57 protein-coding genes and 1 tRNA gene (1 of these 58 cut by a window edge) are annotated in these 57,235 nt (G+C 62.0%); 11 read left to right on the top strand and 47 right to left on the bottom strand.

Annotated features, from left to right (window positions below; all coding sequences use genetic code 11):
* Positions 1-291 carry the end of a type III PLP-dependent enzyme gene (locus D906_RS17975; protein ID WP_016713187.1) on the top strand. Its footprint begins 873 nt before the window's first position, so 291 of the gene's 1,164 nt are visible here — the last part of the coding sequence; its start codon lies off the left edge, out of view; it ends in the stop codon at positions 289-291.
* Positions 292-360: 69 nt separating this feature from the next.
* Here the strand turns inward: D906_RS17975 and D906_RS17970 are convergent, their stop codons facing one another.
* Both D906_RS17970 and D906_RS17965 read right to left on the bottom strand, forming a co-directional pair.
* Positions 361-1,128: a tetratricopeptide repeat protein gene (locus D906_RS17970; protein WP_019098672.1), complete on the bottom strand. Its 768-nt coding sequence runs from the start codon at positions 1,126-1,128 to the stop codon at positions 361-363.
* Between the two features lie 3 nt (positions 1,129-1,131).
* Positions 1,132-1,812 (bottom strand): Fe2+-dependent dioxygenase, encoded by a 681-nt coding sequence (locus D906_RS17965; protein ID WP_025753806.1) that lies wholly within the window; start codon positions 1,810-1,812, stop codon positions 1,132-1,134.
* 222 nt (positions 1,813-2,034) lie between these two features.
* Between D906_RS17965 and D906_RS17960 the strand changes: the two genes are divergently transcribed.
* A complete protein-coding gene (locus D906_RS17960; RefSeq protein WP_027615475.1) occupies positions 2,035-4,326 on the top strand; it encodes a TonB-dependent siderophore receptor in 2,292 nt (763 codons plus the stop codon).
* A gap of 102 nt (positions 4,327-4,428) precedes the next feature.
* Complete coding sequence (locus tag D906_RS17955; RefSeq protein WP_025753808.1) at positions 4,429-6,984, top strand: sulfite reductase flavoprotein subunit alpha; 2,556 nt, start codon at positions 4,429-4,431, stop codon at positions 6,982-6,984.
* A 129-nt stretch (positions 6,985-7,113) separates the two neighbouring features.
* Here D906_RS17955 and D906_RS17945 read toward each other — a convergent pair whose 3' ends face one another.
* The 21 genes from D906_RS17945 to trmJ form a co-directional block, all read right to left on the bottom strand.
* Entirely contained in the window at positions 7,114-7,905 is a 792-nt protein-coding gene (locus tag D906_RS17945) for an amidohydrolase (protein ID WP_019098669.1), read from the bottom strand.
* The gene (locus tag D906_RS17940) at positions 7,893-9,041 is read right to left on the bottom strand and encodes a pyridoxal phosphate-dependent aminotransferase (RefSeq protein ID WP_019098668.1); all 1,149 of its coding nucleotides are present in this window, start codon (positions 9,039-9,041) and stop codon (positions 7,893-7,895) included. The genes D906_RS17945 and D906_RS17940 overlap by 13 nt, the downstream gene beginning before the upstream one ends.
* 149 nt (positions 9,042-9,190) lie before the next feature.
* On the bottom strand, positions 9,191-10,654 hold the full coding sequence (der, locus tag D906_RS17935; protein WP_016713195.1) for a ribosome biogenesis GTPase Der: 1,464 nt from the start codon (positions 10,652-10,654) through the stop codon (positions 9,191-9,193).
* Positions 10,655-10,770: 116 nt separating this feature from the next.
* Positions 10,771-11,913 (bottom strand): outer membrane protein assembly factor BamB, encoded by a 1,143-nt coding sequence (gene bamB, locus D906_RS17930; protein ID WP_016713196.1) that lies wholly within the window; start codon positions 11,911-11,913, stop codon positions 10,771-10,773.
* Positions 11,914-12,555, bottom strand: coding sequence for a tetratricopeptide repeat protein (locus D906_RS17925; protein WP_016713197.1), 642 nt, complete (start codon positions 12,553-12,555; stop codon positions 11,914-11,916).
* Positions 12,556-12,593: 38 nt separating this feature from the next.
* A complete protein-coding gene (gene hisS, locus D906_RS17920) occupies positions 12,594-13,883 on the bottom strand; it encodes a histidine--tRNA ligase (RefSeq protein WP_016713198.1) in 1,290 nt (429 codons plus the stop codon).
* A 25-nt stretch (positions 13,884-13,908) separates the two neighbouring features.
* Entirely contained in the window at positions 13,909-15,018 is a 1,110-nt protein-coding gene (gene ispG, locus D906_RS17915) for a flavodoxin-dependent (E)-4-hydroxy-3-methylbut-2-enyl-diphosphate synthase (protein ID WP_016713199.1), read from the bottom strand.
* Positions 15,019-15,021: 3 nt separating this feature from the next.
* Positions 15,022-16,056, bottom strand: coding sequence for a RodZ family helix-turn-helix domain-containing protein (locus tag D906_RS17910; protein WP_027615474.1), 1,035 nt, complete (start codon positions 16,054-16,056; stop codon positions 15,022-15,024).
* Positions 16,053-16,814, bottom strand: coding sequence for a type IV pilus biogenesis/stability protein PilW (pilW, locus tag D906_RS17905; RefSeq protein WP_019098531.1), 762 nt, complete (start codon positions 16,812-16,814; stop codon positions 16,053-16,055). Before pilW ends, D906_RS17910 begins: the two co-directional genes overlap by 4 nt.
* A gap of 14 nt (positions 16,815-16,828) precedes the next feature.
* The gene (gene rlmN, locus D906_RS17900; protein ID WP_016713202.1) at positions 16,829-17,974 is read right to left on the bottom strand and encodes a 23S rRNA (adenine(2503)-C(2))-methyltransferase RlmN; all 1,146 of its coding nucleotides are present in this window, start codon (positions 17,972-17,974) and stop codon (positions 16,829-16,831) included.
* Between the two features lie 28 nt (positions 17,975-18,002).
* Entirely contained in the window at positions 18,003-18,428 is a 426-nt protein-coding gene (gene ndk / locus D906_RS17895; RefSeq protein WP_016713203.1) for a nucleoside-diphosphate kinase, read from the bottom strand.
* 88 nt (positions 18,429-18,516) lie between these two features.
* Complete coding sequence (gene iscX / locus D906_RS17890) at positions 18,517-18,717, bottom strand: Fe-S cluster assembly protein IscX (RefSeq protein WP_016713204.1); 201 nt, start codon at positions 18,715-18,717, stop codon at positions 18,517-18,519.
* Positions 18,718-18,727: 10 nt separating this feature from the next.
* A complete protein-coding gene (gene fdx, locus D906_RS17885) occupies positions 18,728-19,069 on the bottom strand; it encodes an ISC system 2Fe-2S type ferredoxin (RefSeq protein WP_016713205.1) in 342 nt (113 codons plus the stop codon).
* A gap of 3 nt (positions 19,070-19,072) precedes the next feature.
* Entirely contained in the window at positions 19,073-20,935 is a 1,863-nt protein-coding gene (gene hscA, locus D906_RS17880; RefSeq protein ID WP_027615473.1) for a Fe-S protein assembly chaperone HscA, read from the bottom strand.
* A 42-nt stretch (positions 20,936-20,977) separates the two neighbouring features.
* Complete coding sequence (hscB, locus tag D906_RS17875; protein ID WP_019098533.1) at positions 20,978-21,499, bottom strand: co-chaperone HscB; 522 nt, start codon at positions 21,497-21,499, stop codon at positions 20,978-20,980.
* 8 nt (positions 21,500-21,507) lie between these two features.
* The gene (iscA, locus tag D906_RS17870; RefSeq protein ID WP_003248536.1) at positions 21,508-21,831 is read right to left on the bottom strand and encodes an iron-sulfur cluster assembly protein IscA; all 324 of its coding nucleotides are present in this window, start codon (positions 21,829-21,831) and stop codon (positions 21,508-21,510) included.
* Between the two features lie 28 nt (positions 21,832-21,859).
* Positions 21,860-22,246 carry a Fe-S cluster assembly scaffold IscU gene (iscU, locus tag D906_RS17865; RefSeq protein ID WP_003248539.1) on the bottom strand — a complete coding sequence of 129 codons (387 nt, stop codon included), beginning with the start codon at positions 22,244-22,246 and terminating at the stop codon, positions 21,860-21,862.
* 46 nt (positions 22,247-22,292) lie between these two features.
* Complete coding sequence (locus D906_RS17860) at positions 22,293-23,507, bottom strand: IscS subfamily cysteine desulfurase (protein WP_012270592.1); 1,215 nt, start codon at positions 23,505-23,507, stop codon at positions 22,293-22,295.
* A 46-nt stretch (positions 23,508-23,553) separates the two neighbouring features.
* Positions 23,554-24,045, bottom strand: coding sequence for a Fe-S cluster assembly transcriptional regulator IscR (gene iscR / locus D906_RS17855; RefSeq protein WP_025753812.1), 492 nt, complete (start codon positions 24,043-24,045; stop codon positions 23,554-23,556).
* A 179-nt stretch (positions 24,046-24,224) separates the two neighbouring features.
* Positions 24,225-25,010 carry a serine O-acetyltransferase gene (gene cysE, locus D906_RS17850; protein ID WP_016713210.1) on the bottom strand — a complete coding sequence of 262 codons (786 nt, stop codon included), beginning with the start codon at positions 25,008-25,010 and terminating at the stop codon, positions 24,225-24,227.
* A 3-nt stretch (positions 25,011-25,013) separates the two neighbouring features.
* Positions 25,014-25,769, bottom strand: coding sequence for a tRNA (cytosine(32)/uridine(32)-2'-O)-methyltransferase TrmJ (gene trmJ, locus D906_RS17845; protein WP_016713211.1), 756 nt, complete (start codon positions 25,767-25,769; stop codon positions 25,014-25,016).
* Positions 25,770-25,920: 151 nt separating this feature from the next.
* Here trmJ and suhB point away from each other — a divergent pair, with 151 nt between their 5' ends.
* On the top strand, positions 25,921-26,739 hold the full coding sequence (suhB, locus tag D906_RS17840) for an inositol-phosphate phosphatase (protein ID WP_016713212.1): 819 nt from the start codon (positions 25,921-25,923) through the stop codon (positions 26,737-26,739).
* Positions 26,740-26,842: 103 nt separating this feature from the next.
* Here the strand turns inward: suhB and D906_RS17835 are convergent, their stop codons facing one another.
* The 6 genes from D906_RS17835 to queA form a co-directional block, all read right to left on the bottom strand.
* Positions 26,843-27,385 (bottom strand): glycine zipper 2TM domain-containing protein, encoded by a 543-nt coding sequence (locus D906_RS17835; protein ID WP_025753813.1) that lies wholly within the window; start codon positions 27,383-27,385, stop codon positions 26,843-26,845.
* Between the two features lie 120 nt (positions 27,386-27,505).
* The gene (secF, locus tag D906_RS17830) at positions 27,506-28,414 is read right to left on the bottom strand and encodes a protein translocase subunit SecF (protein ID WP_016713214.1); all 909 of its coding nucleotides are present in this window, start codon (positions 28,412-28,414) and stop codon (positions 27,506-27,508) included.
* Between the two features lie 10 nt (positions 28,415-28,424).
* The gene (secD, locus tag D906_RS17825) at positions 28,425-30,287 is read right to left on the bottom strand and encodes a protein translocase subunit SecD (protein WP_016713215.1); all 1,863 of its coding nucleotides are present in this window, start codon (positions 30,285-30,287) and stop codon (positions 28,425-28,427) included.
* A gap of 63 nt (positions 30,288-30,350) precedes the next feature.
* Positions 30,351-30,686 carry a preprotein translocase subunit YajC gene (yajC, locus tag D906_RS17820; RefSeq protein ID WP_016713216.1) on the bottom strand — a complete coding sequence of 112 codons (336 nt, stop codon included), beginning with the start codon at positions 30,684-30,686 and terminating at the stop codon, positions 30,351-30,353.
* Between the two features lie 43 nt (positions 30,687-30,729).
* Positions 30,730-31,845, bottom strand: coding sequence for a tRNA guanosine(34) transglycosylase Tgt (tgt, locus tag D906_RS17815; protein WP_014589748.1), 1,116 nt, complete (start codon positions 31,843-31,845; stop codon positions 30,730-30,732).
* A 14-nt stretch (positions 31,846-31,859) separates the two neighbouring features.
* Positions 31,860-32,909, bottom strand: coding sequence for a tRNA preQ1(34) S-adenosylmethionine ribosyltransferase-isomerase QueA (queA, locus tag D906_RS17810; RefSeq protein ID WP_016713217.1), 1,050 nt, complete (start codon positions 32,907-32,909; stop codon positions 31,860-31,862).
* Positions 32,910-33,015: 106 nt separating this feature from the next.
* On the opposite strand from queA, the gene D906_RS17805 reads away from it, so the two are divergent.
* Positions 33,016-33,100 (top strand) — tRNA-Leu (locus D906_RS17805).
* Between the two features lie 235 nt (positions 33,101-33,335).
* On the opposite strand, the gene D906_RS17800 is transcribed toward D906_RS17805, so the two are convergent.
* Complete coding sequence (locus D906_RS17800; RefSeq protein ID WP_019098535.1) at positions 33,336-33,758, bottom strand: VOC family protein; 423 nt, start codon at positions 33,756-33,758, stop codon at positions 33,336-33,338.
* A gap of 264 nt (positions 33,759-34,022) precedes the next feature.
* Here D906_RS17800 and D906_RS17795 point away from each other — a divergent pair, with 264 nt between their 5' ends.
* Together D906_RS17795 and D906_RS17790 are read left to right on the top strand one after the other, a co-directional pair.
* On the top strand, positions 34,023-34,670 hold the full coding sequence (locus D906_RS17795) for a trypsin-like peptidase domain-containing protein (protein WP_020424245.1): 648 nt from the start codon (positions 34,023-34,025) through the stop codon (positions 34,668-34,670).
* Between the two features lie 308 nt (positions 34,671-34,978).
* Positions 34,979-35,866, top strand: a complete 888-nt coding sequence (locus D906_RS17790) for a bestrophin family protein (protein ID WP_027615432.1) — start codon at positions 34,979-34,981, stop codon at positions 35,864-35,866.
* On the opposite strand, the gene phnE is transcribed toward D906_RS17790, so the two are convergent.
* Genes phnE through D906_RS17770 form a run of 4 tightly spaced genes read right to left on the bottom strand, consistent with a single transcriptional unit; the run spans position 35,863 to position 39,108 of the window.
* Complete coding sequence (gene phnE, locus D906_RS17785; RefSeq protein WP_019098537.1) at positions 35,863-36,630, bottom strand: phosphonate ABC transporter, permease protein PhnE; 768 nt, start codon at positions 36,628-36,630, stop codon at positions 35,863-35,865. The two genes, D906_RS17790 and phnE, sit on opposite strands and share 4 nt — an antisense overlap.
* On the bottom strand, positions 36,627-37,454 hold the full coding sequence (locus tag D906_RS17780; RefSeq protein WP_019098538.1) for an ABC transporter permease: 828 nt from the start codon (positions 37,452-37,454) through the stop codon (positions 36,627-36,629). Before D906_RS17780 ends, phnE begins: the two co-directional genes overlap by 4 nt.
* Positions 37,448-38,257 carry a phosphonate ABC transporter ATP-binding protein gene (locus D906_RS17775; protein ID WP_019098539.1) on the bottom strand — a complete coding sequence of 270 codons (810 nt, stop codon included), beginning with the start codon at positions 38,255-38,257 and terminating at the stop codon, positions 37,448-37,450. The genes D906_RS17780 and D906_RS17775 overlap by 7 nt, the downstream gene beginning before the upstream one ends.
* Positions 38,254-39,108, bottom strand: coding sequence for a putative selenate ABC transporter substrate-binding protein (locus D906_RS17770; RefSeq protein WP_027615431.1), 855 nt, complete (start codon positions 39,106-39,108; stop codon positions 38,254-38,256). Before D906_RS17770 ends, D906_RS17775 begins: the two co-directional genes overlap by 4 nt.
* A 126-nt stretch (positions 39,109-39,234) precedes the next feature.
* Between D906_RS17770 and selD the strand changes: the two genes are divergently transcribed.
* Together selD and mnmH are read left to right on the top strand one after the other, a co-directional pair.
* Positions 39,235-40,269 (top strand): selenide, water dikinase SelD, encoded by a 1,035-nt coding sequence (gene selD, locus D906_RS17765; RefSeq protein ID WP_016713230.1) that lies wholly within the window; start codon positions 39,235-39,237, stop codon positions 40,267-40,269.
* The gene (gene mnmH, locus D906_RS17760; RefSeq protein WP_019098541.1) at positions 40,269-41,387 is read left to right on the top strand and encodes a tRNA 2-selenouridine(34) synthase MnmH; all 1,119 of its coding nucleotides are present in this window, start codon (positions 40,269-40,271) and stop codon (positions 41,385-41,387) included. Before selD ends, mnmH begins: the two co-directional genes overlap by 1 nt.
* Positions 41,388-41,455: 68 nt before the next feature.
* Here the strand turns inward: mnmH and D906_RS17755 are convergent, their stop codons facing one another.
* The 13 genes from D906_RS17755 to hmpA form a co-directional block, all read right to left on the bottom strand.
* Positions 41,456-41,842 carry a lysozyme inhibitor LprI family protein gene (locus tag D906_RS17755; RefSeq protein ID WP_019098542.1) on the bottom strand — a complete coding sequence of 129 codons (387 nt, stop codon included), beginning with the start codon at positions 41,840-41,842 and terminating at the stop codon, positions 41,456-41,458.
* Positions 41,843-41,862: 20 nt separating this feature from the next.
* Positions 41,863-42,402 carry a hypothetical protein gene (locus D906_RS17750; protein ID WP_019098543.1) on the bottom strand — a complete coding sequence of 180 codons (540 nt, stop codon included), beginning with the start codon at positions 42,400-42,402 and terminating at the stop codon, positions 41,863-41,865.
* 105 nt (positions 42,403-42,507) lie between these two features.
* Positions 42,508-43,071, bottom strand: a complete 564-nt coding sequence (locus tag D906_RS17745) for a GNAT family N-acetyltransferase (protein WP_019098544.1) — start codon at positions 43,069-43,071, stop codon at positions 42,508-42,510.
* Positions 43,072-43,266: 195 nt separating this feature from the next.
* Entirely contained in the window at positions 43,267-43,650 is a 384-nt protein-coding gene (locus D906_RS17740; RefSeq protein WP_025753817.1) for a YkgJ family cysteine cluster protein, read from the bottom strand.
* Between the two features lie 126 nt (positions 43,651-43,776).
* Positions 43,777-44,904: a hypothetical protein gene (locus D906_RS17735; protein ID WP_019098545.1), complete on the bottom strand. Its 1,128-nt coding sequence runs from the start codon at positions 44,902-44,904 to the stop codon at positions 43,777-43,779.
* Between the two features lie 116 nt (positions 44,905-45,020).
* Positions 45,021-46,229, bottom strand: coding sequence for an alanine transaminase (alaC, locus tag D906_RS17730; protein WP_016713237.1), 1,209 nt, complete (start codon positions 46,227-46,229; stop codon positions 45,021-45,023).
* Between the two features lie 253 nt (positions 46,230-46,482).
* Positions 46,483-47,370: a heme o synthase gene (cyoE, locus tag D906_RS17725; protein ID WP_012270561.1), complete on the bottom strand. Its 888-nt coding sequence runs from the start codon at positions 47,368-47,370 to the stop codon at positions 46,483-46,485.
* 11 nt (positions 47,371-47,381) lie between these two features.
* A complete protein-coding gene (gene cyoD / locus D906_RS17720) occupies positions 47,382-47,714 on the bottom strand; it encodes a cytochrome o ubiquinol oxidase subunit IV (protein ID WP_003248599.1) in 333 nt (110 codons plus the stop codon).
* A complete protein-coding gene (gene cyoC / locus D906_RS17715) occupies positions 47,714-48,340 on the bottom strand; it encodes a cytochrome o ubiquinol oxidase subunit III (RefSeq protein ID WP_012051225.1) in 627 nt (208 codons plus the stop codon). Before cyoC ends, cyoD begins: the two co-directional genes overlap by 1 nt.
* Before the next feature lie 3 nt (positions 48,341-48,343).
* Positions 48,344-50,362, bottom strand: coding sequence for a cytochrome o ubiquinol oxidase subunit I (gene cyoB, locus D906_RS17710; protein ID WP_016713238.1), 2,019 nt, complete (start codon positions 50,360-50,362; stop codon positions 48,344-48,346).
* A 3-nt stretch (positions 50,363-50,365) separates the two neighbouring features.
* A complete protein-coding gene (cyoA, locus tag D906_RS17705) occupies positions 50,366-51,307 on the bottom strand; it encodes a ubiquinol oxidase subunit II (protein ID WP_012270558.1) in 942 nt (313 codons plus the stop codon).
* A 559-nt stretch (positions 51,308-51,866) separates the two neighbouring features.
* Positions 51,867-52,373 carry a disulfide bond formation protein B gene (locus D906_RS17695; RefSeq protein ID WP_019098546.1) on the bottom strand — a complete coding sequence of 169 codons (507 nt, stop codon included), beginning with the start codon at positions 52,371-52,373 and terminating at the stop codon, positions 51,867-51,869.
* A 367-nt stretch (positions 52,374-52,740) separates the two neighbouring features.
* Entirely contained in the window at positions 52,741-53,919 is a 1,179-nt protein-coding gene (gene hmpA, locus D906_RS17690; RefSeq protein WP_019098547.1) for an NO-inducible flavohemoprotein, read from the bottom strand.
* A gap of 154 nt (positions 53,920-54,073) precedes the next feature.
* Here hmpA and norR point away from each other — a divergent pair, with 154 nt between their 5' ends.
* Both norR and D906_RS17680 read left to right on the top strand, forming a co-directional pair.
* A complete protein-coding gene (gene norR, locus D906_RS17685; protein WP_019098548.1) occupies positions 54,074-55,630 on the top strand; it encodes a nitric oxide reductase transcriptional regulator NorR in 1,557 nt (518 codons plus the stop codon).
* A gap of 190 nt (positions 55,631-55,820) precedes the next feature.
* Positions 55,821-57,235 (top strand): Ig-like domain-containing protein (locus D906_RS17680; protein WP_033694656.1); only part of this gene is annotated, 1,415 nt, incomplete at its 3' end.

Below are 57,235 nucleotides of genomic sequence, written 5' to 3'. Positions count from 1 at the left end.
GAGCGCTGGATCTACACCGATGTGGGCAAGTTCTCCGGCCTGATCGAAACCATGGACGAAGCCATCAAGTTCCCGATCTGGACCGAGAAGAAAGGCGAAGCCGAAGAAGTGGTCATCGCCGGCCCGACCTGCGACAGCGCCGACATCATGTACGAAAACTACAAGTACGGCCTGCCGCTGAACCTGGCCATCGGTGACCGCCTGTACTGGCTGTCGACCGGCGCCTACACCACCAGCTACAGCGCGGTGGAATTCAACGGCTTCCCGCCGCTGAAGGCTTACTACCTGTAATGCAGAACGGGGCCGCAAGGCCCCGTTTTTGTTTGCGTGCCCCCAAGGCCGCTCCTACACCTGACCGCGTCAACCGGTCGGATTGGAACGGTCTTCGCGCCGTTCGATCTCCTCGGCATACCGCCCCGCAAAGGCCATCAACACCGGCCCAGCGCCCTGCAAGGTCACCAACGCAGCGCGCAGGAAATTCATGTTCCCCTCAACCCGCGCCCGCTCCAACCACTGCCCGGCCTCCGCCATCTGCCCGCGCTCTACCAGTACCAGCGCCAGGCTGAACATCCCTCGAAAATCCCCAGCCTCAGCCGAACGCCGATACCAGCGCACCGCTCGCGCCGGGCTTGGCGCCGTTGCAATGCCCTGCTCCAGGTAACGCCCGTACAGGTTCATCGACTTGGCATGCCCCATCTGCGCAGCCTTCTCGTAGCACATCAGTGCCTGCGCCTGATTGGCCGGCACCCCGCGACCAGTGGCCAGCAGGTTGCCCAGATTGTAAAGGCCCCAATCCAAACCGGCATCAGCCGCGCGCGCATAGTGGATGGCCGCCTGCGTCAGGCTCGGCTCGCCGCCCCAACCATGCTCCAGGCAACGCCCGAGCATGTTGTGCGCCATGGCACTGCCGCCCTGTGCGGCGATGCCAAACCAACGCCGGGCCACGGTGGCATCCTGCTGGATTCCACGGCCATCCAGCAGGATCTGCCCCAACAGCAACTGCGCCTCGACCGCGCCCTGCCCCGCTGCCGCCAGAATCGCCTGAGCGGCCTTGCCGGGGCTTTCCTCCAGCATGGCCTGCAAACCGGCCACATCCACCACTTCCTCACGTCGCAACTGGTAGGACACGGCTCATACCTCAGCCCAGCGGCGCAGCAGGTTGTGGTACGTGCCGGTCAGTTGCAGCAGCGACGGATGGTCCGGCACATCGGCAGTCAATTGCTGGATAGCGTTATCCATCTCGAACAACAGCGTCCGCTGGCTGTCCTCACGCACCAGGCTCTGGGTCCAGAAAAATGCGGCGTAACGCTGGCCACGGGTTACCGGGTTTACCTTGTGCAGGCTGGTGCCGGGGTACAGCACCAGGTCACCGGCGGCCAACTTGACCTGCTGCACGCCGTAAGTGTCCTGAATCACCAACTCGCCACCGTCGTAGCTGTCCGGGTCGCTGAGGAACAGCGTGGAAGACAGGTCGGTACGCACCCGCTCCGGGCTGCCCTTGGGCTGGCGCAGGGCGTTGTCGATGTGAAAACCGAAGTTGCCGCCTTCGCGGTAGCAGTTGATCAGCGGCGGGAACACCTTGTGTGGCAAGGCCGCCGACATGAAGCGCGGGGTTTTCCACAGCCGGTCGATCAGCGCGCTGCCAATCTCCTTGGCCAGCGGGTGCCCTTCCGGCAACTGCAGGTTGTGCTTGGCCTTGGCCGACTGGTAGCCAGCCGTAGCCTTGCCATCAGCCCAGTCGGCCTGCTCCAGCGCCTCGCGAATACGGGCCAGCTCATCAGCGTCGAACAGGCCTGGGATGTGAAGCAGCATGGCAGCAGCACCGTTAGGAAGTGTAAAGGCGCCAATGATATTGATTCCCTTTTGCGCTGCACAAGCCCCATTCGCCGCTTAAGACGTTTCAGCTGGATGAAACCGTAAAGGCAAATTGTAAAGATTGTAAATTCTTCACGAATGGTAACGACTCTCAATTGTGAGTCACAATTGCTTACATTAAGATCCGCCGCCTCAACACCTTGGGGAAGGTCCTTAGCAATGCGCCAGTCCGTACCATCTGCTGTGAGTTCGCCACGCCTGATCGTGTCTGCCATCGGTGTCGCCCTTAGCGCCACGTCGGTCTACGCCGCCGACCCGGCCGCCACCAGCGCTATCACCCTCGACGCCACCAGCGTCAATGGCAAGGCTGAACAAGCCAGCACCGATTACAAGGTTGAACAGGCCTCCTCGCAGAAGTACACCGCGCCGCTGTTAGACACCCCGCGCTCGGTTACCGTGATCCCGCAGCAAGTGATCAAGGACACCAATGCCTTGACCCTGCAGGACGCACTGCGCACTGTGCCGGGCATTACCTTCGGTGCTGGCGAAGGCGGCAACCCGCAAGGCGACCGCCCGTTCATTCGTGGCTTCGATGCCCAGGGTGATACCTACCTGGACGGCGTGCGAGACACTGGCGCGCAAACCCGCGAAATTTTCGCCATCGAGTCGGTGGAAGTGGCCAAGGGCCCTAACTCGGCCATCGGTGGCCGTGGCGCTGCCGGCGGCACCATCAACCTGGTGAGCAAGCGCGCGCACCTTGGCAACTCGCTCGACGGCGCCTGGACTTGGGGCAGCGACCAGACCCAGCGCTACACCTTCGATGGCAACTACCAGTTCAGCGATACCGTTGCCGGCCGCCTGAACCTGATGACCCACGAAAGCAACGTCGCCGGCCGCGACAAGGTCAACTACGACCGCTGGGGTATCGCCCCGTCGCTGGCCTTCGGCCTGGGCACGCCAACCCGCGTCAACCTTGACTACTACCACCTGGAAAGCGACGATCTGCCGGATTCGGGCATCCCATACACCATCCCGACCAACGGCAGCGCCGGGCGCACCTCGGCGCACCCGAGCAAACCGAATGACGGCGGCGACAGCGATAACTTCTACGGCCTGACCGGTCGCGACTTCCGCAAGACCCGCGTGGACATCGCCACCTTCGCCATCGAGCACGACCTGACCGACGCGCTGACCATCAAGAACACCCTGCGTCACGGCAACAGCATGCAGGACTACATCCTGACCCAGCCTGACGACAGCAAGGGCAACGTCAACAACGGCAGCGTGTGGCGTCGTGCCAACACCCGGGTGGGTAATACCGCCACCACCACCAACCAGACCGACCTGTTCGGCGAGTTCTACGTCGGTGGTTTGAAAAACAGCTTCTCCACCGGTATCGAGCTGAGCCGTGAAGAAAGCGAGCGCTCCAGCTACACCGTTGACACCGACACCGTCCCAGGCGGCAGCGCCAATACCAACTGCACCCCGGGCATGATCGGCTCCACCAGCGGGTACAACTGCACCTCGCTGAGCAACCCGAACCCGGATGATCCGTGGAACGGCACCATCTCGCGCAACTACGCTGGCACCACCACCAACAGCAAGACCCGCGCGATCTATGTATTCGACACCCTGGAGCTGACCCCCGAGTGGCTGGTCAACATGGGCCTGCGATACGACCACTTCGACACCGACTACAAAACCTACAACGCCGCTGGCACCACCACTGCCAAAGGCAACGACGTCAGCGAGTTCGTGACCGGCCAACTGGGTCTGGTGTGGAAGCCGGCCGAAAACGGCAGCATCTACGTGTCCTACGCCACCTCCGCAACGCCACCAGGCGCCATGCTCGGCGAAGGTACCGAAGGCAACCCGCTGGGTGGCACACCTGACCGCAACGGGAATCTGCTGGCCAGCGATATGGAGCCGGAAGAAACCACCAACTACGAGATCGGCACCAAGTGGAACCTGCTTGACGAGCGCCTGTCTCTGGCTGCGGCGCTGTTCCGCACCGAGAAGGAAAACGCCCGGGTACAGGTCAACACCAACACCTACGAGAACGTCGGTGAAACCCGCGTGCAAGGTATTGAACTGTCTGCCAGCGGCAAGCTGACCGATAAATGGCAGGTGTTCGCCGGCTACACCTACATGCAGGCACGCCAGATCGACGGCGGCCCGCTGGGCAAGGCCAACGACGGCAACCAACTGCCGAACACGCCAAACAACAGCGCCAGCTTGTGGACCACTTACGCGATCACGCCGAAGCTGACCATCGGTGGCGGTGCGTTCTACGTGGATGACGTGTACGGCAGCGTAGCCAACACCACCATGGTCGACAGCTACGTTCGCTACGACGCCATGGCGGCCTACAAGCTGACCAAGAACGTCGACCTGCAGCTGAACGTGCAGAACCTGACGAACGAGGTGTACTACGACAAGGCCTTCTCCACCCACTTCGCCAACCAGGCGGCCGGGCGGACTGCACTGTTGACCACCAGCGTTCACTTCTAACGCAGCAACCCAAAGCCCCGTTCATACCAGTGAGCGGGGCTTTTGCGTATCAAGGCATAATGCACGCCGCGCAGGTAGCGGCAGCAACACAAGGTGAGAGACGTGGTGAAGAAGACGCTGTTCCAATTGCACTGGTTCTTTGGCATCACCGCTGGCCTGGTGCTGGCCTTGATGGGCATCACCGGGGCCTTGTATTCGTTCCAGGAAGAACTGCTGCGCGCATTCAATGCCGATGTGCTCAAGGTAGAGGTGCGCGCCGAAGGCGTGCTGCCGCCAGCCGAGCTGGTCCAGCGAGTCGAGGCCCAGCAACACGACAAGGTGTCGATGCTGTGGGTCGACGTGCGTGAAGGCAACGCCGCACGGATCTTCTTCATGCCGCCACCCGGCGAACGCCGTGGCGAGCTGCGCTATGCCGACCCCTACACCGGCGAACTCAAGGGCAAAGTGGCCGGGCAAGGCTTCTTCAACCTCATGCTCAACCTGCACCGCTTCCTGGCCATGGGCGACACCGGCCGGCAGATTACCGGTGCCTGCACCCTGATGCTGGTGTTCTTCTGCCTCTCCGGCCTGTACCTGCGCTGGCCGCGCAAGGCACTGGACTGGCGCACCTGGCTGACCTTCGACTGGGCCAAGAAAGGTCGAGCCTTCAACTGGGACCTGCACGCCGTGGCCGGTACCTGGTGCCTGCTGTTCTATCTGCTGTTCGCCCTTACCGGGCTGTTCTGGTCCTATGAATGGTACCGTGAAGGCCTGAACAAGCTGCTGGCCGACAAGCCGGCCGCGGGCCAGCAACAAAAACGCGGCGAAGGCCGTGGCCGCCACGGGCCGCAGAAAGTCGACAAGAACGCCCCGCCGCTGGTGGTCGACTATGACGCGATCTGGGCCAACCTCAAAAACGCTGCCGGCCCAGGCCTGGCCATGTATAACCTGCGCCTGCCGCCGGTGGGTGGCCAGCCTGCCAACCTGTTCTACTTGCTGGACAACGCCGATCACCCGCGCGCGTTCAACACCTTGGTGCTGGACCCGGCCACCGGCCAGGTGAAAAACCACGACCGCTACACCGACAAGTCCTTCAAGGCCCAGCTACTGCAAAGCGTCTACGCCCTGCACGTTGGCGAATACTTCGGCCTGCCGGGCCGCATCATCGTCACTATCGCCAGCCTGACCATGCCGCTGTTCTTCGTCACCGGCTGGCTGCTGTACCTCGACCGCCGCCGCAAGAAGCGCCAGGTGCGCGAAGCCCGTGGCAGCGTTGCCAGCAACAATGGCAGCGGCGAAAGCTGGCTGATCAGTTTTGCCAGCCAAAGCGGCTTTGCCGAGCAACTGGCCTGGCAGAGCGCCGGGCAGCTGCAAGCAGCGGGCATGCCGGTACAGGTGCGCGCCCTGGCCGAACTGGGTGAAAACGACCTTCGACAAGCCCGCCGCGCGCTGTTCGTGGTCAGCACCTTCGGCGACGGCGAAGCCCCCGACAGCGCCCGCGCCTTCGAGCGCAAGGTACTTGGCCAACCTTGGGCGCTGAACAACCTCAGCTACGCTGTACTCGCCCTCGGCGACCGCCAGTATCCGCACTTCTGCGGCTTCGCCCGCCGCTTGCAGGCATGGCTGGGTGAGCGCGGTGCCAGCAGCGCGTTCAGCCCGGTGGAAGTGGACAATGCCGACCAGGCAGCGCTGCAGCAGTGGCAGCAAGAACTGGCGCAGCTGACCGGCGCCCAGCCGGTGGCCGCCTGGCAGCCGCCGAGCTTTGCCAATTGGTCACTGGTGCGCCGCGAACTGTTGAACCCTGGCAGCCAGGGCCAGCCGGTGTACCTGCTTGGCTTGCAACCGGAAGCGCCTGCCAGCTGGGAGGCCGGCGACCTGGTGGAGATCCTGCCGCTCAATGGCCAGCCCCGTGTCGACGCCTTCCTCAATGGCCTGGCGCTGGACGCCAGCGCCAAGGTGCAGGTGAATGGCCTGAGCGAAACCCTGGCCCAGGCGCTCGCTGGCCGCCAGTTGCCGGCACGTCGTGATCACTTGATCGGCTTGCAGCCGCAGGCATTGATCGACGCACTGGTGCCGATCGGCAGCCGCGAATACTCCATCGCCTCGATCGCCAGCGATGGCGTGCTGGAGCTGATCGTGCGCCAGGAACGCCACGCCGATGGCCATCTGGGCCTGGGCTCGGGCTGGCTGACCGAGTACCTGCCGCTGAACGGCACCTTGAGCCTGCGCCTGCGGCGTAACAGCGGCTTCCACCTGCCGGAAAGTGCCGCACCGATGATTCTGATCGGTAACGGCACCGGCCTGGCCGGCCTGCGTAGCCTGATCCGGGCGCGGGTGAATGCTGGCGAGCAGCGTAACTGGCTGCTGTTCGGCGAGCGTAACCGGGCGCATGACCTGCTATGTGGCGATGAGCTGCAAGGCTGGCTGGACAGCAGCGACCTGGCACGGCTGGACCTGGCGTTTTCACGCGATCAGGCTGAGAAGGTGTATGTGCAGGATGTGTTGCTGCAGCAGGCTGATGAGTTCAAGCGCTGGGTCGCTGAGGGCGCCTGTGTGTATGTCTGCGGCAGTCTGCGAGGCATGGCTGCTGGCGTGGATGCAGCGCTCAACGGCATGCTTGGGGAGGCCGCTGTGCAGCAATTGATCGAAGATGGACGGTATCGCCGGGATGTGTATTGATCGAAAATTAATGTAACCAGCGCCGGCCTCTTCGCGGGCAAGCCCGCTCCCACAGGGTCCTCACAGATTTCGAATACTGTGCAGTACCTGTGGGAGCTGGCTTGCCGGCGATAGGGCCAGTTCAGGCCGTCAGTGAAGCTCGAAGGTATCGGCATCCAGGTTGGCCGGGAACTTGGCCCGGTAAGCCGCCAGCTCCGCCGCGCTCAACACTGCAGTGAACACCCCGTCCGCTTCCCCGGCACTGAGCAGGCTCTCACCCTGGAAGTCCAGCACCTGGCTATCGCCTGAATACGCAAAGCCTTTGCCATCCGTCCCCACCCGGTTAACCGCTGCCACATAGCACAGGTTCTCGATCCCCCGCGCCGGCAGCAGCCGGTTCCAGTGTTGGCGCCGCGCAGCCGGCCAGTTAGCGGTGTACAGCAGCAGGTCGGTGTCCTGGGCATCGCGGCTCCACACCGGGAAGCGCAGGTCGTAGCAGATCAGTGGGCGAATTCGCCAGCCCTTGAGCTCGAACTGGACCTGGCGCTCGCCCGGGGTGTAGTGCTTGTGCTCACCGGCCATGCGGAACAGGTGGCGCTTGTCGTAATGCAGAATTTCGCCATCCGGCCGCGCCCACAGCAGGCGGTTGCGGTGACTGCCGTCAGCGGCCTGGATGATCACGCTACCGGTAATCACCGCGTTGCATTTCTTCGCCTGGGCCTTCAGCCACTTGTAGGTCGGGCCGTTCTCCGGCTCGCACAGGCTTTCCGATTGCATCGAGAAACCGGTGGTGAACATTTCCGGCAGGATTACCAGGTCCACCTCGCCCACCTGCTCCAGCAGCACCTCGAAGTGCGCATAGTTGGCCTCGCGGTCGTGCCAGGCCAGGGTGGTTTGCACCAGGGCGACTCTCAGGTTCGGCAGTGTGCTCAAATCGCGCATAGTCGTTCCGCTGCCTGACGCAGCGTCTCCTCTCGTTTGGCAAAGCACAGGCGGACCAGGCGTTGCTCGGGGATGGGTTGCTGGTAGAACACCGACACCGGAATGGTCGCCACACCGTGCTCGCGGGTGAGCCACAGCGACATGTCGACATCGTTCAGGTCCGGGCGGATCTGCGAATAGTCCACCAGCTGGAAATAGGTACCCGCCGTGCGGGTGAAGCTGAACCGCGAACCGTCCAGCAAACCGCAGAACAGGTCACGCTTGGCCTGGTAGAAGGCCGGCAGTTCATCGATGTGCTCGGGGTGCTCGGCCATGAAGTCGGCCAGCGCACATTGCAAAGGCGTCACGCCGCAGAAGTTGACGTACTGGTGAACCTTGCGCAGCTCCGCGCTCAGCGCCGGGGGCGCGATCACGTAGCCGGTCTTCCAGCCGGTCACGTGGTAGGTCTTGCCGAACGAGCTGACCACGAAGGCGCGTTGATACAACTGCTCATGGGCCAGCACGCTGGCGTGGCGTACGCCGTCGTACACCAGGTGCTCGTAGACCTCGTCGCTGACCAGGTAGATATCACGGTCGGCAATGAGTGCCGCCAACTGGTCGAGGTCTTCGCGGGTAATCAACGCGCCACTGGGATTATGCGGCGAGTTGAGAATGACCATGCGCGTGCGCGGGCTCAAGGCATCGCTGAACTTCTGCCAGTCGATGCGGAAGTCGCCGTCGCTGAGTTGCACATGCACGCAGCGGCCACCGGCCAGCTCCACGGACGGCTCGTAACTGTCGTAGCAAGGGTCGAAGACGATGACCTCGTCACCCGCATGGACCACAGCCTGAATGGCACAGAAGATCGCCTCGGTGGCACCGGGGGTGATGGTCACTTCCTGGTCCGCATCCACCTTGGCGCCATACAGGCGCTCGACCTTGGCTGCCACCTGCTGGCGCAGGGCCGGCAGGCCGGTCATGGGCGAATACTGGTTGTGCCCGGCAGCCACATGCCGGCCCACTGCATCGAGCAGGGCCTGCGGGCCGTTGAAATCAGGGAAACCCTGGGACAGGTTGAGCGCACCGGTCTGCACGGCGAGCTGGGACATGGTGGTGAAGATGGTCGTGCCGACGTTCGGCAGTTTGCTGCGGATCATGGAGCCCTCTTTCCTGGGGTGTATCCGGCACGGGGTGGAGTCCGAGCATAGCGGATCGGGCGGTCAGGAAAAAGGTTGAAACATTAGGGGCATTGCTTTGGATCAAACGGCCTCTTCGCGAGCAAGCCCGCGAAGAGGCTGAGGCGGAATCAGCGCTTGTCGCGGCGCTTCTTCTCGGCCTTCTTGTGGTGCGACATCAGGCGGCGCTTCTTGTTGACCTGGCGGTCGGTGAGGGTGTTCTTCTTGCCCTCGTACGGGTTCTCACCGCCCTTGTACTCGATGCGGATCGGCGTACCGACCAGCTTCAGCACACGGCGGTAGGTGTTCTCCAGGTAACGCGAGTACGACTTCGGAATTTTCTCGGTCTGGTTACCGTGAATCACGATCAGCGGCGGGTTGGCCCCCCCCAGGTGGGCATAGCGCAGCTTGATGCGGCGACCGTTCACCAGCGGTGGCTGGTGCTCGCTCACGGCGTCTTCCAGGATCTGCGTCAGGCGGCTGGTAGGCCAACGGGTTACCGCCGACTTGAACGCGGCCTGCACCGACTTGTACAGGTTACCCACGCCAGTGCCATGCAAGGCGGAGATGAAGTGGATGTCGGCGAAGTCAACGAAGAACAGCCGGCGCTCCAGCTCGGTCTTCACGTAGTCGCGTTCGCCGGGCTGCATGCCATCCCACTTGTTCAGGGCGATGACGATGGCGCGGCCCGCTTCCAGGGCAAAGCCCAGCAGGTTCAGGTCGTGGTCCACCACACCTTCGCGGGCGTCCATGACGAAGATCACCACGTTGGCGTCCTTGATCGCCTGCAGCGTCTTCACCACCGAGAACTTCTCGACTTCCTCGTGGATCTTGCCGCGTTTGCGCACACCGGCGGTGTCGATGAAGGTGTACTTCTCGCCATCGCGTTCGAACGGGATGTAGATACTGTCACGGGTGGTACCCGGCTGGTCATAGACCACCACGCGCTCTTCACCGAGCATGCGGTTGACCAGGGTGGATTTACCCACGTTCGGGCGGCCGATGATGGCGATCTTGATGCCATCTTTCTCGCTCGGGCCAGGGATGCGCACAGCTTCTTCGCCTTCGGCGACTTCGGCGTCCAGGGCTTCTTCGACCTGGTCGCGCGGCAGGTGGCCAAGCACGGCCTCCATCAGCGCGTTGATGCCACGGCCCTGGGAGCCCGCCACCGGAATGGCGTTGCCCATGCCCAGCGGCGAGAACTCGGCGCGAGCGACGTCGGCGTCGATGTTGTCGATCTTGTTAGCGACCAGAATCGCCTCTTTGTTGCGCTTGCGCAGGTGCTCGGCAATCATCTGGTCGGCGGCGGTCATGCCGGCGCGGGCATCGACCAGGAACAGCACGTAGTCGGCTTCTTCGATGGCCATGAGCGACTGCTCGGCCATTTTCTCGTCCATGCCCACTTCGTCACCGGTAATACCACCGGTGTCGATCAGGATGAAGGAACGACCCTGCCAGCTGGCATCGCCATACTGGCGGTCACGGGTCAGGCCCGACAAGTCACCGACGATGGCATCGCGGGTTTTGGTCAGGCGGTTGAACATGGTGGATTTGCCGACGTTCGGGCGGCCCACCAGGGCAATTACGGGAACCATCGGCTCTCCACTCTCGAATTCTTGAAAATGCAAAGGCCGCTGCAAGGCAGCGGCCGGAGTACGGGCGGCGTGTCCTACGCCGCAGCTTGAAGCCCGCCAAGGCTTCAAGCATAGCTTCAGCGGATGGTCAGTGCCTCGAGCTTGCCGCTGTTGCCGAAGACGTAGATGGTGTCGCCGACCACAAGTGGGCGGGCGCGCAGGCCATCGCTGTCGATACGCTCACGGCCGACGAAGCGGCCATCGACCTGGCTCAGCAGGTGCAGGTAACCTTCAAAGTCGCCTACCGCTACGTAGCTGGAAAACACTTCCGGCGCCGACAGCTGGCGGCGCGCCATGGTGTCGTTGGTCCACAGGGCGCTGGAAGTGCGCTCGTCGACGCTTTCCACGGTACCCGACGCTTCGCTGACGTAGACATTGCCGAAACCTTGGGCAACGCCCACGTAGCTGGACGCATCACGCTGCCACAGCACACGGCCGCTTTCCAGGTCCAGGCCCGCTACACGGCCCTGATAGGTGCTGACGTAGAGGGTTTCACCGGACAGCAGCAAGCCGCCATCGATGTCGACCACACGGTCCAGCTCGGAACGGCCTTGTGGAATGGCCACACGGCTTTCCCACACTGGCACGCCGTTATTGATGTCCACCGCCACCACCTTGCCAGTGGACAGGCCGGCAATGGCCAGGCGGTTGGTGGCAATCGGGGCACCGGTGCCACGCAGGGTCAGTACGGCCGGGGTGTTTTCGTAGATCCAGCGGCGGTCGCCAGTAGCGGCATCCAGGCCAATCAGGCGGTCGTCCTGGGTTTGCACCACCACCACATCACCGTTGTTGGCAGGCGGGGCCAGCACTTCGCTGGTCACGCGGGAGCGCCAACGCTCTTCACCGGTGCTGGAATCCAGGGCAATCACTTCACCCTTGAGGGTGCCGAGCATGACCAGGCCATAGCCCACGCCAACTGCGCCGGAAACCTGCAGCTCCAGGTCCTTCTTCCACACGACATCGCCAGTGATGCGGTCCAGGGCGAACACTTCGCCGTTGACGTCGGAGGCGTAGATACGGTCGTTCTCGATGGCCGGCACCAGGGTGTTGTAGGTTTCACCCTGGCCGTCACCGATCGAACGGCTCCACTGCTTCTTCAGCACCACTTCCTCGGTGAACTTGGTCAGCTCGGCCGGAGGCAGTTCCTTCTTGCTGTTGCTGCTGCAACCTGCGGCCAGCACGGCCAGGGTCAGCACTGCTGCATGTTTCCAACCGATCACTTACGCGTCCCCTTTAGCCAGGTCATCCAGCTTCAATTGCAGGCCACCGACTGCCGCGTCATCGGACAGCGCAGCCTTGGCTTTTTCGTAAGCGCTGTGTGCGTCGGCGGCACGGCCCAGTTGCACCAGCAGGTCACCTTTCAACTCTTCACGGCTGGCCAGGAAGGCTTTGTCGGCATCACCGTCAAGCAGCTTGAGCGCGTCTTCGGCCTTGTTCTGGGCGGCAAGCACGCGAGCCAGACGCTGGCGCGAAATCTCGCCCAAGGTCACGTCGGCCGGCTTGTCCAGCACGCTTTTCAGCTCGGCAGCGGCGTCGTCGAGCTTACCGCTCTCGACTGCCACCTTGGCCACGAACAGGCTGCCGTACTGGGCGTAAGCAGTACCGCCAAACTCGCTCTTGAGCTTGCCGGCCAGTTCCGCGACCTTGGTGGCGTCTGGCTGGCCAGTCGGCGTCAGGCTGGTCTCAAGCAACGCCTGATACAGCTGCGAGGCACCTTGCGACTGGTTGTTCTGGTACTTGTGCCAGGTATTCCAGCCCAATACCACCACGCCGGCCAGCAATGCGCCGGTCAGCAGCGGCTTGCCGTTGCGATTCCACCAGTCCTTGACCCCTGCCAGATCATCATCATCGGTACTCGACACCCCAATACTCCTTTTCGCCTATTCGTTGTTGAACCGCGTTACGCCTGCGCGATCGCGGTTTCCAGGTGCTCTGCCAGAGCATCCCAGGCAATGTTCTGTTGTTCGCCCTGGCCACGCAGGGGCTTCAAGCCGATTTCTTGCTTGGCCAGCTCGTCGTCGCCCAGGATCAGGGCGAACAGCGCGCCACTCTTGTCGGCTTTCTTGAACTGGCTCTTGAAGCTGCCACCACCGGCGTTTACCGCCAGGCGCAGGCCCGGCAGGCGGTCACGCAGGCCTTCGGATAGGCGCAGACCTGCCAGTTCGGCCTGCTCACCAAAGGCGCACAGGTAGACGTCGATCTGGCGGCTGATGGACTCCGGTACCTTGCCAAGGGTTTCCAGCAGCAGGATCAGGCGCTCGATACCCATGGCGAAACCAACGCCGGTGGTCGGCTTGCCGCCCATCTGCTCGACCAGCCCGTCGTAGCGGCCGCCGGCACACACGGTGCCCTGGGCGCCCAACTTGTCGGTGACCCACTCGAACACGGTCTTGCTGTAGTAGTCCAGGCCACGTACCAGCTTGGTGTTGATCACGAACGGAATGCCGGCTGCGTCCAGGCGGGCCTTCAGGCCTTCGAAGTGCACGCGGGACGCTTCGTCCAGGTAGTCTTCCAGCTTCGGCGCACCCACCAGTACCGCCTGGGTGTTCTGGTCCTTGCTGTCGAGAATGCGCAGCGGGTTGCTCTTCAGGCGGCGCTGACTGTCTTCGTCCAGCTGCTCCAGGCGTGCCGAGAGGAACTCGACCAGCGCGTCACGGTAGCGTGCACGGGCCTCACTGGTACCCAGGCTGTTGAGCTCCAGCTTGACCGCGTCCTGGATGCCCAGCAGGCCCCACAGGCGCCAGGTCAGCATGATCAGCTCGGCATCGATGTCCGGGCCGTCCAGGTTGAACACTTCCACGCCAATCTGGTGGAACTGGCGGTAGCGGCCTTTCTGCGGGCGCTCGTGGCGGAACATCTGGCCGATGTACCACAGTTTCTGCACCTGGCCATTGCCGGTGATGCCATGCTCCAGCACGGCACGCACGCAAGCGGCGGTGCCTTCAGGGCGCAAGGTGAGCGAATCGCCGTTGCGATCCTCGAAGGTGTACATCTCTTTTTCGACGATATCGGTCACTTCACCGATCGAGCGCTTGAACAGCTCGGTGAACTCGACGATCGGCGTACGGATCTGGCTGTACCCGTAGGTGTCCAGCAGCCCGGCCACGGTGCCTTCGAAGTAGCGCCACAGTGGCGACTGTTCTGGCAGGATGTCGTTCATGCCACGGATGGCTTGCAGCGATTTGCTCACGAATAGTCCTTACGAATTCTGTGTGTCAGCCACGGGCGATCAGCGCCGCGTCGGCTTCGGCCTTTTCGGCCGCTTTCTGGCGGATGAGTTTTTCCAGCTCATCGACCAGGTTGTCATTGGTCAGCTTCTGCGCAGGCTTGCCATCGATGTAGATCAGGTTCGGCGTACCGCCGGTCAACCCTACATGGGCTTCCTTGGCTTCGCCCGGGCCGTTGACCACGCAACCGATCACTGCCACATCCAGCGGCACCAGCAGGTCTTCAAGGCGCCCTTCCAGCTCGTTCATGGTCTTGACCACATCGAAGTTCTGCCGCGAGCAGCTCGGGCAGGCGATGAAGTTGATGCCACGCGAGCGCAGGTGCAGCGACTTGAGGATGTCGTAGCCGACTTTCACTTCTTCGACCGGGTCGGCCGCCAGCGAGATACGGATGGTATCGCCAATGCCTTCGGCCAGCAGCATACCGAGGCCGACGGCGGATTTCACCGTCCCCGAACGCAGGCCACCGGCTTCGGTGATGCCCAGGTGCAGCGGCTGCACGATCTGCTTGGCCAGCAGGCGGTAGGCTTCGACGGCCATGAACACGTCCGAGGCCTTGACGCTGACCTTGAAGTCCTGGAAGTCCAGGCGGTCGAGGTGCTCGACGTGGCGCAGGGCCGACTCGACCAATGCGGCCGGGGTCGGCTCGCCGTACTTCTTCTGCAGGTCTTTTTCCAGGGAGCCGGCGTTGACGCCGATACGGATCGGGATACCACGGTCGCGGGCGGCATCGACCACGGCGCGTACACGATCTTCACGGCCGATGTTGCCGGGGTTGATGCGCAGGCAATCCACGCCCAGCTCGGCCACACGCAGGGCGATCTTGTAATCGAAGTGGATGTCGGCGACCAGCGGCACGCTGACCAGCTGTTTGATCTTGCCGAACGCCTCGGCGGCGTCCATGTCCGGCACCGATACACGCACGATGTCCACGCCGGCATCGACCAGGCGCTGGATTTGCGCCACGGTGGCGGCCACATCGTTGGTGTCGGTGTTGGTCATGCTCTGCACCGCGATGGGCGCATCACCACCCACCGGCACATTGCCGACCCAGATTTTGCGGGATTCGCGACGTTTGATCGGAGATTCGCCGTGCATGACTTACTGTCCCAACTTCAGGCGAGCGGTCTCGCCACTGGTGAACGGGGCAACATCGACGGCCTGGCCGTTGTAGCTGACCTGGGCGCCACGGGCAAAGCCCAGACGCACCGCGAACGGCGGCTTGCCGGTCAGTTCGAGGTTGTCCCCCTTGCGCTTGATGGCGCTGAACAGCACCTTGCCGTTGCCATCGGACACCTGGGTCCAGCAATCGGCGGTGAACTGGATGGCGACCTTGGCGCTGCCTGCCGGTACTGCGGCTGGCTCGGTGACAGCCACGGCCGGCGCCGGTGCGGCAGGTGCAACAGCGGCCGGTGCCGGGGTAGCCGGTGCTACCGGGGTAGCCACTGCAGCAGGTGCAGGCTGCGCGGACACTGGCTGGGCCGGTGTCGGCGCAGGCACTGCAGCAAGGGTTGGCGCCGGGCTTGCCGGTGCCTGTTCAGCAGCGGCGGCGGGCTGTTCGGCAGCGCCCTGCTCCAGCGCCAGCGGTGCGCTTTCGGCTTGCTGGCCAGCGGAAACAGCCTGGTCTTCAGGCTCATCGAGCGGGTGAATCTGGGTGGTGCCGTCGGCACTTTCGACTTCGACGTGCTCCAAAGCAATCTTGGCCAGGTCCTTGCCACGCAGGCTGCCCTGGTCCTGCCACCAGACGAAGCCGCCACCGACCACCGCCACCAGCAACAGCAGGCTGACACCGCGCAGAATGTTGTGCGACAGGCGCACCGGCTCTTCGATACGGCCCAGCGAGTGCACCTCGCTGCCTTTGGCGTGGGTGCCGGTGTAGCGGTCGAAGGCCTCTACCAGGGCGGCCTGGTCGAGGTCCATGAGCTTGGCATAGGCGCGAATGTAGCCACGGGCAAACGTATGCCCTGGCAGCTTGTCGAAGGCGCCGGTTTCCACGTGGTTCAACGAACTGACAGTGAGGTTGAGCTTGCGGGCCACCTCGGCTTGAGACCAGTCCCGTTTCTCACGGGCCAGGCGCAAAAGCTCACCGGGGTTCTGGCCAGGCGCTACTGCTACTTCGGGATGCGCGGCGTTCATCGTTGCTCCGACAGGTATTGCTGATATTCCGGCGTACCGGGATAAAGTCGTTGTAATTGCTGGCCCATCTCGGCCAGTGTGCCCTGCTCGTCGAACACCCGGGCAAGGCGACTGCCCAGCAGCAGGCTACGGGCATCGTGGTCGCTCAACTGGCTGAAACGATCGTAGTAGTCCCGGGCCGGCACATAATGCCTGTTTTCGTAGGACAACTCAGCCATTTCCAGCAACGCTTTCGGTTGCCGCTGGTTGAGTTGCAACGCTTTCAGCAGGTAAGCATGCGCCTGGTCGCGGCGATCGAGCTTCAGGGCAGTCAGGCCCAGGTTCTCGTACACGCGTGAGCGCTCAGGATACAGGGTATCGGCGCTGGCCAGGCGAAACATCTGCTCGGCCTCGGCAAATCGCCCCTGAGCATAAAGGAAACTGCCGTAATTGTTGCGCATTCGCGTGTCGCCGGCGCGGGCTTGCAAGGCCTTGCGAAAGTGGGCTTCGGCGAGTGCCGGCTCACCTTCGGCCTGGAATACCAGCGCCAGGGCCGCGTGCGCGTCGGCATCGGTGCTGTCGAGGGCCAGGGCCTTGCCCAGTGGCGCCTTGGCCTGCGCGGTCAAACCCTGTTGCAAATACCCCAGGCCCAGTTGCACATAAGCCCGCCCCGCCTCTGCCCTGCCCTGGCGGCTGGCCAGGGGGTCGCTCGCGCCGCCCGACACACAGCCGGCCAGCAGCAAGAGCGCAAGGATCGACAGCGCGGCGCGCAGGCTCATGGGCAAAGTCCCGGTCAGTGGCTGGCGGCGCTGTCTTGCAGCTCGACGTCCGCGGAGAGCTGGCGCACAGCGATGTAGCGCTCGCTACGGCGGGTGCGGTCGTTGACCTGGCCGACCAGCTGACCACAGGCAGCATCGATATCGTCACCACGGGTGGTGCGGGTGGTGACGTTGAAGCCACCGTGGTGCAGCAGGTCCTGGAAGCGACGAATGGCGTTGTTGCTTGGCCGCTCGTAGCCCGAATGCGGGAACGGGTTGAACGGGATCAGGTTGATCTTGCACGGTACATCGCGCAGCAATTCGATCATTTGCGCGGCATGCTCAGGCTGGTCGTTGACGTCCTTGAGCAGGGTGTACTCGATGGTCAGCACGCGCTTGCCACCCAGGGTGGACATGTAGCCCATGCAAGACTCCAGCAGCACTTTCAGCGGGTACTTCTTGTTGATCGGTACCAGCTTGTTGCGCAGTTCGTCGTTCGGTGCGTGCAGCGACAGGGCCAGCGACACGTCAATGTGCTTGGCCAGCTCGTCGATCATCGGCACCACGCCCGAGGTGGACAGGGTAACGCGACGCTTGGAAATGCCATAGCCCAGGTCATCCATCATGATTTTCATGGCGGCGATGACGTTGTCGAAGTTCAGCAAGGGCTCGCCCATGCCCATCATCACCACGTTGGTAATCGCGCGGTCGACTTTGGCAGGGACGGTCCCGAAGGATTTGTTGGCAAGCCACACCTGGCCGATCACTTCGGCGGCAGTGAGGTTGCTGTTGAAGCCTTGCTTGCCAGTGGAGCAGAAACTGCAGTCCAGGGCACAGCCGGCTTGCGACGATACGCACAAGGTGCCGCGGTCGTCGGTAGGAATGTAGACGGTCTCGACGCAGCTGCCGGAGGCAACGCGGATCACCCACTTGCGGGTACCGTCGGCGGAAATGTCTTCACTGACCACTTCCGGAGGCCGAATCTCGGCAACGGCCTCGAGCTTTTCGCGCAAGACCTTGCCTACGTTGGTCATGGCCGCAAAGTCGGACACGCCAAAATGGTGAATCCATTTCATCACCTGGCCGGCACGGAAGCGTTTTTCCCCGATCGAGTCGAAGAATTGTTCCATTTCCGGCTGGGTCAGACCCAACAGGTTGATTTTGCCAGTAGATGTCGTCATGGATTCACCCTCACCCGTAAGCTTTCGCTTAGCGAGTGGTTACCTCGGTAGCAGCGAAGAAGTAAGCGATTTCGCGAGCAGCAGCAGCTTCGGAGTCCGAACCGTGAACGGCGTTGGCGTCGATCGACTCGGCGAAGTCAGCACGGATGGTGCCTGGAGCAGCTTCTTTAGGGTTGGTAGCGCCCATCAGCTCACGGTTCAGAGCGATGGCGTTTTCGCCTTCCAGAACCTGAACAACAACCGGGCCGGAAGTCATGAAGGCAACCAGGTCACCGAAGAAGCCGCGCTCGCTGTGCTCAGCGTAGAAGCCTTCGGCTTCGGCTTTGGACAGTTGCTTGATTTTCGAGGCAACGATTTTCAGGCCGGCTTCTTCGAAGCGAGTGGTGATCTTGCCGATGACGTTTTTGGCAACGGCGTCAGGCTTGATGATCGAGAAAGTACGTTGAACAGCCATGGAAAACTCCAGAATATGAGTGACACGAAAAATTAAACCCGCGAATTATACGCGGGTTCCGGGGGATTGCCTAACCTGCAAGTGACGCTTAGTCGGCTTCGTCGATCCAGGCAGCCTGGATGGCCTCGAGCACTTTCTCACCGCCGCGTGACGGATCGTCGCTGAACTCTGGCAATGCCAGCACCCAGCGGTGCAGGTCTACGAAATTCACATAACGAGGATCGACCTCAGGCTTGCTTTCTGCAAGCTGAATGGCGATCTCAAGTACATCAATCCATTTCAGGCTCATGGTGCAAACCTCAGTGCGGCGCTTCAGCGGCGTGGTTGAGCGAGTACTTGGGGATCTCGATGGTCAGGTCTTCGTCAGCGACGACCACCTGACACCCCAGGCGCGACTGCGCTTCCAGGCCCCAGGCCTTGTCCAGCATGTCTTCTTCCAGCTCGTCGGCTTCTTCCAGCGAGTCGAAACCCTTGCGCACGATGCAGTGGCAAGTGGTACAGGCCTTGACGCCGCCGCAGGCACTTTCCATCTCGATGTGATGGTCGTGGGCCAGTTCCAGGATATTGGTCCCGGTCGGCGCCTCCACGGTCAGCCCCTCGGGGCAGAACTTCTCATGCGGCAGGAATGTCACCAGCGGCATCGGTTACTCCTCGATCTCATTCAGGTTGCGCCCGGCCAGTGCGGCTTTGACCGTCGAATCAAGGCGACGGGCGGCAAATGCGTCGGTCACCTGCGACAGACGCTTGGTCTGTTGCTCGATGGCTGCGCCATCGGTGCCGGCCAGCAAATCACGTAGTTCTTGCATCTGGAATTCGATGGCTTCGCGCTCGTCACGGCTGAGCAGGCGCTCACCGTCGGCGTCCAGGGCGCCCTGTACCGCTTCAAGCAGGCGCTCGCCGTCCACCTGGTGCTCGCGCAGCTGGCGGGCGTGCTTGTCGGAACCTGCGTGTTCGAAGGAGTCCTTCAGCATGCGGGCGATTTCACCATCGGTCAGGCCGTAGGACGGTTTGACCTGGATGCTGGCTTCCACGCCCGAACCCAGTTCGCGGGCGGCGACGCTGAGCAGGCCATCGGCATCCACCTGGAAGGTGACGCGGATTTTCGCCGCACCGGCAACCATGGCCGGAATGCCGCGCAGCTCGAAACGGGCCAGCGAGCGGCAGTCGCTGATCAGCTCGCGCTCACCCTGCAGGACATGGATCATCATGGCCGTCTGGCCATCTTTATAAGTGGTGAACTCCTGGGCACGCGCCACCGGAATGGTGGTGTTGCGCGGGATCACCTTCTCCATCAGCCCGCCCATGGTCTCAAGACCAAGCGACAGCGGGATGACATCAAGCAGCAGCAGTTCACCACCTTCGCGGCGGTTGCCGGCCAGGGTGTCGGCCTGAATGGCGGCACCGATGGCCACCACCTGGTCAGGATCGATCGAGGTCAGCGGGGGACGGCCGAACAGCCCGCCCACGGCTTCGCGCACTCGTGGTACGCGGGTCGAGCCACCCACCATGACCACGGCACTGACTTCTTCCAGCTCCACGCCACTGTCGCGCACGGCGCGGCGGCAGGCCTTGAGGCTGCGGGCAACCATCGGTTCGATCATGGCTTCGAACTCGGCACGGCTCAGCTCACCCTGCCAGGCGCCATGGCTGACGCCGACCACGTCGGCGTCGGTCAGCGCTTCCTTGGCGGCGCATGCTGTTTGCAGCAACGCACGCTGGGTGGCCGGATCCAGGTCGGACGACAGGCCAGCCTGCTCGATGATCCAGCCGGCAATGGCGTGGTCGAAATCGTCACCACCCAGGGCGGTATCGCCACCGGTGGCCAGCACCTCGAACACACCAGCGGTCAGGCGCAGAATGGAAATATCGAAGGTACCGCCACCCAGGTCATAGATGGCCACCACACCTTCGGCATTCTGGTCCAGGCCATAGGCCACGGCAGCCGCCGTCGGCTCATTGAGCAGGCGCAGCACGTTCAAACCAGCCAGGCGCGCAGCGTCCTTGGTGGCCTGGCGCTGGGCGTCGTCAAAATAGGCCGGCACGGTGATCACCGCGCCTACCAGCTCGCCACCCAGGGTCGCTTCGGCGCGCTCGCGCAGCACCTTGAGGATGTCAGCGGACACTTCCACCGGGCTTTTCGGGCCCTGCACAGTGTCGATGAACGGCATATGCGACTCGCCACCCACAAAGCGGTAGGGCAACTGCTCGCCCAGCTGCTTGACGTCGGCCAGGCCGCGCCCCATCAGGCGCTTGACCGACAGCACGGTGTTCAGCGGGTCGCTGGAAGCGGCATCACGTGCGGCCTGCCCCACTTCGTTGCGCCCTTCGAGGTAGCGCACCGCGGACGGCAGAATGACGTTACCCTGCGCATCAGGCAGGGGCTCGCAACGGCCGCTGCGCAATGCGGCGACCAGAGAGTTGGTGGTACCCAGGTCGATCCCCACCGCCAGGCGGCGCTGGTGCGGCTGAGGGCTTTGACCGGGTTCGGCAATCTGCAGTAGGGCCATGCTTATCTGAATACCTTAGGTGCCATCACGGGCGACACCGGGTTAATCGTCGAGGCGCTCTTCCAGTTGGCGCACTTCTTGGGCGAGCTTGTCGAGGAATTGCATGCGACGCATCAGGCGCTCGGCCTTTTCGCGCTCGCCTGGGGCATCCCAGCAGGCGGCAAAGTCCTCGTTCAGGGTCTCCTGGGCAGCCTTCAGGCGCCGCTTGAACACACCCACGCCGTCAAGGTCGGCTTCGTCCTGCAACTCTTCGAGCTCTTCGCGCCACTGCATCTGCTGCAACAGGAAGTCCGGGTCGTGGACCGTGACTTCCTGGGGCACTTCATGACCACTGATGGCCAGCAGATAGCGGGCGCGACGCGGCGCACTGCGCAGTGTCTGGTAAGCGTCGTTGAGGGCTGCGGACTTCTCCAGCGCTACACGCTGCTCACGCTCGGAGGCGTCGGCAAAGCGGTCGGGATGGACTTCGCGGGCCAACTCGCGGTAGCGAGTGGCCAGCTTGTCGAGGTCCAGGCGGAAGCTTGGCTGGAGGTCAAACAATGCGAAATGACAAGGAGTTCCCACAGCCAGCCTCAAACGTTGAAGCTTTCGCCGCAGCCACACTCACCGCGCACGTTGGGGTTGTTGAACTTGAAGCCTTCGTTCAACCCTTCCTTGACGAAATCCAGCTCGGTGCCGTCGAGGTAGACCAGGCTCTTGGGATCGATGATCACCTTCACGCCGTGGTTCTCGAACACCTGGTCTTCGTCCGCCAGTTCGTCAACGAACTCCAGCACGTAGGCCAGGCCCGAGCAACCGGTGGTGCGCACGCCCAGGCGAATGCCCTCACCCTTGCCGCGCCCGTCGAGGGAGCGGCGAATGTGGTTGGCGGCGGCTTCTGTCATGCTGATAGCCATCAGGACTCCTTACCTCGCAACAGGCGGCTTAGATCAAGCCTTTCTTCTGCTTGTAATCGCGTACCGCTGCCTTGATGGCATCTTCGGCGAGTACCGAGCAGTGGATCTTGACCGGCGGCAACGCCAGTTCTTCGGCCAGCTGGGTGTTCTTGATGGTCTCGGCTTCGTCCAGGGTCTTGCCCTTCATCCACTCGGTGGCGAGGGAGCTGGAAGCAATGGCCGAACCGCAGCCGTAGGTCTTGAACTTGGCGTCTTCGATAACGCCCTGCTCGTTGACCTTGATTTGCAGACGCATTACGTCACCGCACGCCGGGGCGCCGACCATGCCGGTGCCAACGTCTGGGTCTTCGGCATTCATCTTGCCGACGTTGCGTGGGTTTTCGTAGTGGTCGATGACCTTTTCACTGTATGCCATGGTGCAATTCCTTCCTCATCAGGGAGCCGCTCTTGCCGGCGACTGCTTAGTGGGCGGCCCACTCGATCTTGGAGATGTCAACGCCGTCTTTGTACATGTCCCACAGCGGCGACAGCTCACGCAGTTTGTTGACGGCCTCGCAGACTTTCTGCGCGGCGTAGTCGACTTCTTCTTCGGTGGTGAAACGGCCGAAGGAGAAGCGGATCGAGCTGTGCGCCAGCTCGTCGTTGCGGCCCAGGGCACGCAGTACGTACGAAGGTTCGAGCGACGCGGAGGTGCAGGCCGATCCGGACGAAACGGCGATGTCCTTCAGCGACATCAGCAGCGATTCGCCTTCGACGTAGTTGAAGCTCAGGTTCAGGTTGTGCGGTACACGGGCAGTCTGGCTGCCGTTGACGTACAGCTCTTCAAGGTCCGAAACCTGCTTGAAGAAGCGGTCGCTCAGGGCCTTGATGCGCGCGTTCTCTGCGACCATTTCCTGCTTGGCGATGGCGAAGGCTTCGCCCATGCCGACAATCTGGTGAGTTGGCAGAGTGCCCGAACGCATGCCACGCTCATGGCCACCGCCGTGAATGATGGCTTCCAGGCGTACACGCGGCTTGCGGCTGACGTACAGCGCGCCGATACCTTTAGGGCCGTAGACCTTGTGCGCCGAGAACGACATCAGGTCGACTTTCAGTTTTTGCAGGTCGATTTCGACCTTGCCGGCCGACTGGGCGGCATCGACGTGGAACAGGACGCCGCGCGAACGGGTCAGTTCACCGATGGCGGCGATGTCGTTGATCGAGCCGACTTCGTTGTTCACGTGCATCAGCGAGACCAGGATGGTGTCGTCGCGCAGCACTGCTTCTACCATGGCCGGGGTGACGATGCCGTCTTCGCCTGGCTCAAGGTAGGTGACTTCGAAACCTTCACGCTCCAGCTGGCGAGCGGTATCCAGGACCGCCTTGTGCTCGATCTTGGAGGTGATGATGTGCTTGCCCTTGGTCTGATAGAAGTGCGCGACGCCTTTCAGCGCGAGGTTGTCGGACTCGGTGGCACCGCTGGTCCAGACGATTTCGCGCGGATCGGCGTTGATCAGCTCGGCAACCTGGCGACGACCGTTCTCGACCGCTTCCTCGGCCTTCCAGCCGAAGACGTGGGAGCGCGAAGCCGGGTTACCGAAGTTCCCGTCGACCAGCAGGCAGTCGGCCATCTTCTGGGCCACGCGTGGGTCGACCGGAGTGGTCGCGGAGTAATCGAGGTAGATCGGCAACTTCATTTGTCTCTCCTATCAGGCGGTGGCGTCGCTCATCGTCCCTGGGGGATCAATCGACGGCGGACGTCTCAATCTTGTCCAGCTGGGCGGTTCGGCCTGCGACACGTCGCAAGTCCTGGCGCTGGGCGACTTCCTGTACCTCACGGCGCATGACGAGGTCGGCCAGGCTGATGCCGCTGAGGAATTCATGGATCTGCTGGCTGAGGTCGCACCACAGGTGGTGGGTCAGGCAGGTATCACCGGCATGGCAGTCCCCGAGGCCCTGGCAACGGGTAGCATCGACCGACTCGTTGACCGCATCGATGACCTGGGCCACCTGGATGGTTGCCATGCCCCGCGACAGCTGGTAGCCACCGCCTGGACCGCGCACGCTGGAAACCAGGCTGCTGCGGCGCAACTTGGCGAACAGCTGTTCCAGATAAGAGAGGGAAATGCCCTGGCGCTCGGAAATATCGGCCAAAGACACCGGCCCATGCTGCGCGTGCAACGCCAGGTCGAGCATGGCGGTCACGGCGTATCGGCCTTTGGTAGTCAGTCGCATGGCTATTGGGTACCACGGGAGTTTCGGGATGTGTGCGAGTATGCGATTCCCGAGCATTTAAGTCAACTATAAGACCTACTGCTTTAGTCGGGTTTGCATCGGGGAGGCGGGCGCGAGTGTAGCAGACGAGGGGCGTGAGCACACGCCCCGTATGTCACTATGATTTCAGTGCGGCGCAATCAATGCGACTGAGTGTCGCGCTGGGCCACCTTGGCCTCCTCGGCAAAATCATCTTCCGGCAGGGCTGGCAGCTCCTTGGCGCAGTAGTCGCTCCCCATCTTGGTCAGGGCGCCACACATACCCTCCAGCCGCTCGTCCACCGCTTGCAAGTGGTCGAGCATCTGGCCGATGGCACGCGCCACCGGGTCGGGCATGTCGCCACTGACGCCGTAGGCATCGAAGCCGATCTTCTCGGCCATGGCCTTGCGCTTGGCCTCGACTTCGTTGTCTTCGCTCTTGACGATGATCCGCCCAGGGATGCCCACCGCCGTGGCGCCCGCTGGCACCGCCTTGGTCACCACTGCATTGGAACCAATCTTGGCCCCCGCGCCGACCGTGAACGGGCCCAGCACTTTGGCCCCCGCCCCTACCACCACGCCGTTTTCCAGAGTGGGGTGGCGCTTGCCTTTGTTCCAGCTGGTTCCGCCCAGGGTCACGCCCTGATAAAGGGTGACGTCGTCGCCGATCTCGGCGGTTTCGCCAATGACGATACCCATGCCATGGTCAATGAAGAAGCGCCGGCCAATGGTGGCGCCCGGGTGGATCTCGATACCGGTCAGCCAGCGGCCGAAGTTGGACACCAGCCGGGCCAGCCACTTGAAATCACGCTTCCACAAGGCATTGCCCAGACGGTGCAGCCAGATGGCATGCATGCCGGGGTAGCAGGTGAGCACCTCGAAGGCATTGCGCGCAGCCGGGTCACGGTGGAATACGCTTTGAATATCTTCACGCAGGCGTTCGAACATCTGTCAGTCCTTCCGTTTATGCGGCTCGCCCCGGACCACTTTCTGGGTCTCGGTAAGGATGCCGCGCAAAATGCTCATTTCCGAACGCTCGACCGCCACCCGCCCATAAAGCCGGCGCAAGCGCGGCATCAGGTGCTTGGGTTTTTCCGGGTCGAGGAAGCCGATGCCCACCAGGGTTTTTTCCAGGTGGTCGTAGAACAGCTCCATTTCGTCCATGGTCGCCAGCTCGCTGGCGTCAACCTTCTCGACTTTTTCCGGCGCTGCACCGCCAGCTAGCCACGCCATGCGCACCTCATAGGCGAGCACCTGCACGGCAGCGGCGAGGTTCAGCGAACTGAAGTCGGGGTTGGAGGGAATGTGCACGTGGAAGTGACATCGCTGCAGTTCTTCGTTGGTCAGGCCAGCGTGTTCGCGCCCGAACACCAGGGCGATTTCTTCGCCACCATTGGCATGCTCCACCGCCTTGGCACCGCACTCGCGCGGGCCGATCAACGGCCAGGGAATGCTGCGCTCGCGGGCGCTGGTGCCCATGACCAGGTTGCAGCCGACCAGCGCCTGCTCAAGGCTGTCGACCACCTGGGCGTTATCCAGCACATCGTCGGCGCCCGAGGCACGGGCACTGGCATCCACGGCGGGGAATTCTTTCGGCTGCACCAGCACCAGACGCGACAAGCCCATGTTTTTCATGGCACGCGCAGCGCCGCCGATGTTGCCGGGGTGGCTGGTATTGACCAGAACAACACGAATATTTTGCAGCAAGGTGTTGTGCTCACAGATGCAGGAATCAGGGGCTTCGATCTTACAGAACCGACAGACGTAACGCCATGAAAGCAAATGTGACACTTCTGCCGCCAAAGTTTTCTGCTAGAATGATCGGCTTTCTTCTTTAACATCTCCAGGTGACCCGCCCATGCAGCCTATGCTGAATATCGCCCTGCGCGCCGCTCGCAGCGCCAGTGAACTGATTTTCCGCTCCATCGAACGCCTGGATAGCATCAAGGTGGACGAGAAAGAGGCTAAGGACTACGTTTCCGAGGTTGATCGCGCCGCCGAGCAGAGCATCGTCAACGCCCTGCGCAAGGCCTACCCGAACCACTCCATCCAGGGCGAGGAAACCGGCCTGCACGCGGGTAGCGGCGAAGAAGGCAAGGATTACCTGTGGATCATCGACCCGCTGGACGGCACCACCAACTTCCTGCGTGGCATCCCGCACTTCGCCGTCAGCATCGCCTGCAAATACCGTGGCCGCCTTGAGCACGCCGTGATCGTCGACCCGGTTCGCCAGGAAGAATTCACCGCCAGCCGTGGCCGTGGTGCCCAACTCAATGGCCGTCGCCTGCGCGTCAGCTCGCGCACCAGCCTGGAAGGTGCCCTGTTGGGTACCGGCTTCCCGTTCCGTGACAACCAGATGGCTGACATGGACAACTACCTGGGCATGTTCCGCGCCCTGACTGGCCAGACCGCCGGCATCCGCCGTGCCGGTTCCGCCAGCCTGGACCTGGCCTACGTGGCCGCTGGCCGTTTCGACGCCTTCTGGGAGTCGGGCCTGTCCGAGTGGGACATGGCAGCTGGCGTGCTGCTGATCCAGGAAGCCGGTGGCCTGGTGAGCGACTTCAACGGTGGCCACGACTTCCTCGACAAGGGCCACATCGTTGCAGGCAACATCAAGTGCTTCAAGGCCGTACTGACGGCCATCCAGCCGCACCTGCCAGAGAGCATGAAGCGCTAAGCGCAGATCGCCGGAAAGCAAAAAGCACCCCTCGGGGTGCTTTTTTTTGCCTGACAACTTTGCATTGCCTGCACCGACCTCATCGCCGGCACAGGCAACAAGATCACTGCCCTGCCTCGCTCAGGATCAGCTTGCCATTCTTGTCCACTGGAATGGTCGACCCCGGCTCACGATCCATCTTCACCTTGCCGACCTGATCGCCAAGGGTGTAGGTCACGTTGTAGCCCACCACCTTCTCACTGATGTCATTCACCGTGTTGCAGCGAGTTTGCGTGGTGGTGTAGGTGTCACGCTCCTGCATGCCTTCCTGCACCTTGTTACCGGCATAACCGCCACCGACCGCACCGGCCACGGTGGCGATCTTCTTGCCGGTGCCGCCGCCAATCTGGTTACCCAGCAAACCACCGGCGATTGCACCCACCACAGTACCGGCAATCTGGTGCTGGTCCTTGACCGGTGCCTGACGCGTCACGGCGACGTCCTTGCAGACCTCGCGCGGGGTTTTTACCTGTTGTTTGATCGGTTGCACGTCGGTGACCTGCGCATACTCAGGCCCCTTGTTGACCAAGCTGTAGGTCGCCACAGCACCTCCGGCAGTTACACCGACAGCACCCAGTACCGCACCCACCAGCATTGATTTGTTCACATGAACCTCCTGATCATACCCGCGGGGGTTAGCCCGCCTTCTCCCAGCCTTGGAGCAAAAAAAAAGGCGCGAGTTCAATACTCGCGCCTTTCGGGCAGCCAAACGGCGTGAGACAAGCCTTTATGGGCGCTCGTCCACACCTTCCGCCTTGGCCGGCGGGATCAGGTCTTCGCTGTTCAGGTTCAGCCAGATCAGCACCACGTTGGCGATATAGATCGACGAGTAGGTACCGGCCATGACGCCGATGAACAGGGCCAGCGAGAAGCCGAACAGGTTATCGCCACCGAAGAACAACAGCGCAGCAATGGCCAGCAAGGTCGAAACCGAGGTGGCGATGGTACGCAGGAGGGTCTGGGTGGTGGAAACGTTGATGTTTTCGATCAACGATGCCTTGCGCATGACGCGGAAGTTCTCACGCACCCGGTCGAATACCACGATGGTGTCGTTCAGCGAGTAACCGATGATCGCCAGCACCGCTGCCAGCACCGTCAGGTCGAAGGTGATCTGGAAGAACGACAGGATACCCAGGGTGACCACCACGTCGTGGATCAGCGAAACGATCGCGCCCACGGCGAACTTCCACTGGAAGCGGAAGGCCAGGTAGATGAGGATGCCGCCCAAGGCCAGGAGCATGCCCATGCCGCCCTGGTCGCGCAGCTCTTCACCTACCTGCGGGCCGACGAACTCGACACGCTTGAGGGTGGCCGGGTTGTCACCGCCTGCCTTTTGCAGGGCAGCAGCTACCTTGTTACCCAGTTGCGGGTCATCGCCCGGCATACGCACCAGCAGGTCGGTGGTGGCGCCGAAGCTCTGCACCACAGCCTCGTGGAACCCGGAATCGACCAGCTCGGCACGCACCGCCTTGAGGTCGGCCGGGCGCTCGTAGGTCAGCTCGATCAGCGTACCGCCGGTGAAGTCCAGGCCAAAGTTCAGGCCTTTCTGCCACCAGCTGAACAGCGCCAGCACGGTGAGGAGCACGGTAATGGCGAACGCGACATTGCGCACGCCCATGAAGTTGATGGTTTTCATCGCAGCTCCCTCAAACCCACAGCTTCTTGATGTCACGCCCGCCGCAGGTCAGGTTGACCATTGCACGGGTCACCATGACGGCGGTGAACATCGAGGTGAAAATCCCGAGGGACATGGTGACCGCAAAGCCTTTGACCGGGCCGGTACCCATGGCGAACAGGATGCCGCCGACCAGCAGGCTGGTCAGGTTGGCGTCGATGATCGCGGTGTAGGCGCGGTTGAAGCCTTCGTGGATGGCGCGCTGTACCGACATGCCGGCGTTCAGCTCTTCGCGGATACGCGAGAAGATCAGTACGTTGGCGTCTACCGCCATACCCATGGTCAACACGATACCGGCAATACCCGGCAGGGTCAGGGTGGCGCCCAGCAGCGACATCAGTGCAAGCAGCAGCACCATGTTGCCCGCCAGGGCGATGGTGGCGATCACGCCGAAGCCGCGGTAGATGGCGATGATGAACAGCGAGACGAACAGCATGCCCCACAGCGATGCATCGATACCCTTGGTGATGTTGTCGGCACCCAGGCTTGGGCCAATGGTACGTTCTTCAGCGAAGTACATTGGCGCAGCCAGACCACCGGCACGCAGCAGCAGGGCCAGTTCGGACGATTCGCCCTGGCCGTTCAGGCCAGTGATGCGGAACTGGCTACCCAGCGGCGACTGGATGGTCGCCAGGCTGATGATTTTCTTCTCTTCCACGAAGCTTTGTACGGCAACGTCCTTCTCGACGCCGTCGACGGTCTGCTTGACGTAGCGGGTGACCGGCTTCTGCTCGATGAAGATCACCGCCATGCTGCGACCCACGTTGCTGCGGGTAGCGCGGCTCATCAGCTCGCCACCGTGGCCATCCAGGCGGATGTTCACCTGTGGGCGGCCGTGCTCGTCAAAGCTGGCCTGCGCGTCGGTTACCTGGTCACCGGTGATGATCAGGCCACGCTCTACAGGGGCGGAGCGGCCGCCTTCGCGGAACTCGAACACCTCGGTAGTGGCCTTGGACGCGCCTGGCTCGGCACCGAAGCGGAACTCCAGGTTGGCCGTTTTACCGAGAATACGCTTGGCTTCGGCAGTGTCCTGCACACCTGGCAGCTCGACCACGATACGGTTGGCGCCCTGGCGCTGTACCAGCGGCTCAGCCACGCCCAGCTCGTTCACGCGGTTGCGCACGGTGGTGAGGTTCTGCTTGATCGAGTATTCGCGGATTTCGGCAACTTTTGCCTGGGTCAGCGCCAGACGCAGCACCGCAAGCTCGTTGCGCTCGGTGGTGGTCAGGTCGAAGTCATTGAAATTCTTGCGGATCAGGGCACGCGCCTGTTCGCGGGTAGCATCGTCAGCGAAGCCCAGCATGATGCCGCCATCCTGCTGAGGCAGGCTGCGGTAGCGGACGCGCTCTTTGCGCAGCAAGGTCTTGACCTCGCCTTCGTAGACTTTCATGCGGGCCGTCATGGCCTTGTCCATGTCCACTTCCAGCAGGAAGTGCACACCACCGGACAGGTCCAGGCCCAGCTTCATCGGGCTTGCACCCAGATTGCGCAACCATTGCGGGGTAGTCTGGGCCAGGTTCAGGGCCACGACGTAATCATCGCCCAGCGCCTTGCGCACGACATCCTTGGCTGGCAGTTGGTCTTCCTGGTTGGTCAGGCGGATCAGCCCGCTGCCCTTCTCGCCCAGGCTTGCGCCCTTGACGGCGATCTTGGCATCGACCAGCGCCTTGCTGACGCGATCGAGGTCGGCCTGGTTCACCTGCAGCGCCGAGCTGGCACCGCTGATCTGCACCGCAGGGTCATCCGGGTAGAGGTTGGGAGCGGAATAAATGAAACCGACCACCAGTACCAGCACGATCAGTGCATATTTCCACAGAGGGTATTTGTTCAGCATCACGCCGCCCGTTCAAGACGCGGGGCGCGTTGCGCGCCCCGACTGGAAAGAAAAAACGGTAACTCAGATAGCCTTGAGCGTACCTTTTGGCAGGGTGGCCGCAATGGCACCCTTCTGGAACTTCAGTTCGACGTTGTCGGACACTTCCAGTACCACGAAGTCATCGGAAACCTTGATGATCTTGCCGGCGATGCCGCCGTTGGTGACAACTTCGTCACCTTTCTGCAAGTTGCTCAGCAGGTTCTTCTGCTCTTTGGCGCGCTTGGCCTGCGGGCGCCAGATCATCAGGTAGAAGATGACCAGGAAACCGACCAGGAAAATCCACTCGAAGCCAGTACCGGCTGGGCCGGCGGCGGGTGCTGCTGCGTCCGCGTAGGCGGCGGGGATCAAGAAGCTCATTGGGCACTCCTAATGTAAATTTTCTAATAATGTGTGCGAACAGTCAGTCCAAAGGCGGCACAGGCAGCCCGCGCTTGGCGTAGAAGGCGTCGACAAAGGCGGCCAATTTACCCTGTTGAATAGCCTCGCGTAAACCGGCCATCAAGCGCTGGTAATGGCGCAAGTTGTGGATGGTATTCAGCATGCTGCTCAGCATTTCGCCGCACTTGTCCAGGTGATGCAGATAGGCGCGGGAGAAGTTGGTGCAGGTGTAGCAGTCACAGGTCGGATCCAGCGGCGATTCATCGTGGCGATGGAACGCGTTGCGGATCTTGATCACCCCTGTATCGACGAACAGATGGCCGTTGCGCGCATTACGCGTCGGCATCACGCAGTCGAACATGTCGACGCCGCGGCGCACACCCTCAACGAGATCTTCCGGTTTGCCTACCCCCATAAGGTAACGAGGTTTGTCAGCAGGCATCTGGCCCGGCAGGTAATCCAGCACCTTGATCATTTCGTGCTTGGGTTCGCCCACCGACAGGCCGCCGATGGCCAGGCCATCGAAGCCGATGTTTTCCAAGCCTTCCAGCGAGCGCATGCGCAGGTCCTGGTACATGCCGCCCTGGACGATACCGAACAGTGCTGCGGTGTTGTCGGCGTGGGCGTTCTTCGAGCGCTGGGCCCAGCGCAGCGATAGCTCCATGGAGGTGCGCGCCACGTCGTGCTCGGCCGGGTACGGGGTGCACTCGTCGAAGATCATCACCACGTCCGAGCCAAGGTCACGCTGCACCTGCATCGACTCTTCCGGGCCCATGAACACTTTCGAGCCATCGACTGGCGAGGCAAAGGTCACGCCCTCTTCCTTGATCTTGCGCATGGCACCCAGGCTGAACACCTGGAAGCCACCCGAGTCGGTGAGGATCGGGCCTTTCCATTGCATGAAGTCGTGCAGGCCGTTGTGCTTCTTGATCACCTCGGTGCCTGGGCGCAGCCACAGGTGGAAGGTGTTGCCCAGGATCATCTCGGCGCCAATGGCCTCGATATCGCGTGGCAGCATGCCCTTGACCGTGCCGTAGGTGCCCACCGGCATGAACGCCGGGGTTTCCACGGTGCCACGAGGGAAGGTGATGCGACCACGACGGGCCTTGCCGTCGGTGGCCAGCAGTTCGAAGGACATTCGACAGGTGCGACTCATGCTTGATCCTCGGGGCCGCGTGGCGCCGGATTGCGGGTGATGAACATGGCATCACCGTAACTGAAGAAGCGGTACCCGTTCTCGACCGCCGCCGCGTAGGCGGCCATGGTCTCGGGGTAGCCGGCGAAGGCCGAGACCAGCATCAGCAGCGTGGACTCCGGCAGGTGGAAGTTGGTGACCAGGGCGTCGACCACATGGAACGGCCGGCCTGGGTAAATAAAGATGTCGGTGTCGCCGCTGAAGGCCTTGAGCACGCCATCACGTGCCGCGCTTTCCAGCGAACGCACACTGGTGGTGCCAACCGCGATCACCCGGCCGCCGCGTGCGCGGCAGGCTTCGATGGCATCGACCACATCCTGGCTCACTTCGAGCCACTCTTTATGCATGTGGTGGTCTTCGATCTTGTCGACCCGCACCGGCTGGAAGGTGCCCGCCCCCACGTGCAGGGTCACGAAGGCCCGCTCCACGCCCTTGGCGGCGATCTTTTCCAGCAGCGCCTCGTCGAAGTGCAGGCCCGCTGTGGGCGCTGCAACCGCACCGGCACGCTGGGCGTACACGGTCTGGTAACGCTCACGGTCGGCGCCCTCGTCCGGGCGGTCGATGTAAGGCGGCAGCGGCATGTGGCCGACGCGGTCGAGCAGTGGCAGCACCTCTTCGGTGAACCGCAGCTCGAACAGCGTGTCGTGACGCGCGACCATTTCGGCCTCGCCACCGCCATCGATGAGGATGACCGCGCCTTCTTTCGGCGCCTTGCTGGCACGCACATGGGCCAGCACCCGGTGGCTGTCGAGCACACGCTCCACCAGCACTTCCAGCTTGCCGCCGGAGGCTTTCTGGCCAAACAACCGCGCCGGAATCACCCGGGTGTTGTTGAACACCATCAGGTCGCCGGGGCGCAGGTAGTCGAGCAAGTCGGGGAATTGCCGGTGCGACAGCGCGCCGGTCGGCCCATCGAGCACCAGCAGACGGCTGCCATGGCGCTCGGCCAACGGGTGGCGGGCGATCAGGGAATCAGGGAGTTCGAAGGAGAAATCGGCGACGCGCATGATGATGTTCGGTTCGGCAGGGCCGGGAAGTTTAGCCCAATGTGTGAAAATTGACCATGAAAGCCGATTGACCGACCAGCGGCAGCTCTCTATACTGCGCGCCACTGCCCTGATGGCGGAATTGGTAGACGCGGCGGATTCAAAATCCGTTTTCGAAAGGAGTGGGAGTTCGAGTCTCCCTCGGGGCACCAAGATCCGGAAAAAACCGACCTTATGGTCGGTTTTTTTTCGCCTGAATTTTGATCTCTCGTACAGATCGCAACTTGCACGGCCACTGTAGGAGCGGCTTTAGCCGCGAACACCGGCAAATCCGGTGCCATCCACCGCAGCGTCTGATTCGCCGGTGAACCCGCTCCCACACGTGCAAGGATGGCACCTCAGATGATGACGATTATCAGATCAATTATTCCTGTGCCCACCACAGCCTCAGGCGGGTTTGGTACCGAGATCCTCAGCAAACCGAAGCAGGTACCCGTCAGGGTCCTGCACCAGGAAGTTGCGCTGGCCAATCAATACGTGAGCGCTGCGGTACCAGCGCTCTTCAACCGGGTTTCTCAGACCATGCCCTGCTGCGTTCAACGCTGCAACCAAAGCCAATGCATCAGGGCATGCGATAGACAGGTTGATCCCACGCCCATAGGGCGGCTCCAGCGGGCCAACGCGCCAAGGTGATTCGCTGTGCCAGTCCTGTTCCAGCATCAACTGGCTGCCGCCAAAAGACAGGAAAGCGAATTGGTCTTCAGGCCGTTCGTACTCGACCTTGAAGCCAAGTATTCCGCAGTAGAAAGCAAGGCTGCGTTCGATATCACTGACAATGAGTTCAGGCACGAGCGCATTCGTTTCAACCATTCTTGAGTCCTTTCAATTCCCCAAACGAAGACAACGCGGGAGGCCCAAAGCCCCTTGTCAATTTGACGCCGCCCCAATGACTTCAGGGCCTCCAGCCATGCATGAAGCCTATTGGCCACGATATGCGCTAGCGCTTAACCTGTCACTCGTCGGATATATTCCGAAAGTATTGTCAGCATAATGGCACTTCGCCATATTTGCGCTCCCTTTTCACCACGCACCGTGTGACCCATGAAAACAATCGCGCCCTGCATGGCGGCAATGATGCTGCTCAGTGGGTGCAATGGAGTGCCAACCTCGTACGTTTCCGATCCCGTCTACAGCCAGGCTTTCGTGGTCACCTCCGGTGCCCCGCTGCCCATGTTGCTGATGGCCAGCGCCATCCAGTGGAACGAGGATTACGCCGTAACTGCCAAACACACCCCCTTCCTGCGCAACGTGGTCCACGAGGGCCTCGGTGATGTGGTGTTCTTCAAACACAAGGCCAGCAACGTGCCGGATTGGCGCCAGTATGTGCCGGGCGAAGCCGTGACGGCGGTGGGTTTCAACAGTTTCATGATGCCGATGCAGGGCAAGGGCCATGCGCTGGCGTCGCTGGTGCGGCTTGAAGGCACGCCAGGCAGTGTTTTCTATTCAGTACACGACGGCCCCATCACCAAGGGCATGTCGGGCGGGCCTGTGTTCGCCGATGACGGCAAGGTGGTCGGCATCAATGTGGCCATCATCCCCACCAGCGAGATTGATGCCGGCAAGCGCCCGGACCTGGCTGGCAAGGCGCGGATCAGCGTGTTCATGTCGTTCAACGAGATCGACAAGGAATGGCGGCGCTTTGAGTACCTGACGGCGCACAAGGGCAAGCCTCAGGCACCGGCTTCGATCAAAGGCTATGTGGCGGTTGCTGCCAAGCCTTGAGTCAGGTTCCGGAGCGCGTTTGCGGATGATAAGCGGCTTGTGATGTGAGGCTGATGGCCTCTTCGCGGGTGAACCCGCTTTTGAGACTTGTGCAGTGCCTGTGGGAGTGACCCGTTCGTTTCTTGCCCGGGCTTTTTCAACGTAGATATTGGCTCGGGCTATTTCACTGTGGTCCTAAAACACTGCAGTCCAATTCCTACAAAGCCTGGCACTGAACACGTCTGGTAATACACCCAGACGAACCGCACCGAACCATGCTCTCCCCTCGACGTCCGATTCTGCATCCCCCGCGTTTCGAGGCCCCCCGCGTGAAAGACATCATCACCCGCAAGTACCGCCTGGTCGTGAAGACCATCGGCTACATCGGCTGGTCGCTGTTCTGGCTGCTGATCTGGGATGTGCTGGTCACCATTGATTTCATGCTGTTCTTCAACAGCAAGTTCACCCTGCCGCTGATCCCGCTGACTTTGCTGGGCTCGGCGCTGGTAGTGCTGGTGAGTTTTCGCAACAGCAGCGCCTACAACCGTTGGTGGGAAGCTCGCACGTTGTGGGGGGCGCTGGTGAACAGTTCGCGCAGCTTCGCAAGGCAGACGCTAAACCTGATCAATGACCCGGCTGATGGCCTGAACCCGGTCAAGGCCACCCTGCTGCGCCGGCACATCGCCTATGTGAACTGCCTGGCTGCACACTTGAAGGGGGAGAGCTGCCCGGATGAACTGATGGCCTTCATCCCGCCGGCTGAATTCGAACGGCGCAACCGCTCGAACAACTTTGCCAATGACATTCTCGGTGGCTCGGCGGCCTTGCTGGCGCGGGAATACCAGGCCGGCCGGCTGGACAGCATCCGTCTGGCGCGGCTGGAATCGACGCTGGTGGACCTGTCCAATGCCCAAGGCGGTATGGAGCGCATTGCCAATACACCGCTGCCCTACCCTTACGTGTATTTTCCGCGACTGTTCATCACCCTGTTCTGCCTGATCGTGCCAATAGGGCTGGTGGAGTCGCTGGGCTGGTTCACGCCGCTGGCTTCGACAGTGGTGGGGTTCATGTTGCTGGCCATCGAGCGAATCGGCACGGATTTGCAGAGCCCATTCAAGTTCAGTGAGCACCAGATCCAGATGGACACCATTTGCGAGACGATCGAGCGGAACCTGGAGTCGATGCAACGGGAAGCGCAGTGTGGGGAACTCGCTTAGGCCCGCACATAGCGCTGGCGCAACACATCACTCAACGTATCCACCAGCAACACCAGCACCAGCATGCCCAGGATCACCGTACTGGCCTGGGCCTCCTGGAACAGGCTCAACGTGGTGTACAGCATCTGCCCCAAGCCCCCTGCCCCGACAAAGCCGAGCACGCTGGCCATACGGATATTGTTTTCCCAGCGGTACAAACTGTAGGCCAGCAACTGCGGCCACAAATTGGGCAAGGTACCAAAACAGAATGCGGCCACCTGGCTGCCGCCCTGCAAGCGAATCGCTGCCGCTGGCTCCGGCGGCGCATTCTCCAACGCCTCGGCAAACAAGCGTCCCAGAACACCGGCGGTGTGCAGCGCCAACGCGAGGGTGCCGGCATTGGGCCCAAGACCGGCCGCCAGGACTGTCAGCGCAGCCCACACCAGTTCCGGAATGGCGCGCAGAGCATTCAGCAGCAACCGCGCTACGCCCTGTAATGGCCAACCGAATCGCCCTGCCGCCGGCAGTGCCAGCAACATCCCCATGACCATCGCCAACAAGGTGCCCAGACCCGACATGGCCAGCGTCTCCAGCGCCCCGCGCCACACAGCCTTCAAGTGCCCGGTAGACAGGTCCGGATGCAGGAAGCGCCCTGCGTACTCGCCCATCTGCCCCAACCCGCCGTTACCGACCAGCGCTTGCAGGTCCAGCTCCAGGTAAGCGAACGAGGCCAACACCGCCAACACGATGGCGCCCAGCAACAACAAGTTGATGACCCGGTTCATGCCAGCCTCCAGCGCAGCAGGCGGCTGAGCAAGTCGGCCAGCATCACCAGCAGCAGGAAGGTGAGCAACATGCTGGCCACTTCCGCCCCGGCAAACATCCGCATCGACAGGTCAATCTGCTGCCCCAGCCCGCCCGCCCCCACAAACCCCATCACCACCGAGGCCCGCACCGCGCACTCCCAGCGGTACACGGTGTAGGACACCACCTCGGACGCCGCATTGGGCAGAATGCCGTAGAGAAACGCCGTCAGCCGGCCACTGCCCGCCTGCAACAAGGCATGGGCCGGGCGCTGGTCGACCGATTCGAAGATTTCGGCGTAGACCTTGCCCAGCATACCGCTGTAGGTAACGGCGATGGCCAATACACCCGCCGTCGGCCCCAGCCCCACGGCCCGCACGAACAACAGCGCCCAGACAATTTCCGGCACGCTGCGCAGGAAGATCAGCAACCCGCGCACCGGTAGGCGCAGCAGGCGCGACCAAAGCCCTGCACGCCCACCACGGGAGGCGGCACGCAACGACAAGGCGCGACTGGCCATCAGCCCCGCCGGAACGGCTAGCAGCAACGCCAACGCCATGCCAGCGGTGGCCACGGCCAAGGTCTGTAGCGTGGCTTCATACAGCAACACGAGAAAATCGGCATCGTGGGCGGGTGGCCAGAAGGCGCTGGTGAAACTGGCGATCTGCTGTCGGTTCTCGGCCTGCAACAGCACTCCGGGGTTCAGTTCGCTCAACTGGATACCCGGCCACAGTATCGCCACGCCCAGCAAGGCCAGCAGCAGCCGTGGCAGCAAGGCCGGATCGCGGGTGTCGGCCCTCAGCATCGCGGGATCTGCACCGTCAGAATCGGCCCCTGGGTTGGCGGCGAAGCCAGTTGTTCATTCGCGTACAGCGCCTCCAGCATGTGTTCGGTGACCGCTTCTGCCGGGCAATCAAACACTACCTGGCCCTCGCGGATACCGACGACCCGGGGGAAATGCGCCAGCGCCAACTCCACCGCATGCAGGCTCGCCACCAGCGTCACGCCATTGGCCTGGGCATGGCGGTTTAGCAAGGCCAGGCTGTGGTCGGCCAGCACCGGGTCCATGGCCGACACCGGCTCGTCGGTCAGCAGCACCTGTGGCCGCTGGTAAAGGGCCCGGGCAATACCCACCCGCTGCAACTGACCACCCGACAACTGCCCGCACTGCACGAACAGCTTGTCGGCCAGGCCCAGCTCAGCCAGCACCTGGCGCGCCCCCGGCACATCGCTGGGGTACAGCAGGTTGAGCAAGCCACGCGTTAACCCCCACTGCCCCAGCCGGCCGGCCAGTACTGCCGTCACCACCCGTTGGCGCGGTGGCAAGGGCGGTGCCTGATGCACCAGGCCGACCCGCGCCCGCAGGCGCTGGCGTGCCCTGGCGGATAACGCCCAGGGCTGCTCACCCAGCAACTCCACGCGCCCGCTGCTGGGCTGGATGGCCGTAGCCATCAGGTGCAGCAAGCTCGACTTACCCGCCCCCGACGGGCCAATGATCGCGACACGCTCGCCCTGCTCGATGCTCAGGTTGATCGCGTCAAGCGCGCGCACCTGGCCATGGCGCAGGCCGGCACCATGCAGGTGGATTGCCACGTTCGAAGCAGTCACTTGAGCAGGCCAGCCTCACGCGCAGCTTGCTCGGTGCCTACATAGTTTTCAGGCTTGGTCTCGATGAAGCGGCTGGCGGCCTGGAGGTCGAGGATAGCCTTGTGCTCCGGATTGACCGGGTCGAGGTCGAGGAACGCTTTTTTGATCTTTTCTTTCAACGCCGGCGCCATGTTGCCGCGCACGGTCCAGTTGTAGTCAAAATAGGTCGGGGTAGTGGCGAACACTTTCACCTTGGCGGTATCGACCTTGCCGGCATCCACCAGTTTCTGCCACACACTGGCATTGAGCACGCCGCCATCGACCTTACCCGCCTGCACCCAGGCCACGGTGGCGTCATGGGCGCCAGAGTAGGCCACACGGCCGAAGTACTCTTCAGGCTTGATGTTGTCCTGCTTGAGCATGAAGTAACGCGGCATCAGGCTGCCCGAAGTAGACGAGATAGAGCCGAAGGCGAACGACTTGCCCTTGAGGTCGGCCAGGCTCTTCACGTCGGGGTTGGCGGTGATGAACTTGGAGGTGAACTGCGCGTCCTGCTCACGCTGCACCAGTGGCGTGGCGGTCGGGTCCTTCAGGTGTACCTGAACGAACGTGAAGCCACCCAGCCAGGCCAGGTCCAGCCGGTTGGCGGCCAGCGACTCGACCACAGCCGGGTAATCGGCCACCGGTACGAACTTCACTTCCATACCCAGTTGCTTGGCCAGGTACTCGCCCAACGGCTTGAACTTGCGCTGCAGTTCGGTTGGCGCTTCGTCGGGGATGGCGCTGACCCGCAACACTTCAGCAGCTTGGACGACAACGGCACAGCAAGACAGCACAAGGCCGGCGGCGAGCGCCAAGGGGCGTTTGAGCATGGGTGTTCTCCGGTTCAATAGCGGGGAAATGCCGACAAATCCGTCGACACCGAGGATTATAAGAGGCCAAGGCCCAAAGGCCAGCTTTGCTACAATCGCGCAACAATTTGACCTGTCGAGGTGCATATGAGCGAGCCGATTCGCCTGACCCAGTACAGCCATGGTGCCGGCTGTGGCTGCAAGATTTCCCCCAAGGTGCTGGATGTGATCCTTGCCGAAAGCGGCACCCAGGCCCTGGACCCGAAGCTGTGGGTTGGCAACGCCTCGCGCGACGACGCTGCGGTGTACGCGCTGGACGACGAGCGCGGCGTGGTCTCGACCACCGACTTTTTCATGCCGATTGTCGATGACCCGTACGACTTCGGCCGCATCGCCGCCACCAACGCCATCAGCGACATCTACGCCATGGGTGGCGACCCGCTGATGGCGATCGCCATTTTGGGCTGGCCGGTCAATGTGCTGCCACCGGAAGTGGCCCGCGAAGTGATTCGTGGTGGCCGTGCGGTGTGCGCCGAAGCAGGCATTCCGCTGGCCGGCGGCCACTCCATCGACGCCCCCGAGCCAATCTTCGGCCTCGCCGTCACGGGTGTGGTCAGCAAGCGCCACCTCAAGCGCAACGATACCGCCACTGCCGGCTGCCGGCTGTACCTGACCAAACCGTTGGGCATCGGCATCCTTACCACCGCCGAGAAAAAAGCCAAGCTGCGCGCACAAGACCAAGGCCTGGCCCGCGACTGGATGTGCACCCTCAATACCCCCGGCAGCCGCTTCGGCAAACTCGACGGTGTAAAGGCCATGACCGACGTCACCGGCTTTGGCCTGCTCGGCCACCTGGTGGAGCTGGCCGAAGGCAGCGGCCTTACCGCGCACTTGGACTACGCCGCCGTACCGCGCCTGCCCAGCGTCGAGCATTACCTGGCCGAAGGCTGCATCCCCGGCGGCACCTTGCGTAACTTCGAAAGCTACGGCCACAAGCTCGGCGCACTCAGCGACGAGCAGAAACACCTGCTGTGCGACCCGCAAACCAGCGGCGGCCTGCTGGTGGCGGTCAGCCCTGAAGGTGAAGACGCGTTCCTGGCAGTCGCTGCCGAACTGGGCCTGCAACTGTCGCCAATCGGCAAGCTGGTCGAACGACAGAGCCACGCGGTCGAGGTGATCTGATGCGCCCCGACTGCACCGATTTCCGCCGGCTGTTTCTCGACGACGTGCCGATGATGGACATGCGCGCCCCCGTCGAATTCGCCAAAGGCGCCTTTCCTGGCGTGGTCAACCTGCCGCTGATGAATGACCAGGAGCGGCAGAAGGTCGGCACCTGCTTCAAGCAGCAGGGCCAGGCAGCTGCCATCGCCCTGGGCCACCAGCTGGTCAGCGGCACCACCAAGCAGGTTCGGCTGGACGCCTGGGTGGCGTTTACCCAGGCCCACCCCGAAGGCTACCTGTACTGCTTCCGTGGCGGCCTGCGTTCGCAGATCGTGCAAGGCTGGTTGCGTGATGAAGCGGGCATCCAGTACCCGCGCGTCAAGGGCGGCTACAAGGCCATGCGGACCTTTTTGCTGGAAACCACCCAACAGGCGGTGGCGCAGTGCGATTTTGTGCTGCTGGGCGGCCTTACCGGTACTGGCAAGACCGACGTGCTGCATCAGCTGGATAACGTGCTGGACCTGGAAGGCCATGCCAACCATCGCGGCTCCAGCTTCGGCAAACGCGCCACCGCGCAGCCGGCGCAAATCGACTTCGAGAACCAGCTGGCCATCGACGTACTGAAGAAACGCGACCGAGGCGTTGAACAGTTCGTACTGGAAGATGAAGGCCGCATCGTCGGCAGTTGCACCGTGCCGCTGGAGCTGTACCAGGGTATGCAGCAATACCCACTGGTGTGGCTGGAAGACAGTTTCGCCAACCGCGTTGAACGCATCCTGCGTGATTACGTGGTCAACCTGAGTGCCGAGTTCGCCGCTGTGCATGGCGAGGAGGAAGGCCGCCGGTTGTTTGCCGAGCGTATGCTGCAAAGCATGGCCAACATCTACAAGCGTTTGGGCGGCGAGCGTTATCAGCGGTTGTCGGCGCTGCTGGGCCAGGCGCTGGAAGCGCAGCAGCGCAGCGGCGCGGTGGAGCTGCACCGGGGCTGGATCGAAGGCTTGTTGAACGAGTATTACGACCCGATGTATGCCTACCAGCGTGCGGCGAAGGCTGAGCGTATCGAGTTTGCCGGAGATGCCGTGGAAGTGCGCGAGTACCTCAAGGCCCGGGCGCTGCGCGAACCTCGGGGCAAGGTCTGACAGGTTTAGCCCTGCCCCCAAGGGCAGTGCAGTACCTGTAGGAGCGGCCAGTCATTTCTGACATGGCTTTACTGCCCCGGGCTAAGCACCCGTTCCAGCTCCGCCGCCCGGTCGCGGGTCATGTCCATCACACACGTCCCGCCTTCCAACTGCGCCAGGGTCCCGCCACTGGCCTGCACGTGGAACTGGCAATTGCCATCGCGGTAGGCCATCCACTTCCGCTGCACATCGCGCAAGCTTTTCTGCTGCCCGGCCTCCAGCTTGCCCATCAACTGCTTGTACACCCGGTTCAAACGCTGGTCCTGCACCTGCGTTTCAGCCTGGATGCACGCACTCATGGCCACCGTGCTGGAGGCCTTGTCCATGCACTGCCCGTAGGCCGGCGTGTAGTCGTCTGCCACTGCCAGTGGCAGCACACAAGCCAGTGCCAGGCCTGTCAGATAATGCTTGGTCATGCGCCCCCTCCTTATGGGTATCAAAGCGTCTGCGGCTGCTCTGGTGGCATCAGTACGTTGCCCGGCTCGAAGCGCAACGATGGCATCTGCGTTGCCGCGTAAAGCGTCACAGCCAACGCTGCGATCAACGCTACATCAAGCCAGTTCCAGCCCGGCATGTCGTTGGCGCTGCGTGCCTTCCAGCAATGCCAAGCCTGGCCCGCACAAAACATCACCATCGCAGCCAGCCACAGGTAGAAACCGGCACCAAAGCCGGTGCGCTCATGAAACGCGTAGCTCTGGTTGTCCGGCAAGCGGTCAATTCCGAAACTGCTGGCAGCCAGGTACAGCGCGGCCAGCCCTGCCAGCAAAGCCAGCCTGCGGAACCGCCGATGGGCAAGGATAGCCAGGGCCAGCAGCGGGTTGGCAAACCATTGGAACAAACCGAAGGGCATGCCCCATGGCCCGTACAGCAGCATCTGCAGAGCCGGCATGTGGCGCTCGCCGCTCATCAGCGCACCATCGAAAAACAGGGCAAGCACGTACAGCAGCAAGCTGATGCTCAGGTAGAAAACGGGCAAGGGACACACCTGAAGGAAACCGGACAGCGTACGACCTTAACTCAGGCCCTGCCCCGCTTCCAAACCTTCAATAGGTGCCCCACGGCAACACCCTGCGACGCAAGGCTATGCAACTGCTGGCTCAAGCAACAAACCGTAGATCCCTGAGTCAGACAGCTCGCCGGCCACGCACCAACGCGCCCGTAGCGTGCCTTCAAGCACAAAACCCTGGCGTTCAAGGGTACGCGCCGAGCCTTGGTTACGCGGGTCGATCTCCCCTTCCAGGCGGCGCATGTGCAGGGTGTGGGCGAGGTAGTCGATGAAGCAGGTGAGCGCTTCGTCCATGTAGCCCCTGCCCTGCACGGCGCTGGCCAGGCAGTAGCCAATCTCGCCACGGCGGGAGACATCGTCGATGTTGAACAACTGGACCATGCCGATGAGTTCGCCATTGTCGCGGCGGTACATGCCGAGCTTGAGCTGGTCACCATTGGCATAGGCTTCGCGGTCGGCGGCCAGGGCACTTTCGGCTTCGGCCAGGTCTTGCCAGGGGGCATGGTGCCAATAACGCATGACCTCGGGGTCGGCCATGATCGCCAGCCATTGCGCGGCATCGGCATGGCGCATGGGGCGCAAGTGCAGACGCGGGCTGTCGAGGCAGAGGTCACTGGGGAAACTGCGGGGTGGGGTCACGCCGGATCTCCTGTCCATTGCTGGGGAGATGACAGTTTAACGTCAAGCGCTGGTTTCGGGCATCCCGGGGCTGCCGCGCAGTCCATCGCCGGCAAGCCAGGGTCCCACAGGATTACCACATGCTTTGGGCTTTGCGCGGTACCTGTGGGAGCTGGCTTGCCGGCGATAGGGCCAGTACAGGCTAGCGACAATGCCTCAAGCCACCTCAGCCCCATCATCCGGCCAATGCGGCTCATTGGCCCCCGGCGGCGTCAGCGGCGGCAGCCCATACGCCGCCCGCGCATCGTCACAGCTGGGGTTGTGCACCCCACCTTCCCACGACGCCTCGAACTCGCGGCAAGGGCTGGAACGGTTGGCATAGATGGTACAAGCCACCTCTTTACCGATCTCGCCCTCAAGGCTGACGCAGCGGCATGGCTTGGCATCGGTGCCGATCATGGCAACGCGGGTGGGGTTGATCTGCACCACCAGGTCGTCTGGCACAAGGCCCCCGGCAGACTGGCATTCGCCCCAGAAGAAGGACACACGGAAGTACCCGCAGCAGGCGCCGCAGTCAAGGCAAGGGTTATATTCAGACATGATGTCACGGAGGGAAGGTTGTTGTTATCGGGGCTGGCCCGCGGCGCCATTTTCATTCGAACCCGGGGCGGCTGGATAGAGGGGCCAAGCAAAATATTTTGCCGCTGATCCGGCCGCCCGCATCCGCTACCGCAGCGCCTTGTAGGTAGTTGCGTCCCAACGCGTCAACGCCAGGCCCTCGGTCGGGTCATAGTCATCACCGCACACCTTGCTGAAGTGCGTACAAGCCTCGCCGCAATGCACCAACCGATTATCTTGCTCACCCTCGGTCAGCACCGTGTAAGACTCGCTGCGCATGGCGTGGTACTGCCTTTCAGCAGCGCTCATAGTCCGGTGATACTCCATGAGCTGCCTATCGCTCAAGGCCAGTCGCTTGCCCAGCTCAACACCCCAGCGGGCAAGGCAGACTTCGGCAAAATGACGAACGACCAGCCCGGGTTCCTTGAGCACCTCGCCGCCGCTCGCACCATCGACCGACGCGTTGCCCACCAGCGTGGCATGACGCCCCGGCATCGGATAAATGCAGATCTTCGTACCACTGGCCACTGACGGGATCACGCAGGCAAAGCCTTTGGAACGCTCATCCCGCGAATAGAAGCCGACATATTCACGCACGTTTGCCGCCAGCGTGATGCGTTCGGCTTGCACATTGCCCACGCCGGGCACAGGGTCGATTGCAAAGATGTTCACCGGTATGTCCCGCAGTACCGGGTCTTGTGCCATGGCGTTGGCCAACATGTGGCAGCTGATACCGCCCCGGCTCCAGCCCACCAGGTTCACCTGGGTCGGAATGCGTGGTTTGCGAAACATGCTGATGATGCGCTCTTGCAGTTCCTGCGGAGTCGGATGGCGGTCACCGTAATCGTAGGTACGCCAGAACCAGGAGGCCGTGGAAGAAGCATCCGGAACAGGTACACCGGCGTTCTTCAGCCGCTCGTACTCTTCCTCGCTCAATTTGGTGCGGTGCCAGCTGCTTTCGCCTTTGATCACCTGCAGCACATGGTTGACGTTCTCTTCCCAGCCGCGGCCGAACAGTTGGCCAGTCCAGTTGAAATAACCTCCGGGCTCGACGAACAGGTTGTCGTCCTGAAGGTTGCCACTACCGGGACCGTCGACGGCTATCCAGTGCGCGAATTCGCGGCCCTGGTCGTTGCTGGCCAGGGTCGATACCAGTTCGCCGTTCCAGAAGTTGGGGTTGGCGTCGTCGAAGCGGTGGGAGCCGGTGCCGCAGAAATAGGCGGTGAAGACACTCATTTGTGGATCTCTGTGGTGAGAAATGAGTGCTGAAGATAGGTAGGCAGAACGATGGAATGCAGGCGGAAAGCGCTCACCTGAATAGCAATGGGGGCCGCAACGCGGCCCCCTGATGCTTACTTGTTGCTCAACCCGTCAGCGCGGAACATCTGCCGGATCCCGCGAATGGCCTGGCGAATACGGTCCTGGTTCTCGATCAGGGCAAAGCGCACATGGTCATCACCATAATCACCAAAGCCGATCCCCGGCGACACGCATACCTTGGCCTCGGCCAACAGCTTCTTGGAAAACTCCAGCGACCCCAGGTGTGCATACTGCTCCGGGATCTTGGCCCACACATACATCGACGCCTTGGGGTTCTCGACCATCCAGCCCATCTCGTGCAACCCCTTCACCAGCAGGTTGCGGCGCTGGCGATACTGCTCTGCAATGTCGCGCACGCACTGCTGGTCGCCTTCCAGCGCAGCAATGGCCGCAACCTGCAACGGCGTGAAGGTGCCGTAGTCGTGGTAGCTCTTGATCCGCGCCAGGGCACTGACCAGCTCGGGGTTACCGACCATGAAGCCAATCCGCCAGCCCGCCATGTTGTAGCTCTTGGACAGGGTGAAGAACTCCACCGCAATGTCCTTGGCGCCGGGCACCTGCATGATCGAGGGGGCTTTCCAGCCATCGTAGACGATGTCGGCGTAGGCCAGGTCGTGCACCACCAGCACGTTGTACTGCTTGGCCAACGCCACCACGCGCTCGAAGAAGTCCAGCTCCACGCACTGGGCAGTAGGGTTGGACGGGAAACCGAGGATCATCATCTTCGGCTTGGGGATCGACTCGCGAATCGCCCGTTCCAGCTCGTTGAAGAAGTCCACACCCGGCACCAGCGGCACCGAACGCACCTGGGCACCGGCAATGACCGCACCGTAGATATGGATCGGGTAGCTGGGGTTGGGCACCAGTACCGTGTCGCCCTGGTCGAGGGTGGCCAGCATCAGGTGCGCCAGGCCCTCTTTGGAGCCGATGGTGACGATGGCTTCGCTTTCCGGGTCGATGTCGACCTCGTAGCGTTCCTTGTACCAGTTGGAAATGGCCCGGCGCAGGCGCGGGATACCGCGAGAGGTGGAGTAGCCGTGGGTGTCTTCACGCTGGGCAACCTGCACCAGTTTCTCGACGATGTGCGGCGGGGTGGCACCATCGGGGTTGCCCATGCTCAGGTCGATGATGTCCTCGCCACGGCGGCGGGCAGCCATCTTGAGTTCGGCAGTGATGTTGAAGACGTAAGGGGGGAGACGATCGATGCGCGCAAAGCGGCGCGGCGAACCTGGGTTGGCCATGGCTTCCTCTGAGTACGTAAGCGCCCGGAACCGTCCGAGCGACGTTGGCCGATTTGGCGGCCTGGATCAGAAGATAGTGCCGAAACAGGATGTCTGTAAAGGATAATTTCCTGTTTTTTTATATTTTTTCAGATGTATTTTTTGAAAATTTGAATTGTATGTTTTCATAACCGGCCCTTCTCGGGCACAGGAAAAACACCCATAAAAAAACCCCGGCACAATGACCGGGGTTTTCGTGAAGCAGGCAGCAGTTTCAGCGTGCGTAGGTCATCAGCACGTCCGCAGCAGTCTGGCTGTCCACACCCATCATCACGCTCAGAGCGGTGACAGTGAGGATGGAGAAGCCGAACACTTTACGGGCCCACTTGCTGTCGTCCTCGGCTTTGTAGCCGCCCCATGCCATGTACAGCCAGTAAAGGCCCATGGCAGCTGCCACGGCCAGGTAGCCGAGGCCGGCGTAACCGCCGAGGGTAAGCATCAAGGTGGCGAGCACGAAGGCCAGCACGTACAGCACGATCTGCTTCTTCGCCGCCAGGACGCCACGTGCCACCGGCAGGACCGGAATGTTGGCAGCGCTGTAATCCTTGAAGCGGAAGATGGCGATGGCAAAGCTGTGCGGCATCTGCCACAGGCTGAACATCACCAGCAGGGTCACTGCAGCCAAGTCGAAGCTGTTGCTCACGGCGCAGTAGCCGATCACCGGAGGCATGGCACCAGACAGGCTGCCGACCAAGGTGCCGTGCACCGATTTACGCTTCAGCCACAGGCTGTAGAAACCGACGTAGACGATGAAGCCGATCAGCGCACAGAACGCCGACAGCGGGTTGGCCTGGACATACAGCAGGCTGAAACCCGCCACCCCAAGCAGGGTGGCGTAGATCAGCGCGAGGGGCAGCGACATGCCGCCCTGCACCATGACGCGGTTCTTGGTGCGCTCCATCTTGTGGTCGATGTCACGATCGATGCAGTTGTTGAACACGCATCCGGACGCCACCACCAGCGAAGTACCGATCACCACCGCCAGGAACAGGGCGAAATCCACATGGCCCTTCGAGGCAAGGAAGAAACCGCCTGCCACGGAAAGCACGTTACCGAAAATGATCCCCGGTTTGGTGATTTGGATAAAGTGCTTAACGGACATGCAGTCTTACCTCACTTGGCCAACATTTCGAAGTGGATGCTGAACATGATCCACAGCGACAGGCCGACAAGCAGAGCGATCACCAGGGTGGTGAACAGGAACGTCGATACGTTGTTGCGTTGCTCTTTCGAGCGGTCCATGTGCAGGAAGTAAACCAGGTGAACAACTACCTGGATCACGGCCATGGCAACAATGATCAGAACGGTCAGGTTCTTCGGCAGGCTGGCGGTCATGGCCAGGCCGAACGGGATCGCGGTCAGGATGATCGACAGTACAAAGCCGATCATGTACGACTTGACGCTGCCGTGATTACCTTCGTGATGAGTGTCGTGTGCGTTAGCCATTACAGAACTCCCAGCAGGTAAACGACGGTGAATACGCAGATCCAGACCACGTCCAGGAAGTGCCAGAACAGGCTCAGGCAGCTCATGCGGGTCTTGGCGGTCGGCGTGATGCCGTGCTTGTTGATCTGGTACATCATGATTGCCATCCAGATCAGACCAGCAGTCACGTGCAGGCCGTGGGTACCTACCAGGGCGAAGAAGCCCGACAGGAAGCCACTGCGCTGCGGGCCGAAGCCTTCGCTGATCAGGTGATGGAATTCATAGATTTCCATCGCGATGAAGCCTGCACCGAACAGGAAGGTCACAGCCAACCAGCCCAGTACGCCTGCTTTCTTGCCATCGAACATCTTCAGCATGGCGAAGCCGAAGGTGATCGAGGACAGCAGCAGGAACAGCGTTTCAACAGCTACGAAATCGAGCTGGAAGATGTCATGACCCGACGGGCCGCCGGCAAAACTGCCGGACAGCACCGCGTAGGTAGCGAAGAGCGACGCAAACAGGATGCAGTCGGTCATCAGGTACAGCCAGAAGCCCAGTACGGTCATCTGGCCCGAGTCGTGGTGGTGGTCGTCATGCCCATGGTCGTGACCATGAGCAGCGCCGCCGTGCATTACTTGACTGGACATTGATTACACCCGCTCAAACGATTCGACACGTGCGCCGGCAGGCAGAGCACCTGCTTTGGCCAGCGCTTTCATACGCTCGCCTTCGATGCGCGCCACTTCTTCGGCTGGAACCATGTAGCCCTGGTCGTCACGGGCAGCGTGGCGAACGAAGACAGCGATGGTTGCAACCAGGCTTGCGCCAACCAGCCACCAGATGTGCCAGATGAAGGCAAAGCCGAAGACGGTGAGGAACAGGCCCATGAACAAACCGGTGGAGGTGTTGCTCGGCATGTGGATAGCGTCGAACTTGGTCGCTGGCTTGTAAGCCTTGCCGCTTTCCTTGGTTTCGTGCCATGCGTCCAGGCCAACCTGCTCAGGCATGTGAGCGAAGTTGTAGAACGGAGGTGGCGACGAAGTGGACCATTCCAGAGTACGGCCGCCCCATGGGTCGCCGGTCACGTCCAGGTTCTGGTTGCGGTCGCGAACCGATACGTACAGCTGGATCAGCTGGCAAGCGATACCGAACAGGATCAGCACGGCGCCGACAACGGCTACGTACAGGTAGGGTTCCCACAGTGGGTTGTCGGAGTGGTTCAGACGACGGGTCATGCCCATGAAGCCCAGGGCATACAGCGGCATGAACGCAACGTAGAAGCCCGACAGCCAGAACCAGAAGGCAGCTTTGCCCCACTTCTCGTTCAGGGTGAAACCGAAGGCTTTCGGGAACCAGAAGGCGAAGCCGGCGATGTAGCCGAATACCGCGCCACCGATGATCACGTTGTGGAAGTGCGCAATTACGAACAGGCTGTTGTGCAGGACGAAGTCAGCACCTGGAACGGCCAGCAGTACGCCGGTCATGCCACCGATGGAGAAGGTGACCATGAAGCCCAGGGTCCAGAGCATCGGTGCGGTGAAGCGCACACGGCCTTGGTACATGGTGAACAGCCAGTTGAACAGCTTCACACCGGTCGGAATGGAGATCAGCATCGTCGCCAGGCCGAAGAAGGTGTTGACGCTGGCGCCGGCACCCATGGTGAAGAAGTGGTGCAGCCATACCGCAAAGCCCAGGATGGCGATCGCGCCCGATGCGTAGATCATCGAGTGGTGGCCGAACAGGCGTTTGCCAGAGAACGTCGAAGTCACTTCCGAGAACACGCCGAAGGCCGGCAGGATCAGGATGTAAACCTCAGGGTGACCCCACGCCCAGAACAGGTTGACGTACATCATCGGGTTCCCACCAAGCTCGTTGGTGAAAATGTGGAAGTCCAGATAACGGTCAACAGTCAGCAGCGCGAGTGCAGCAGTCAGGATCGGGAACGAAGCAACGATCAGTACGTTGGCCCAGGTGCAGGTCCAGGTGAAGATCGGCATGTCCATCAGTTTCATGCCAGGTGCGCGCATCTTCATCACGGTGACGAGGAAGTTCACGCCGGTAAGCGTCGTACCCAATCCGGATAGCTGTAGCGCCCAGATGTAGTAGTCAACGCCCACCCCAGGGCTGTACTGAATGCCCGCGAGCGGCGGATAGGCAACCCAGCCGGTCTTGGCGAATTCACCAACGCCCAGCGAGATGTTGACCAGCAGCACGCCTGCCAGCAGCAGGTAGAAGCTCAGGGAGTTCAGGAACGGGAAGGCAACGTCACGTGCACCGATCTGCAGAGGAACCGCCAGGTTCATCAGGCCGGTGAAGAACGGCATCGCCATGAAGATGATCATGATCACACCGTGAGCGGTGAAGATCTGGTCATAGTGTTCAGGCGGCAGGTAGCCTTCGGAGCCACCGGTTGCGGCAGCCAGCTGGGTACGCATCATGATGGCGTCGGCAAAGCCGCGCAGCAGCATGATCATCGCGACGATGATGTACATCACGCCGATCTTTTTGTGGTCGACAGTAGTCAGCCACTCGCTCCACAAGTAGGTCCACTTGCGGAAATAGGTGATAAGACCGACGACAGCGATACCGCCGAGCGCGATCATGGCAAGCGTCACCATGACTATCGGCTCGTGATAGGGTATCGCCTCCAGGCTTAATTTACCGAACATCTCTTACTCCTCTGCACCGGCAGCTGGTTGCATACTCGATTCCACACCCTTGGTTGTGGCCAGGTCTTTGCTGCCTGCTTCTTCGTGGCTACGACCGCGGTTCATGCCTTCGTACTTGTCGACGATCAGCTGGAACTGCTCAGGCGAAGCCTCGCTGTACAGCGCGACTGGGTTGTTTTCGCTTGGTTTGGCCAAGGCGTCGTATTCGGCCTTGTCCAGCTTCTTCGGCGACTGCTTGACCTCGGCGACCCACTTGTCGAAGTCTTCCTGGGAGGTGGCAGTAGCCTTGAATTTCATGCCGGTGAAGCCAGCACCGCTATAGTTGGCGCTGATACCGTCGAACTCGCCGTTTTCGTTGGCGATCAGGTGCAGCTTGGTGGTCATGCCGGCCATGGCGTAGATCTGGCCGCCCAGGCCCGGGATGAAGAACGAGTTCATCACGGCGTCGGAAGTGACGCGGAAGTTGACCGGGGTGTTAGCCGGGAAGACGATCTTGTTGACCGTGGCAATGCCCTGCTCCGGGTAGATGAACAGCCACTTCCAGTCCAGCGCGACCACGTCGATCTGCACCGGCTTCACATCGGAATCCAGTGGACGGTATGGGTCCAGCTTGTGGGTGGAGTGGTAGGTGACGTAACCCAGGGCGATGATGATCAGGATCGGGATGATCCACACCGCGGCCTCGATCTTGGTCGAGTGCGACCAGTCAGGGGTGTAGGTGGCTGCCTTGTTGGAAGCACGGTACTTCCAGGCGAACGCCAGGGTCATGATGATGACAGGGATTACCACCAGCAGCATCAGGCCGGTAGCGATCAGGATCAGGTTCTTTTGCTCAATGCCGACCTGGCCCTTCGGGTCGAGCAGGGTCCAGTTGCACCCACTGAGTAAAAGCATGCCTAAAAAGGGCAATATGCCAAACAGTCTGGGGTAACGCTTTTTACTCATCTCACGACCTCTAGATCAGCTTGCTTCAATGCAATTTGTGTTTTGGTAGCCAACACTTCGTCCTGCCAAGTGAGGCATTTCGCGCCCGTACTCGCTCCTGCCTGGGGTCCGACTGCAGGACCTTGGCTTCGAGCGTGTTAGCGGTGCTTATGGTTTCGTAGGCAACAGGCCTGTACTTCAGACCAAGTCCATTTGGTGCGGGAAAACGCGGAGGGGGGTCCGCCCGGTATCGCCGTTGGGCGAAACTTGACGAAGTCAGCAAAAAGGAGCGCTGGGGCTTCCTTCAATCCTGCGACTCGCAAGCAGTGCCGAACGGAAATTGGGGGCGATTGTAGTGAGGTCGCCAACCCTTGACTATGACTTATTGAGCAACAGTCTTTTACAGAATCCGCAACAATAACGCTCAATAATTCAACTTCGCGACAGTTTGTCGCACCCCGCTTGCCAGGCCTCAAAGCCGCATTCTGCAAGGCTTCGGGATTGATCCAGGTCAAGCGGCGAGCAATTTTTCCCTCTTCTCATGCCGCGTAAAAGCCCCCATGCAATTCGGGACTTTTGTCTAAGCCTGGCGTCGGTTGCGGTAGATACCGAGCGGAACCAGAATGGCGGTCAGCACGAACGCTACCAGCGCCCATTGCGCCAACGACAGGCCGAGGATCGGCGGGTACGGTGTGCTGCAGAAGCCGTCGACCTGGAACGCCAGCGGCCAGAGCTTGGCCAGTGGGAGGTCGTCCACGATCGGTTGCAGGGTGTCGATACCACAACTGACCATGGGGTTGGCGAGTATATACACATGGTTGCCGGCCGCAATAATTCCGCCAATGGCACTGAGCACCACCAGCACCTCGAAGAAGGTCAGGCTACGGCGCCCGGGCATCGCGGCAGCGAGGAACGCGAACACGGCAATGAACAGCAACGCGTAACGCTGCAGGATGCACAGCGGGCACGGAGCCTCACCCAGTACCACTTGCATATAGAGGGCGCCGCCGATCAGCGAGAGGCAGATCAGGCCCAACAGCACCAGAAAGCGCCGTTCCCGATTCAGGCGCGATGTTTGTTCGTTCATTGCCGGTTCCTTCGATGGATAGTGGCAGCGTGGTCCGCCTGCCTGGGCGCAAGTCTACACGCTGGGCATGGCCTGTGAGCATGCCGAGGGAGCGGCGCGGTAGCACTGCGCAGGGCTATCCGGTGAGGCTGAGACCGACCGCAACGGCGTCGGTTCAACGCCGGGCGGCAAAAAAGCGGCTGCCCGGGTGCCGCGCAGGGGCAAGCCCCTCGACACCCGGGAGTGAAGGATACCGTGATTAACGGAGGATTAATGATGAAAGCGGCGAACCCGGTTTCATCTTTCCTTATATACAGGCAGGAAGGTGTACTGCCTGTACCGGCCTTTTCGCGGGTAAACCCGCGAAGCGGCCAGGACAGGCGCTACATCACTCCAGCGCAGCCGCCGGCCCGAAGAACTCGTAGCGGCTCTGCTGCTCGGGCACGCCCAGCCCCTTCAGTTGGCGCTTCACCGCCGCCATGAAGCCCTTGGGTCCAAGGAAGTAGGCATCCACATCTCGCGCCTTCGGCAACCACTCGGCCAGCAGGTCTTCGCTCAACAGGCCCACAGCATCAGCCGCAGCGCCCTCCTCCGGCTCGGCATAGCAGTAGAAGCGCTTGAGCTGCGGGTGACGCGCCGCCAGGCCATCGACCCATTCACGGAAGGCATGCACCGCGCCGTTACGCGCACAGTGAATGAAATGCACCTCGCGCCGGGTTTGCAGCGCCGCCTGCAACATGGCCAGCGTCGGGGTAATACCCACGCCCCCGCTTATCAGCACCAGCGGCTTGTCGCTGGCCGCCAGGGTGAAGTCGCCCGCTGGCGGGAACAGTTGCAAGGTATCGCCCACGACCAGCTCATCGTGCAGGTAGTTGGACACCCTGCCGCCCAACTCACGCTTGACGCTGATGCGGTACTCCCTGCCATCGCACAGCGCCGACAGCGAATAGTTGCGGCGCTGTTCGGCACCGTCGATGCTCAGTCTCAGGCCAATGTACTGGCCAGGCTCGGCCTTGAGCACCGGTTTACCATCCACCGGGGCAAAGTAGAACGAAACGATCTCGCTGCTTTCCTGCTCGCGGCGTACCAGGCGGAATTCGCGGGTACCACGCCAGCCGCCCTCGGCCTCTTCCTTCTGTTTATAGAGGCTTTCTTCAGCACCAATCAGGATATCGGCCAGCTGGCCATAGGCCGCGCCCCAGGCATCGATCACCGCAGGGGTAGCGATTTCCTTGCCCAGTACTTCCTCGATGGCGCGCAGCAGGCAGCTGCCGACGATCGGGTAGTGCTCCGGCAGAATCTGCAAGGCAACGTGCTTGTTGATGATCTGCCCTACCAGCCCCCCCAGCTGCTCCAGTTGGTCAATGTGGCGCGCATACATCAGCACGCCGTTGGCCAACGCACGAGGCTGGTCACCACTGGCCTGGTGTGCCTGGTTGAACAGTGGGCGTACCTCGGGGTACTCGCTGAGCATCATCTTGTAAAAGTGGGTGGTCAGCGCTTCGCCGCCGCTTTCCAGCAGCGGTACAGTGGCCTTGATGATTGCACGTTGTTCGGCATTGAGCATTGCGACAACTCCTGAGCCTGTGGCTTCAAATGACTGCCTTGGGTATTTCAGCAATCGTGCCAACTTTTATCGCCAGTAAATTCAGGGGGTTGACGCCAATCATGTCAAAACGACCCACCTCGTCGTATAGTCATATCGACCCATAGGAGTCTTTATGACCGCAAAACCCTTGCTCACCACCCTGCTCCCCCTGGTCAGCGACCTCTCCCGCGACTTGCCCGACCAGGAGCGCTACCGCCGCTTGCTGCAAGCCATGCGCGGGCTATTGCCGTGCGATGCCGCCGCGCTGCTGCGCCTGGACGGTGAATGGCTGGTGCCGCTGGCGGTGGACGGCCTGAGCCCTGACACCTTGGGCCGGCGCTTCCGGGTCAGCGAGCACCCGCGCTTCCAGATACTGCTCAGCAGCCCGAAGCCCACTCGTTTCGCCAGCGACTCCGAACTGCCCGACCCTTACGATGGCCTGGTCAACGCCCCCGATGCCGACCTGCAAGTGCACGACTGCATGGGTTGCCCGTTGATGGTCGATGAGCGCCCCTGGGGCCTGGTCACCCTCGATGCCCTCACCCCCGGGCAGTTCCAGAGCCTGGAGCTGGATGCCCTGCAAGCCTTCGCCAGCCTGGCCGCCGCTACTGTTACCGTGGCCGAACGCATTGAGCACCTGGCTTTGCGCGCCGAAGACGAACACCTGCGGGCCGAAATCTACCGCCAAGCCAGCGGCCAGGATAAAGAGCTGATTGGCCAGAGCCCGGCGCATAAGCGCTTGGTGGAGGAAATCCGCCTGGTCGGGGGCAGCGACCTGACTGTTCTGATCACTGGCGAAACGGGCGTTGGCAAGGAACTGGTGGCCCAGGCGCTGCACCAGGCCAGCAACCGGGCCGACAAGCCACTGGTCAGCCTCAACTGCGCCGCCCTGCCCGATACCTTGGTGGAAAGCGAACTCTTCGGCCATGTACGCGGTGCCTTCACTGGCGCGCACGGCGAGCGCCGGGGCAAGTTCGAGCTGGCCAACGGCGGCACGTTATTCCTCGACGAAGTGGGCGAACTGCCGCTAACGGTGCAAGCCAAACTGTTGCGTGTGCTGCAAAGCGGCCAACTGCAACGCCTGGGCTCGGACCGCGAGCACCGTGTGGACGTGCGCCTGATCGCCGCCACCAACCGTGACCTGGCCGCAGAAGTACGCAATGGCAACTTCCGCGCCGACTTCTATCACCGCCTCAGCGTGTACCCGTTGCACGTACCGCCCTTACGCGAACGTGGGCGAGATGTATTGTTATTAGCTGGCTACTTCCTCGAACAGAACCGTTCACGCCTGGGCCTGAACAGCCTGCGCCTGAGTAGCGAAGCCCAGGCCGCGCTACTGGCCTATGAGTGGCCAGGCAATGTGCGCGAACTGGAACACCTGATCGGCCGCTCGGCCCTAAAAGCACTGGGCCAGCACCCCGATCGGCCACGCATTCTCACGCTTGAAGCCGTCGACCTGGACCTGCGCGCGGTGCGCGTAACCCCAGACGCACTCCCCTCCCCCGCAGCCCCTGCCCCACTGACAACATTGCCTGAAGGCGGCCTGCGCGAAGCGGTCGACCTCTACCAGCGCCAAGTGATCGAAGCCTGCCTGCAACGGCACCAGGATAATTGGGCGGCAGCGGCCCGCGAGCTGGGCCTGGACCGCGCAAACCTGAGCCGGCTGGCCCGCCGGCTGGGGCTTCGCTGAGGTTCAGTACAAAAGGATTAACCCAGAAAGCCATCTGGTTGCTTCCCGCCTGGCTGCTATATCTCCCTAACCACCCGAATTTCGACTGCCTGGTCGAGACTGCGTGTAACGCCCCCGCAAGGGCTCCGTGACGCAGGTTGTGGCCCGAACGGTTCGGGCCGGGGGATCCGGATACCAGCAGGGAGCGTTCATGGACAACATCGTCGTCGCCGATAAGCAAACCGAAGTCGCCACTCAGAGCGCCTGGGGCAATATCAACCTGAAAGGGCCAGGCGTGGTGCAGATGCCGGTGGCCCCCGACAAGGTCGCCACTGTTACCCAACGTGGGCAAGACCTGATCATCACCCTGAAATCGGGTGAAAAGGTCACCATCGGCAACTTCTTCGCCGTGGACCAGGCAGGGGTCGGCAGCGACATTGTCTTCGTCGGTGAAGACGGCACCCTGTGGCACGCGCAGTACGACGCAACGGCGTTCACCGGTTTCACCTTCGAGGATGTGAACTCGCTGGACGAACTGGTCGCGGGTATCGGCACTGCCGGTAGCGCCATGCCGACCTGGGCGATTGCCGGGCTCAGCCTGCTTGGCATCGGTGGCGCTGCGGCGGCAGCCGACAACGGAGGCGGCGGTAGCGGCGGTGGCGGTTCGGACCCCGATACCACCGCACCGGCCACGCCCATCGACCTGCTGGTGTCGCCTGATGGCCTGCGCCTGACCGGCCGTGGTGAAGCAGGCACCACAGTGAGCATCCGTGATGCTGCCGGCAACCTGATCGGCAGCGGCACCGTGGGTGCCGACGGCACCTTCGATGTGACGTTGAACCCGCCGCAAATCAACAGCGAAAACCTTGAAGTCACTCTGACCGATGGCGCCGGCAACGTCTCCACGCCTGGCACAGTCACCGCCCCGGATGTGACTGCGCCGCTGGCACCTACCGACCTTGCCATCAATGAACAGGGCACCACCCTCACCGGCCGTGCAGAACCAGGCTCTACGGTTTCGGTGCGGGGTGCCGACGGGGTGCTGCTGGGCTCAGCCGTGGCCGGTGCAGACGGCCAGTTCAGCATCACCCTGCAACCGCCACAGACCGAAGGCCAGGCATTGGAGGTCAGCACCAAGGACGCAGCCGGCAACACCTCGCCTTCGGCCAGCATTGCAGCACCAGACGTCGAGACACCTGATACGACCGCCCCAGACCAGCCCACCAACCTCGCCCTTGCCAGCGGCGTAACCCTCACTGGCCGCGGTGAACCAGGGGCCACCGTGCAGGTGCGTGATGCGGCCGGCAACATCATTGGTACAGGCTTGGTCGGTGCCGACGGGCTATTCAGCGTCACCCTGTCGCCCGCCCAGGCCAACGGCGAAGCACTGGATATACGCCTGGTGGATGCTGCCGGCAACAGCTCGATCCCGCTTGAATTCACAGCACCCGACATCACCCCGCCAAGTGCAGTCAGCGACATTGCAGTCGGCAGTGGCGGCCTGGCGCTGAGTGGCCGAGGTGAACCCGGGGCCACCGTCGAAGTTCGTGATGCCAACGGCACCGTGATCGGCACCGGAGTGGTCGGGGCCAATGGCACCTTCCTGATTGACCTTGATCCTGCGGT

The sequence above is a fragment of the Pseudomonas sp. LAIL14HWK12:I1 genome (genome assembly GCF_003202095.1).
In the GTDB taxonomy this organism is placed as follows: domain Bacteria; phylum Pseudomonadota; class Gammaproteobacteria; order Pseudomonadales; family Pseudomonadaceae; genus Aquipseudomonas; species Aquipseudomonas monteilii.
This window is presented reverse-complemented; position numbering and strand designations above follow the sequence as displayed.

Coding starts and splice junctions, on each gene's coding strand:
- D906_RS17965 (WP_025753806.1), bottom strand. CDS start 1,812: ATGCTGCTTCACATCCCAGGCCTGTTCGACGCTGATGAGCTGGCCCGT.
- D906_RS17960 (WP_027615475.1), top strand. CDS start 2,035: ATGCGCCAGTCCGTACCATCTGCTGTGAGTTCGCCACGCCTGATCGTG.
- D906_RS17945 (WP_019098669.1), bottom strand. CDS start 7,905: ATGCGCGATTTGAGCACACTGCCGAACCTGAGAGTCGCCCTGGTGCAA.
- D906_RS17940 (WP_019098668.1), bottom strand. CDS start 9,041: ATGATCCGCAGCAAACTGCCGAACGTCGGCACGACCATCTTCACCACC.
- der (WP_016713195.1), bottom strand. CDS start 10,654: ATGGTTCCCGTAATTGCCCTGGTGGGCCGCCCGAACGTCGGCAAATCC.
- ispG (WP_016713199.1), bottom strand. CDS start 15,018: ATGCACGGCGAATCTCCGATCAAACGTCGCGAATCCCGCAAAATCTGG.
- D906_RS17910 (WP_027615474.1), bottom strand. CDS start 16,056: ATGAACGCCGCGCATCCCGAAGTAGCAGTAGCGCCTGGCCAGAACCCC.
- pilW (WP_019098531.1), bottom strand. CDS start 16,814: ATGAGCCTGCGCGCCGCGCTGTCGATCCTTGCGCTCTTGCTGCTGGCC.
- rlmN (WP_016713202.1), bottom strand. CDS start 17,974: ATGACGACATCTACTGGCAAAATCAACCTGTTGGGTCTGACCCAGCCG.
- ndk (WP_016713203.1), bottom strand. CDS start 18,428: ATGGCTGTTCAACGTACTTTCTCGATCATCAAGCCTGACGCCGTTGCC.
- iscX (WP_016713204.1), bottom strand. CDS start 18,717: ATGAGCCTGAAATGGATTGATGTACTTGAGATCGCCATTCAGCTTGCA.
- fdx (WP_016713205.1), bottom strand. CDS start 19,069: ATGCCGCTGGTGACATTCCTGCCGCATGAGAAGTTCTGCCCCGAGGGG.
- hscA (WP_027615473.1), bottom strand. CDS start 20,935: ATGGCCCTACTGCAGATTGCCGAACCCGGTCAAAGCCCTCAGCCGCAC.
- iscA (WP_003248536.1), bottom strand. CDS start 21,831: ATGGCTATCAGCATGACAGAAGCCGCCGCCAACCACATTCGCCGCTCC.
- iscU (WP_003248539.1), bottom strand. CDS start 22,246: ATGGCATACAGTGAAAAGGTCATCGACCACTACGAAAACCCACGCAAC.
- D906_RS17860 (WP_012270592.1), bottom strand. CDS start 23,507: ATGAAGTTGCCGATCTACCTCGATTACTCCGCGACCACTCCGGTCGAC.
- iscR (WP_025753812.1), bottom strand. CDS start 24,045: ATGCGACTGACTACCAAAGGCCGATACGCCGTGACCGCCATGCTCGAC.
- cysE (WP_016713210.1), bottom strand. CDS start 25,010: ATGTTCGAACGCCTGCGTGAAGATATTCAAAGCGTATTCCACCGTGAC.
- suhB (WP_016713212.1), top strand. CDS start 25,921: ATGCAGCCTATGCTGAATATCGCCCTGCGCGCCGCTCGCAGCGCCAGT.
- secF (WP_016713214.1), bottom strand. CDS start 28,414: ATGAAAACCATCAACTTCATGGGCGTGCGCAATGTCGCGTTCGCCATT.
- secD (WP_016713215.1), bottom strand. CDS start 30,287: ATGCTGAACAAATACCCTCTGTGGAAATATGCACTGATCGTGCTGGTA.
- yajC (WP_016713216.1), bottom strand. CDS start 30,686: ATGAGCTTCTTGATCCCCGCCGCCTACGCGGACGCAGCAGCACCCGCC.
- tgt (WP_014589748.1), bottom strand. CDS start 31,845: ATGTCCTTCGAACTGCTGGCCACCGACGGCAAGGCCCGTCGTGGTCGC.
- queA (WP_016713217.1), bottom strand. CDS start 32,909: ATGCGCGTCGCCGATTTCTCCTTCGAACTCCCTGATTCCCTGATCGCC.
- D906_RS17800 (WP_019098535.1), bottom strand. CDS start 33,758: ATGGTTGAAACGAATGCGCTCGTGCCTGAACTCATTGTCAGTGATATC.
- D906_RS17795 (WP_020424245.1), top strand. CDS start 34,023: ATGCTGCTCAGTGGGTGCAATGGAGTGCCAACCTCGTACGTTTCCGAT.
- phnE (WP_019098537.1), bottom strand. CDS start 36,630: ATGAACCGGGTCATCAACTTGTTGTTGCTGGGCGCCATCGTGTTGGCG.
- D906_RS17780 (WP_019098538.1), bottom strand. CDS start 37,454: ATGCTGAGGGCCGACACCCGCGATCCGGCCTTGCTGCCACGGCTGCTG.
- D906_RS17770 (WP_027615431.1), bottom strand. CDS start 39,108: ATGCTCAAACGCCCCTTGGCGCTCGCCGCCGGCCTTGTGCTGTCTTGC.
- selD (WP_016713230.1), top strand. CDS start 39,235: ATGAGCGAGCCGATTCGCCTGACCCAGTACAGCCATGGTGCCGGCTGT.
- mnmH (WP_019098541.1), top strand. CDS start 40,269: ATGCGCCCCGACTGCACCGATTTCCGCCGGCTGTTTCTCGACGACGTG.
- D906_RS17755 (WP_019098542.1), bottom strand. CDS start 41,842: ATGACCAAGCATTATCTGACAGGCCTGGCACTGGCTTGTGTGCTGCCA.
- D906_RS17740 (WP_025753817.1), bottom strand. CDS start 43,650: ATGTCTGAATATAACCCTTGCCTTGACTGCGGCGCCTGCTGCGGGTAC.
- D906_RS17735 (WP_019098545.1), bottom strand. CDS start 44,904: ATGAGTGTCTTCACCGCCTATTTCTGCGGCACCGGCTCCCACCGCTTC.
- alaC (WP_016713237.1), bottom strand. CDS start 46,229: ATGGCCAACCCAGGTTCGCCGCGCCGCTTTGCGCGCATCGATCGTCTC.
- cyoE (WP_012270561.1), bottom strand. CDS start 47,370: ATGTCCGTTAAGCACTTTATCCAAATCACCAAACCGGGGATCATTTTC.
- cyoD (WP_003248599.1), bottom strand. CDS start 47,714: ATGGCTAACGCACACGACACTCATCACGAAGGTAATCACGGCAGCGTC.
- cyoC (WP_012051225.1), bottom strand. CDS start 48,340: ATGTCCAGTCAAGTAATGCACGGCGGCGCTGCTCATGGTCACGACCAT.
- cyoB (WP_016713238.1), bottom strand. CDS start 50,362: ATGTTCGGTAAATTAAGCCTGGAGGCGATACCCTATCACGAGCCGATA.
- cyoA (WP_012270558.1), bottom strand. CDS start 51,307: ATGAGTAAAAAGCGTTACCCCAGACTGTTTGGCATATTGCCCTTTTTA.
- D906_RS17695 (WP_019098546.1), bottom strand. CDS start 52,373: ATGAACGAACAAACATCGCGCCTGAATCGGGAACGGCGCTTTCTGGTG.
- hmpA (WP_019098547.1), bottom strand. CDS start 53,919: ATGCTCAATGCCGAACAACGTGCAATCATCAAGGCCACTGTACCGCTG.
- norR (WP_019098548.1), top strand. CDS start 54,074: ATGACCGCAAAACCCTTGCTCACCACCCTGCTCCCCCTGGTCAGCGAC.